General features: G+C 68.5%; 60 protein-coding genes, 1 tRNA gene and 3 pseudogenes (1 of these 64 running past the window's edge). 42 read left to right on the top strand and 22 right to left on the bottom strand.

Annotated elements, in window-relative coordinates; translation table 11 throughout:
- Positions 1–200, bottom strand: partial view of an adenosine kinase gene (locus Q8N10_RS06215; RefSeq protein ID WP_304780468.1) — the beginning only. Its footprint begins 790 nt before the window's first position; only the first 200 of its 990 coding nucleotides appear in the window; the start codon lies at positions 198–200; its stop codon lies off the left edge, out of view.
- A gap of 87 nt (positions 201–287) precedes the next feature.
- On the opposite strand from Q8N10_RS06215, the gene Q8N10_RS06210 reads away from it, so the two are divergent.
- From Q8N10_RS06210 to Q8N10_RS06200, 3 genes are all read left to right on the top strand, one after another.
- The gene (locus Q8N10_RS06210; protein ID WP_304780466.1) at positions 288–845 is read left to right on the top strand and encodes a DUF6886 family protein; all 558 of its coding nucleotides are present in this window, start codon (positions 288–290) and stop codon (positions 843–845) included.
- 45 nt (positions 846–890) lie between these two features.
- Positions 891–1133, top strand: coding sequence for a hypothetical protein (locus tag Q8N10_RS06205; protein WP_304780463.1), 243 nt, complete (start codon positions 891–893; stop codon positions 1131–1133).
- A 77-nt stretch (positions 1134–1210) separates the two neighbouring features.
- Complete coding sequence (locus tag Q8N10_RS06200) at positions 1211–2020, top strand: peptidylprolyl isomerase (RefSeq protein ID WP_304780460.1); 810 nt, start codon at positions 1211–1213, stop codon at positions 2018–2020.
- 7 nt (positions 2021–2027) lie between these two features.
- Here Q8N10_RS06200 and nth read toward each other — a convergent pair whose 3' ends face one another.
- Positions 2028–2717, bottom strand: coding sequence for an endonuclease III (gene nth, locus Q8N10_RS06195; protein ID WP_304780457.1), 690 nt, complete (start codon positions 2715–2717; stop codon positions 2028–2030).
- A 93-nt stretch (positions 2718–2810) separates the two neighbouring features.
- On the opposite strand from nth, the gene Q8N10_RS06190 reads away from it, so the two are divergent.
- Positions 2811–3284 carry a DUF2244 domain-containing protein gene (locus Q8N10_RS06190; protein WP_304780454.1) on the top strand — a complete coding sequence of 158 codons (474 nt, stop codon included), beginning with the start codon at positions 2811–2813 and terminating at the stop codon, positions 3282–3284.
- 4 nt (positions 3285–3288) lie between these two features.
- On the opposite strand, the gene hslU is transcribed toward Q8N10_RS06190, so the two are convergent.
- Positions 3289–4596 (bottom strand): ATP-dependent protease ATPase subunit HslU, encoded by a 1308-nt coding sequence (gene hslU, locus Q8N10_RS06185; protein ID WP_304780451.1) that lies wholly within the window; start codon positions 4594–4596, stop codon positions 3289–3291.
- A 112-nt stretch (positions 4597–4708) separates the two neighbouring features.
- Here hslU and Q8N10_RS06180 point away from each other — a divergent pair, with 112 nt between their 5' ends.
- Positions 4709–5086: an iron chaperone gene (locus Q8N10_RS06180; protein ID WP_304780449.1), complete on the top strand. Its 378-nt coding sequence runs from the start codon at positions 4709–4711 to the stop codon at positions 5084–5086.
- Here the strand turns inward: Q8N10_RS06180 and Q8N10_RS06175 are convergent.
- On the bottom strand, positions 5083–5928 hold the full coding sequence (locus Q8N10_RS06175; RefSeq protein ID WP_304780447.1) for a DUF4440 domain-containing protein: 846 nt from the start codon (positions 5926–5928) through the stop codon (positions 5083–5085). The two genes, Q8N10_RS06180 and Q8N10_RS06175, sit on opposite strands and share 4 nt — an antisense overlap.
- Positions 5929–6006: 78 nt before the next feature.
- A complete protein-coding gene (gene hslV, locus Q8N10_RS06170; RefSeq protein ID WP_304780442.1) occupies positions 6007–6555 on the bottom strand; it encodes an ATP-dependent protease subunit HslV in 549 nt (182 codons plus the stop codon).
- Between the two features lie 41 nt (positions 6556–6596).
- On the opposite strand from hslV, the gene Q8N10_RS06165 reads away from it, so the two are divergent.
- Positions 6597–7343: a molybdopterin-synthase adenylyltransferase MoeB gene (locus tag Q8N10_RS06165; protein ID WP_304780436.1), complete on the top strand. Its 747-nt coding sequence runs from the start codon at positions 6597–6599 to the stop codon at positions 7341–7343.
- 362 nt (positions 7344–7705) lie between these two features.
- The gene (locus Q8N10_RS06160) at positions 7706–9631 is read left to right on the top strand and encodes a methyl-accepting chemotaxis protein (protein WP_304780433.1); all 1926 of its coding nucleotides are present in this window, start codon (positions 7706–7708) and stop codon (positions 9629–9631) included.
- 90 nt (positions 9632–9721) lie between these two features.
- On the opposite strand, the pseudogene Q8N10_RS06155 reads toward Q8N10_RS06160, so the two are convergent.
- A pseudogene (locus Q8N10_RS06155) lies at positions 9722–9850 on the bottom strand (D-glycerate dehydrogenase); the annotation flags it as partial.
- A 163-nt stretch (positions 9851–10013) separates the two neighbouring features.
- Here Q8N10_RS06155 and Q8N10_RS06150 point away from each other — a divergent pair.
- Together Q8N10_RS06150 and Q8N10_RS06145 are read left to right on the top strand one after the other, a co-directional pair.
- On the top strand, positions 10014–11048 hold the full coding sequence (locus Q8N10_RS06150; RefSeq protein ID WP_304780430.1) for an alcohol dehydrogenase family protein: 1035 nt from the start codon (positions 10014–10016) through the stop codon (positions 11046–11048).
- A 60-nt stretch (positions 11049–11108) separates the two neighbouring features.
- Positions 11109–12155, top strand: a complete 1047-nt coding sequence (locus Q8N10_RS06145; protein WP_304780427.1) for an aldo/keto reductase — start codon at positions 11109–11111, stop codon at positions 12153–12155.
- Positions 12156–12164: 9 nt separating this feature from the next.
- Here the strand turns inward: Q8N10_RS06145 and Q8N10_RS06140 are convergent, their stop codons facing one another.
- Both Q8N10_RS06140 and Q8N10_RS06135 read right to left on the bottom strand, forming a co-directional pair.
- Positions 12165–14120: an alpha/beta fold hydrolase gene (locus tag Q8N10_RS06140; protein ID WP_304780424.1), complete on the bottom strand. Its 1956-nt coding sequence runs from the start codon at positions 14118–14120 to the stop codon at positions 12165–12167.
- Positions 14121–14216: 96 nt separating this feature from the next.
- Positions 14217–15203 (bottom strand): D-glycerate dehydrogenase, encoded by a 987-nt coding sequence (locus Q8N10_RS06135; protein WP_304780420.1) that lies wholly within the window; start codon positions 15201–15203, stop codon positions 14217–14219.
- Between the two features lie 112 nt (positions 15204–15315).
- On the opposite strand from Q8N10_RS06135, the gene Q8N10_RS06130 reads away from it, so the two are divergent.
- From Q8N10_RS06130 to Q8N10_RS06110, 5 genes are all read left to right on the top strand, one after another.
- Positions 15316–15831, top strand: a complete 516-nt coding sequence (locus Q8N10_RS06130) for an SH3 domain-containing protein (RefSeq protein ID WP_370690221.1) — start codon at positions 15316–15318, stop codon at positions 15829–15831.
- 64 nt (positions 15832–15895) lie between these two features.
- Positions 15896–16405, top strand: coding sequence for a 3-hydroxyacyl-[acyl-carrier-protein] dehydratase FabA (gene fabA / locus Q8N10_RS06125; protein ID WP_304780761.1), 510 nt, complete (start codon positions 15896–15898; stop codon positions 16403–16405).
- Between the two features lie 26 nt (positions 16406–16431).
- Positions 16432–17643, top strand: coding sequence for a beta-ketoacyl-ACP synthase I (fabB, locus tag Q8N10_RS06120; protein WP_304780417.1), 1212 nt, complete (start codon positions 16432–16434; stop codon positions 17641–17643).
- 4 nt (positions 17644–17647) lie between these two features.
- Positions 17648–18106, top strand: a complete 459-nt coding sequence (locus Q8N10_RS06115) for a GNAT family N-acetyltransferase (RefSeq protein ID WP_304780414.1) — start codon at positions 17648–17650, stop codon at positions 18104–18106.
- A 10-nt stretch (positions 18107–18116) separates the two neighbouring features.
- Positions 18117–18935, top strand: a complete 819-nt coding sequence (locus tag Q8N10_RS06110; RefSeq protein ID WP_304780411.1) for an enoyl-ACP reductase — start codon at positions 18117–18119, stop codon at positions 18933–18935.
- On the opposite strand, the gene Q8N10_RS06105 is transcribed toward Q8N10_RS06110, so the two are convergent.
- Genes Q8N10_RS06105 through Q8N10_RS06095 form a run of 3 tightly spaced genes read right to left on the bottom strand, consistent with a single transcriptional unit; the run spans position 18932 to position 22260 of the window.
- On the bottom strand, positions 18932–19540 hold the full coding sequence (locus Q8N10_RS06105) for a TetR/AcrR family transcriptional regulator (protein ID WP_304780408.1): 609 nt from the start codon (positions 19538–19540) through the stop codon (positions 18932–18934). The genes Q8N10_RS06110 and Q8N10_RS06105 overlap by 4 nt on opposite strands.
- The gene (locus Q8N10_RS06100) at positions 19540–21150 is read right to left on the bottom strand and encodes a DHA2 family efflux MFS transporter permease subunit (RefSeq protein ID WP_304780405.1); all 1611 of its coding nucleotides are present in this window, start codon (positions 21148–21150) and stop codon (positions 19540–19542) included. The genes Q8N10_RS06105 and Q8N10_RS06100 overlap by 1 nt, the downstream gene beginning before the upstream one ends.
- A 6-nt stretch (positions 21151–21156) precedes the next feature.
- The gene (locus Q8N10_RS06095; RefSeq protein ID WP_304780402.1) at positions 21157–22260 is read right to left on the bottom strand and encodes an HlyD family secretion protein; all 1104 of its coding nucleotides are present in this window, start codon (positions 22258–22260) and stop codon (positions 21157–21159) included.
- Between the two features lie 154 nt (positions 22261–22414).
- On the opposite strand from Q8N10_RS06095, the gene Q8N10_RS06090 reads away from it, so the two are divergent.
- Complete coding sequence (locus Q8N10_RS06090) at positions 22415–23668, top strand: UbiH/UbiF/VisC/COQ6 family ubiquinone biosynthesis hydroxylase (RefSeq protein WP_304780758.1); 1254 nt, start codon at positions 22415–22417, stop codon at positions 23666–23668.
- 60 nt (positions 23669–23728) lie between these two features.
- Positions 23729–24265, top strand: a complete 537-nt coding sequence (locus tag Q8N10_RS06085; RefSeq protein WP_304780400.1) for a hypothetical protein — start codon at positions 23729–23731, stop codon at positions 24263–24265.
- On the opposite strand, the gene Q8N10_RS06080 is transcribed toward Q8N10_RS06085, so the two are convergent.
- The 4 genes from Q8N10_RS06080 to Q8N10_RS06065 form a co-directional block, all read right to left on the bottom strand.
- A complete protein-coding gene (locus tag Q8N10_RS06080; RefSeq protein WP_304780397.1) occupies positions 24262–24462 on the bottom strand; it encodes a Trm112 family protein in 201 nt (66 codons plus the stop codon). The two genes, Q8N10_RS06085 and Q8N10_RS06080, sit on opposite strands and share 4 nt — an antisense overlap.
- 10 nt (positions 24463–24472) lie before the next feature.
- Complete coding sequence (locus Q8N10_RS06075; protein WP_370690226.1) at positions 24473–25135, bottom strand: LON peptidase substrate-binding domain-containing protein; 663 nt, start codon at positions 25133–25135, stop codon at positions 24473–24475.
- Between the two features lie 14 nt (positions 25136–25149).
- On the bottom strand, positions 25150–26046 hold the full coding sequence (locus tag Q8N10_RS06070; protein WP_304780392.1) for a co-chaperone YbbN: 897 nt from the start codon (positions 26044–26046) through the stop codon (positions 25150–25152).
- A 70-nt stretch (positions 26047–26116) separates the two neighbouring features.
- A complete protein-coding gene (locus Q8N10_RS06065; protein WP_304780389.1) occupies positions 26117–26638 on the bottom strand; it encodes a prolyl-tRNA synthetase associated domain-containing protein in 522 nt (173 codons plus the stop codon).
- A 78-nt stretch (positions 26639–26716) separates the two neighbouring features.
- Here Q8N10_RS06065 and Q8N10_RS06060 point away from each other — a divergent pair, with 78 nt between their 5' ends.
- The 3 genes from Q8N10_RS06060 (at position 26717) to Q8N10_RS06050 (ending at position 28071) form a co-directional block, all read left to right on the top strand.
- A complete protein-coding gene (locus Q8N10_RS06060) occupies positions 26717–27463 on the top strand; it encodes a DUF6065 family protein (RefSeq protein WP_304780386.1) in 747 nt (248 codons plus the stop codon).
- A 108-nt stretch (positions 27464–27571) separates the two neighbouring features.
- Positions 27572–27646, top strand: a tRNA-Gly gene (locus Q8N10_RS06055).
- A gap of 95 nt (positions 27647–27741) precedes the next feature.
- Positions 27742–28071, top strand: coding sequence for a DUF6481 family protein (locus Q8N10_RS06050; protein ID WP_304780383.1), 330 nt, complete (start codon positions 27742–27744; stop codon positions 28069–28071).
- A gap of 64 nt (positions 28072–28135) precedes the next feature.
- Here Q8N10_RS06050 and Q8N10_RS06045 read toward each other — a convergent pair whose 3' ends face one another.
- Positions 28136–28342, bottom strand: a complete 207-nt coding sequence (locus Q8N10_RS06045; RefSeq protein WP_304780382.1) for a KTSC domain-containing protein — start codon at positions 28340–28342, stop codon at positions 28136–28138.
- Positions 28343–28473: 131 nt separating this feature from the next.
- Between Q8N10_RS06045 and Q8N10_RS06040 the strand changes: the two genes are divergently transcribed.
- Positions 28474–28881: an MAPEG family protein gene (locus Q8N10_RS06040; protein WP_304780379.1), complete on the top strand. Its 408-nt coding sequence runs from the start codon at positions 28474–28476 to the stop codon at positions 28879–28881.
- On the opposite strand, the gene Q8N10_RS06035 is transcribed toward Q8N10_RS06040, so the two are convergent.
- Positions 28878–29648, bottom strand: coding sequence for a sulfite exporter TauE/SafE family protein (locus Q8N10_RS06035; protein WP_304780376.1), 771 nt, complete (start codon positions 29646–29648; stop codon positions 28878–28880). The genes Q8N10_RS06040 and Q8N10_RS06035 overlap by 4 nt on opposite strands.
- A 102-nt stretch (positions 29649–29750) precedes the next feature.
- Here Q8N10_RS06035 and Q8N10_RS06030 point away from each other — a divergent pair, with 102 nt between their 5' ends.
- The 3 genes and pseudogenes from Q8N10_RS06030 (at position 29751) to Q8N10_RS06020 (ending at position 31765) form a co-directional block, all read left to right on the top strand.
- A complete protein-coding gene (locus Q8N10_RS06030; protein WP_304780374.1) occupies positions 29751–30383 on the top strand; it encodes a LysE family translocator in 633 nt (210 codons plus the stop codon).
- Positions 30376–30976, top strand: a pseudogene (locus Q8N10_RS06025) (methyl-accepting chemotaxis protein); the annotation flags it as partial. The gene Q8N10_RS06030 and the pseudogene Q8N10_RS06025, both read left to right, overlap by 8 nt.
- 207 nt (positions 30977–31183) lie before the next feature.
- A complete protein-coding gene (locus tag Q8N10_RS06020; protein ID WP_304780373.1) occupies positions 31184–31765 on the top strand; it encodes a hypothetical protein in 582 nt (193 codons plus the stop codon).
- 73 nt (positions 31766–31838) lie between these two features.
- Here Q8N10_RS06020 and Q8N10_RS06015 read toward each other — a convergent pair whose 3' ends face one another.
- The 3 genes from Q8N10_RS06015 to Q8N10_RS06005 form a co-directional block, all read right to left on the bottom strand.
- On the bottom strand, positions 31839–33071 hold the full coding sequence (locus tag Q8N10_RS06015) for an argininosuccinate synthase (RefSeq protein ID WP_304780370.1): 1233 nt from the start codon (positions 33069–33071) through the stop codon (positions 31839–31841).
- Positions 33072–33135: 64 nt separating this feature from the next.
- Positions 33136–33498: a hypothetical protein gene (locus Q8N10_RS06010; RefSeq protein ID WP_304780368.1), complete on the bottom strand. Its 363-nt coding sequence runs from the start codon at positions 33496–33498 to the stop codon at positions 33136–33138.
- A complete protein-coding gene (locus Q8N10_RS06005) occupies positions 33498–35417 on the bottom strand; it encodes a potassium transporter Kup (RefSeq protein WP_304780365.1) in 1920 nt (639 codons plus the stop codon). Before Q8N10_RS06005 ends, Q8N10_RS06010 begins: the two co-directional genes overlap by 1 nt.
- A gap of 190 nt (positions 35418–35607) precedes the next feature.
- On the opposite strand from Q8N10_RS06005, the gene Q8N10_RS06000 reads away from it, so the two are divergent.
- The 11 genes from Q8N10_RS06000 (at position 35608) to Q8N10_RS05950 (ending at position 44202) form a co-directional block, all read left to right on the top strand.
- Positions 35608–36186 (top strand): NifU family protein, encoded by a 579-nt coding sequence (locus Q8N10_RS06000; protein WP_304780363.1) that lies wholly within the window; start codon positions 35608–35610, stop codon positions 36184–36186.
- Positions 36186–36830 carry a tRNA (adenosine(37)-N6)-threonylcarbamoyltransferase complex dimerization subunit type 1 TsaB gene (gene tsaB, locus Q8N10_RS05995; RefSeq protein WP_304780756.1) on the top strand — a complete coding sequence of 215 codons (645 nt, stop codon included), beginning with the start codon at positions 36186–36188 and terminating at the stop codon, positions 36828–36830. The genes Q8N10_RS06000 and tsaB overlap by 1 nt, the downstream gene beginning before the upstream one ends.
- Positions 36827–37282, top strand: coding sequence for a GNAT family N-acetyltransferase (locus Q8N10_RS05990; RefSeq protein ID WP_304780360.1), 456 nt, complete (start codon positions 36827–36829; stop codon positions 37280–37282). Before tsaB ends, Q8N10_RS05990 begins: the two co-directional genes overlap by 4 nt.
- Before the next feature lie 71 nt (positions 37283–37353).
- Entirely contained in the window at positions 37354–37761 is a 408-nt protein-coding gene (locus Q8N10_RS05985) for a Fur family transcriptional regulator (RefSeq protein WP_304780358.1), read from the top strand.
- A 50-nt stretch (positions 37762–37811) separates the two neighbouring features.
- Complete coding sequence (miaB, locus tag Q8N10_RS05980) at positions 37812–39152, top strand: tRNA (N6-isopentenyl adenosine(37)-C2)-methylthiotransferase MiaB (RefSeq protein ID WP_304780356.1); 1341 nt, start codon at positions 37812–37814, stop codon at positions 39150–39152.
- Positions 39149–40102, top strand: a complete 954-nt coding sequence (locus Q8N10_RS05975) for a PhoH family protein (protein ID WP_304780353.1) — start codon at positions 39149–39151, stop codon at positions 40100–40102. Before miaB ends, Q8N10_RS05975 begins: the two co-directional genes overlap by 4 nt.
- Entirely contained in the window at positions 40099–40560 is a 462-nt protein-coding gene (ybeY, locus tag Q8N10_RS05970) for an rRNA maturation RNase YbeY (protein WP_304780350.1), read from the top strand. The genes Q8N10_RS05975 and ybeY overlap by 4 nt, the downstream gene beginning before the upstream one ends.
- A complete protein-coding gene (locus tag Q8N10_RS05965) occupies positions 40553–41425 on the top strand; it encodes a hemolysin family protein (RefSeq protein ID WP_304780347.1) in 873 nt (290 codons plus the stop codon). The genes ybeY and Q8N10_RS05965 overlap by 8 nt, the downstream gene beginning before the upstream one ends.
- Positions 41422–42993, top strand: a complete 1572-nt coding sequence (lnt, locus tag Q8N10_RS05960; protein ID WP_304780345.1) for an apolipoprotein N-acyltransferase — start codon at positions 41422–41424, stop codon at positions 42991–42993. The genes Q8N10_RS05965 and lnt overlap by 4 nt, the downstream gene beginning before the upstream one ends.
- A 58-nt stretch (positions 42994–43051) precedes the next feature.
- Entirely contained in the window at positions 43052–43510 is a 459-nt protein-coding gene (locus Q8N10_RS05955; RefSeq protein ID WP_304780342.1) for a helix-turn-helix domain-containing protein, read from the top strand.
- Between the two features lie 2 nt (positions 43511–43512).
- On the top strand, positions 43513–44202 hold the full coding sequence (locus Q8N10_RS05950; RefSeq protein WP_304780340.1) for a gamma-glutamyl-gamma-aminobutyrate hydrolase family protein: 690 nt from the start codon (positions 43513–43515) through the stop codon (positions 44200–44202).
- Positions 44203–44206: 4 nt separating this feature from the next.
- Here the strand turns inward: Q8N10_RS05950 and Q8N10_RS05945 are convergent, their stop codons facing one another.
- Complete coding sequence (locus Q8N10_RS05945; RefSeq protein ID WP_304780337.1) at positions 44207–45253, bottom strand: hypothetical protein; 1047 nt, start codon at positions 45251–45253, stop codon at positions 44207–44209.
- Between the two features lie 233 nt (positions 45254–45486).
- Between Q8N10_RS05945 and metK the strand changes: the two genes are divergently transcribed.
- From metK to trmB, 3 genes and pseudogenes are all read left to right on the top strand, one after another.
- Positions 45487–46707: a methionine adenosyltransferase gene (gene metK, locus Q8N10_RS05940; protein WP_304780334.1), complete on the top strand. Its 1221-nt coding sequence runs from the start codon at positions 45487–45489 to the stop codon at positions 46705–46707.
- A gap of 11 nt (positions 46708–46718) precedes the next feature.
- Positions 46719–47087, top strand: a pseudogene (locus Q8N10_RS05935) (YkvA family protein); the annotation flags it as partial.
- Between the two features lie 10 nt (positions 47088–47097).
- The gene (trmB, locus tag Q8N10_RS05930) at positions 47098–47769 is read left to right on the top strand and encodes a tRNA (guanosine(46)-N7)-methyltransferase TrmB (protein ID WP_304780322.1); all 672 of its coding nucleotides are present in this window, start codon (positions 47098–47100) and stop codon (positions 47767–47769) included.
- Here the strand turns inward: trmB and ppa are convergent, their stop codons facing one another.
- The gene (gene ppa / locus Q8N10_RS05925) at positions 47770–48339 is read right to left on the bottom strand and encodes an inorganic diphosphatase (protein ID WP_293497199.1); all 570 of its coding nucleotides are present in this window, start codon (positions 48337–48339) and stop codon (positions 47770–47772) included.
- 111 nt (positions 48340–48450) lie between these two features.
- Here ppa and Q8N10_RS05920 point away from each other — a divergent pair, with 111 nt between their 5' ends.
- From Q8N10_RS05920 to Q8N10_RS05900, 5 genes are all read left to right on the top strand, one after another.
- Positions 48451–48987, top strand: coding sequence for a shikimate kinase (locus tag Q8N10_RS05920; RefSeq protein WP_304780318.1), 537 nt, complete (start codon positions 48451–48453; stop codon positions 48985–48987).
- A gap of 106 nt (positions 48988–49093) precedes the next feature.
- Complete coding sequence (gene rimP, locus Q8N10_RS05915; protein ID WP_304780316.1) at positions 49094–49645, top strand: ribosome maturation factor RimP; 552 nt, start codon at positions 49094–49096, stop codon at positions 49643–49645.
- A gap of 4 nt (positions 49646–49649) precedes the next feature.
- Positions 49650–51398, top strand: a complete 1749-nt coding sequence (gene nusA, locus Q8N10_RS05910; RefSeq protein WP_304780313.1) for a transcription termination factor NusA — start codon at positions 49650–49652, stop codon at positions 51396–51398.
- An 8-nt stretch (positions 51399–51406) separates the two neighbouring features.
- Positions 51407–52045: an RNA-binding protein gene (locus Q8N10_RS05905; RefSeq protein ID WP_304780310.1), complete on the top strand. Its 639-nt coding sequence runs from the start codon at positions 51407–51409 to the stop codon at positions 52043–52045.
- 85 nt (positions 52046–52130) lie between these two features.
- Positions 52131–52511 (top strand): IF-2-associated domain-containing protein (locus Q8N10_RS05900; RefSeq protein WP_305663877.1); only part of this gene is annotated, 381 nt, incomplete at its 3' end.

Below are 52511 nucleotides of genomic sequence, written 5' to 3'. Positions count from 1 at the left end.
GCGATGGTGTTGCCGGCCGAGCCGCCCGAGGCCTCGATGCCTGAGGCCATCTTGCCGTAGAGCTCCACGCCGCGCGCTTCGTCGATCAGCATCATGGCGCCCTTGTCCAGCCCATTGGCCGACAGGAAGTCATCGGTGGCCGGGGCGATCACATCGACGATGGCGTTGCCGATGGCGGCGACGTCGTACAGTTCGGTCATAAGGGCTTTCCGGGGAAACGTAGGCGGGCTGACTACAGGGAAAGACCAGCTTGATCAACGTGAGCGGGGCTTTGCACAGGATAGGGCATGCGGCTTTTTCATTTCAGCGACGATCCGGGCATCGGATGCTTTATCCCCAGGCCGGTTCGGGTCCCCTCGACGCGGCCGCCGGGGCGCGACTGGCTGAACGGCCCGCTGGTGTGGGCCATCGATGAGGTGACGCAGCCGCTATACTTCTTCCCCCGCGACTGCCCCCGCATTGTGCTGTGGGAAGGGCCGACCACCACGGAAGAGGACCGGGCGCGGTGGTTCGGGTCCAGCGACGCGCGGATGATCGCCCATGTGGAGTGGGCCTGGTTCGAGCGCCTGCGTTCCGAACCCCTCTACCGCTACGAACTTCCCGTCGAGGGCTTCGAGGATCTGGCCGACGCCGGCATGTGGGTGGCGCGCCACGCCGTCAGGCCCCTGTCCGTCGAGACCCTCGATGACCTGCCGGCCATGATGGCGGCGCACGGGGTGGAGTTGCGGCTCATGGCCAGCCTGGTTCCGCTTCGGGACGTCTGGTCCACCAGCCTGCACGCCAGCGGGGTGCGGCTGCGACATGCTCAAGGTTGGGCGGCAACTCCTGACGCCTCCACACGTTAGGTCGCCAAGGCGGACCGTCCGCCAAAGCGTTTGGAGGAGCTGCACATGGGCATTCTCAATCAAGACAAGTCCAAGGACGATAAGCTCTCGGTCCAGGAAAAACGGGCTATCAAGGACGCGGAGGTGCCGCACGCCCGCAAGGTCGAGCCGCTGGAGGCGGACGAATTGCCCGACCAGTTGGCGGACAAGGGGCAGGATGCCGAAGACCGGCAGGAAGCCCTGCTGGACGAGGGTCTGGAAGAAAGCTTCCCGGGCAGCGACCCGGTGAGCGTCAAGCGCATCACCTGATCGCGTTTCCGAGTTAAGGCCGATCTTCTCGAAAGATCAGCTTGGCGAGGGGCGGCGGAGAAGCTTCACTGGATCGCATGATCCGCAAGCTCTCCGCCGCCCTTTTCGCGTTTGGCCTGCTGGGCGCCGCACCGGCCCCCGAATGGCGCCCCCTGGACCCCGAAAACCTGCTGGTGATCGACACCACCAAGGGGCGGATCCTCGTTGAGATGGCCCCGGACATGGCGCCGCTGAGTGTGGCCCGGGTCAAGCTGCTGGCCCGGGAAGGTGTCTATGACGGCCTGCAGTTCCACCGGGTGATCGAGGGCTTCGTCAACCAGACCGGCAATCCCGACAACAAGGACGGCGGGGTTTCCCGCCACCCGGACCTGCCGCTGGAGGCGACCTTCAAGCTGAAGATCGCCGGCTACCGGGCGGTGGCCGCGCCGAGCGACGGGACGGTGGGCTTCCTGGGATCGGTCCCCATCGCCACGGTGTCGGGCCAGGAGGCGCTGCGGTCCACCGACGGCGCGATCCGCGCCTGGGGCGCCTATTGCCAGGGCGTCGCCGGCATGGGGCGGCAAGAGGCGCGCAACACCGGCAACAGCGAGATCTTCTTCATGCGCGGCTCCAGCCGGCGCCTGGACCGCGACTACACGGTCTGGGGCAGGATCGTGGTGGGGAGCGACATCAACAGCCTGCTATCGGTGGGCGAACCCCCGGCCGCCCCCGACCGGATGCTGAAGGTGCGGGTGGCGGCCGACATGCCGGCCGCCGATCGGCCACGGCTCTCGATCCTGCGGGACGACAGTCCCGAGTTCCGCGCCCTGGTCCGCCGGACGCGGATCGCCAAGGGGGCGGACTTCTCCATCTGCGACCTGGAGGTTCCGGTCCGCGTCGACCCCTAGGCGAGGCTCACGACCCCGCGAACAGGACCTTCGACGGGCACAGATCGGCGATGGGGCAGTCCTCGCAGCGCGGCCTGCGCGCCACGCAGGTGTAGCGCCCGTGCAGGATCAGCCAGTGATGGGCGCGGGTGAGGTAGGGCTCGGGCACCAGCGCCATCAGGTCGGCCTCCACCTGGTCCGGGGTCTTGCCCGCCGACAGCTTCAGGCGGTGGGAGACCCGGAAGACGTGGGTGTCCACGGCGATGGCCGGCTCGATGCGCAGCTCGTTCAGCACCACGCTGGCGGTCTTCCGCCCCACGCCGGGCAGGGCCATCAGGGCCTCGCGCTCCAGGGGCACCTCGCCGCCATGCTGCTCCATCAGGATGCGGGCGGTGGCGATGACATTCTTGGCCTTGGTGCGGTAGAGACCGATGGAGGCGATGAACGGGATGAGGCCCTCTTCGCCGAGGTGCAGCATCTTGGCCGGGGTGTCGGCCACGGCGAACAGGGCGGTGGTGGCCTTGTTCACCGAGACGTCGGTGGCCTGGGCCGACAGGGCCACGGCGGTCACCAGCTCATAGGGGCTGGCATAGTTCAGCTCGGTGCGCGGATCGTCGCTGAGCGACAGGAAGCGGTGAAAGATTTCCTCCACCCGCGCCTGTTCTGCGGGACTGACGCGCGTCTTCTTCCTCGCCGGGGGTCGGGGGGCTTTGGCCATGGCCGACCATGGTACGCCGCGGGCTGCTTCGCCAAGGCCCAGCGCACGTGGCGCCTGTTTGGACGTCCGCAAATCGCCTAACCTGGCGCGGTCATGGATGATCTGGTCTTCATGGACGCCGAGATCCGGCCCAACCGCAGCCTGTCGCGGCGTGGGTTCGTGGTGCTGATCACGGTGCTGACGGTGCTCAACTGCGCCTCGGCCGCGGTCTTCCTCTCCATGGGCGCGGTCTTCGTGCCGATGTTCCTGGGGCTGGATCTGGTGGCGGTCGTGGTGGCCTTCCTGGTCAGCTTCGCCGCGGCCAAGCAGATCGAGCGGGTCCGGGTCACCGACCGCCAGGTGCAGGTGTTTCAGGAGACCCCGACCTGGAAGAAGCTGATGTGGGAAAGCCCCACGGCCTTCACCCGCGTCACCCTGCTGACCGAGGACGACCACGCGATCGACCTGCGCCTGGCCCTGTCGGGCAAGGAGGCCCCGGTGGCCCGGGCGCTCAGCCCCGCCGAGCGGGCCGAATTCGCCAAGGCCCTCGAGGGCGCGATCTACTCGGCCCGGCGGGCGCGGTTCTAGCGCCCTACAGGATGAACCGCGAGAGGTCGGCGTCCTTGGCCAGGTCGCCGACATGGGCCTGCACATAGTCAGCGTCGATGCTGATGGTCTCGCCCGAACGGTCCGAGGCGGTGAAGCTGATCTCCTCCAGCACCTTTTCCAGGATGGTCTGCAGCCGGCGCGCGCCGATGTTCTCCACCGAACTGTTCACCGCCACGGCAGCGTCGGCCAAGGCGTCGACGGCTTCGCCGGTGAAGGTCAGGGTCACGCCCTCGGTGGCCAGCAGGGCCTGGTGCTGGCGGATGAGGTTGGCCTCGGGCTCGGTGAGAATGCGGCGCATGTCGTCGCGGCTGAGCGGCTTCAGCTCCACCCGGATCGGCAGGCGGCCTTGCAGTTCCGGCAACAGGTCCGAGGGCTTGGCCACGTGGAAGGCGCCCGAGGCGATGAACAGCACGTGGTCGGTCTTCACCGGCCCGTGCTTGGTGGAGACGGTGGTGCCCTCAATCAGGGGCAGCAGGTCGCGCTGGACCCCCTCGCGGGAGACATCGGCGCCGCCTGAGCGTTCGCGGCTGGTGGCCACCTTGTCGATCTCGTCGAGGAAGACGATGCCCTGGTTCTCGGCCAGCTCTATGGCCTCCTGGGTCAGGGCCTCCTGGTCCAGCAGCTTGTCGCTTTCCTCGGCGATGAGCGGAGCGTGGGCCGCGGCGACCGTGGTCTTGTGCGTCTTGGTGCGGCCGCCGAAGGCCTTGCCCATCATCTCGCCGAGATTGAGCATGCCCATCTGCGAGCCCGGCTGGCCCGGAATGTCGAACATCGGCATGCCGCCACCGGTGTCGGCCAGGGTCAGCTCCACCTCCTTGTCGTCCAGCTCGCCGGTCCTAAGCTTCTTGCGGAAGCTCTCGCGGGCGGCGGTGGAGCCGGGGCCGGTCAGGGCGTCGAGGATGCGCTCCTCGGCGGCGGCCTCGGCCTTGGCGCGGACGGCGGCCCGGCGCTTTTCGCGCACCATGGACAGCGAGATCTCCACCAGGTCGCGCACGATCTGGTCCACGTCGCGGCCGACATAGCCGACCTCGGTGAACTTGGTGGCCTCCACCTTCAGGAACGGGGCCTGGGCCAGGCGCGCCAGGCGCCGTGCGATCTCGGTCTTGCCGACCCCGGTGGGGCCGATCAGCAGGATGTTCTTGGGCGTCACCTCGTCGCGCAGGGCCTCAGGCACTCGGCGGCGGCGCCAGCGGTTGCGCAGGGCGACGGCGACAGCCTTCTTGGCCTCGGCATGGCCGACGATGAAGCGGTCGAGTTCGGAGACGATTTCGCGCGGTGAGAATTCGGTCATAGCGCCGTTAGATAGGTACGATCTGGGCGGTTCAAGACGAAGCGGCGGGCCTGAGTCGGATTCCGCCGGCCCGATGCGTCCTTGGGCCAGGATCCAGAGCTGGAGAGAGCCGATGCCGGCGCCCGCCAATACCGACGCCTATCTCGCCACCCTGCCGGCGGCGCAGCGCGAGGCCCTGGAGGTGCTGCGCCGCCAGATCCTGGCCGCCGCGCCGGCGGCTGTTGAATGCATCAGCTACGGCATGCCGGCGGTGCGCCGTCAGGGGGTGCTGGTCTGGTTCGCCGCCGGCAAGGCCCATTGCGCCCTCTATCCCGGTGGCCTGGTGGCGGAATTCGCCGATCGGCTGACCGGCTACCAGACCAGCAAGGGCGCTATCCGCTTCCAGCCGGAGAAACCTCTGCCGCCCCAGCTGATCGCCGACATCGTGGCCCGCCGGATTGAACAGGACCAGGCCGCCGCCGCGGCGCGGGCGGCGAAGAAGAAGCGCTAGGCCTTCGGCGGCGAGGCCAGGATCATGTCGTAGACCAGGCCCCAGCCCTTGGGGCCAAGCTGCCAGATGCGGACATAGTGACCCTGTCGGGCCTGGCTGTCCCGCACCCAGGCGGCGTCGCCATAGGTCCACGCCAAGTCGCCAGCCAGGGAGACCTCCCCGCCCAGGGCGGCGAAGTCGATGGTTCTGGTCCGAGTGGCCAGTTCCGTGGCTTGGGCGTCGGGCGTTTCGCCAGGCGCTGCGCGGGAGCCGGCGACCCGGGCGCCGGAAATCAAGACGGCTTTATAGGCGGCGGCGACCTCGACCCTGGCGGCGGCGGCCAGGGCGGCCTCAGCCTTGCGGACGTCGGCGAGGGCCGATTCCGGGTGCTTGCCCTTGGTGGTCGAGACCGGAAGATAGGCCGGCTGCGAGCCCTGGGGCGCGGCGCTCGAGGCGTCGGAGGGCGGCCCGCCGTCATAGACCCATTTCCACCCGCCATCGGCCTGCTTCTTCCAGACGGTGAAATAATAGCCGCGCAGTTGGCCGTCATAGCTGTAGGGGCCGGTGGTGAAGCCCAGGTCGCCGGACCGCGCGATCCCGGCCCACAGCGGCCACCAGACCAGGGGCGGGCCACCCTTGTCGGGATCCTGCTTCGGGAAGGTCTCGTGCACCTTCTGCACATCGGGCTGGAAGACGATGGCGTCCGGCGCCGAGTGCTTGAGGAAGGCGTCGCGCACGCCCAGCGCCAGGCCATCGGCGGCGAAGGCCCGCTCGGCGGCCACCACAGGGGCGGGGTCGACAGGCGCCGCGAAGGCCGGGGCGGCGGCGAAGGCCAGGAGGGTGAAGAGGGCGACTTTGGACATGACGACAGCTCCCCAGCTTATCGCCCCCTAGCTAGGCCCCACCGCGAGCCCGCCTCAAGTGAAGGATTGGACAGGTCGCTAGAGGATTTCCACCGTCAAATTGCCGTTGGTGTAGACGCAGATCTTGGCGGCGATGGCCATGGCGTCCCGGGCGACCGCCTCGGCGTCCTTGTCGGTCTCCATGAAGGCCAGGGCGGCGGCGAGCGCATAGTTGCCCCCCGAGCCGATGGCCGCGACGCCGGTTTCCGGCTCCAGCACGTCGCCCACCCCGGTGACGGTGAAGATTTTCTCCCTGTCGGCCACCAGCAGCATGGCCTCCAGCTTGCGCAGGTAGCGGTCGGTGCGCCAGTCCTTGGCCAGGTCCACGCAGGCCCGGGCCAGCTGGTCGGGATACTGCTCGAGCTTGGCTTCAAGGCGCTCGATCAGGGTCAGGGCGTCGGCGGTGGCGCCCGCGAACCCGGCGATCACCTTGCCGCCGGCCAGGGCGCGGACCTTGCGGGCGTTGCCCTTGACGATGGTCTGGCCCATCGACACCTGGCCGTCGCCGGCGATGACGGTATGGCCGTCCTTGCGCACGGCTAGGATGGTGGTGCCGTGCCAGTCGGGAAAGTTGCTAGGATTGCTCATGTGAGCCGATGTGAGCAGGCGAGGGGTCTAGGTCAAGGACGATGAGTTTTTCCGACGATGAGGTCGAACGCTATGCCCGCCACCTGGTGCTGCGCGAGGTCGGCGGCCCGGGGCAGCAGCGGCTGAAGGCCGCCCGGGTGCTGATCGTGGGGGCCGGAGGCCTGGGCGCGCCCGCCGCCCTCTATCTCGCCGCCGCCGGGGTCGGGACCCTGGTGCTGGTCGATGCCGACACGGTCGACGTCTCCAACCTGCAGCGCCAGGTGATCTACACCGAGGGCGACGTGGGCCGCTGCAAGGTGGAGGCCGCCGCCGACCGGCTGAAGGCGCTCAACCCCCACGTCAACATCGAGCGCGTTCCGGTCCATCTGGAAGAGGCTAATGCGCGGGGCCTGGTGCGGGGCTGCGACCTGGTGCTGGACGGCACCGACGACTTCACCACCCGCTTCACGGTCAACGCCGCCTGCGTGGCCGAGCACGTGACCCTGGTGTCGGGCGCCATCGGCCGCTGGACCGGCCAGGTCGGGGTCTTCCGCCGCGCCCCCTGCTACCGCTGCCTGGTGCCCGAGGTTCCGCCGGACGCCGAGACCTGCTCGGCCGTGGGCGTGGTGGGGGCGCTGGCCGGGGTGGTCGGGTCGATGATGGCCCTTGAGGCCATCAAGCTGCTCACCGGCGCGGGCGACCCGCTAAACGGCCGCCTGTTGATCTATGACGGCCTGTCCGGCGAAACCCGAACGGTGAAGATCGGCCCCGACCCGGAGTGCGAGGTCTGCGGAGGGCGGGGATCCTAGGCGAAGGCCTTGCCCAGGAAGTCCACGCAGCGCTTCAGCACGTCGAGCTCCATCTCGGGCTCTCAGCCCCATCATCGGGGCCAAGACCCTCCAACAGCTGGACGACAACCTGGCCGCCGTGGACCGAGTGCTGACGCCGGCTGGGATGGGCCACGCTCGACGAAATCAGCGCCATGCAGTCCGAATATCCCGGCCGAATGCTGGAACGCCAGGGCCGCGCCCGCCGGCCCAGGCCGTCTAGCGGGACCCGGGCGCCCGCGCTCCTTCGACGCGGCGCTGGTGATCTTAAGGAGTGGGAAGCCTCCAGGGCGCGTCCCTCCCGACGCGGCCAAGTCTGGCGCGCGTGCGGCCGGGGCCTCCCAATGAAACTCGACGACTTGAAGATCGCCACGAAAATCCTGCTGGTTATGGGACTCCTGGGGATCGCCAGCCTGGGCCTGCTGTTGTTCTCGACCTCGAAGCTGACGGCGATCGACGCCAGCTATTCGGCTGACCTCGACCACCGAGCGGCGGCCATGATCCGGACGATCCGTGCGGGCCGGCTGATGACGGACATGGGGTACAACGCCTATCGCGTCGTCGCCCACGATCCCCAATCGAAGGAGGCCGTCGAGGCGGCAGAACAGGTGGCCAAGAGCAACGCCGCCGCGGTGAAGCTGCTGGATGAGGCGCGGCTGCTCGCCCCTGAGAACGCCGCCGCCTATGACGATTTCAAGAGCCAGCTCGCAGTCGTCGACCGGGTTCTTGAGGCCGCGACCGCCCAGGCCCTGCGCAACGAAGCCGTCGAGGCGACGGCCACGCTCAAGCGCGCCGACCAGGACATCAAGAGTCTGATCGACAAGTTTGTGGCCTTCAGCGATTCGCAAACCAAACTCGGCCAGGACGCCTCAGCGGCCAACTCGGCCTCGGTGGTCAGTTCGATCCGCTTGGTGTGGATCGTCGGCCTGGCCGGGCTGCTGTCCTCTCTGGCCGTTGGAGCCTGGGTCGCGGTCAGCAAGATTTCCCGCCCCCTGACCGACCTCTCCCACCGCATGGCTGAGCTCTCGGCCGGAGACCTCACCGTCGAGGTGGAGGGGCGGTCGCGCGGCGACGAGATCGGGGTCATGGCGAAGTCGGTCCAGGTCTTCAAGGACAACGGCCTGGCGATGAAGCGGCTGGAAGCCGAAGCGATCGCACAGCGGGCGGAGGCCCAGGCCGACCGGGGCCAGAACGAGGCGGCCCGCGCGAGGTCCGCCGCCGAGCAGGCCACGGTGGTCACCGCCATCGCCGCCGGTCTGGACAAGCTCTCCGGCGGCGACCTGACCTTCCGGCTCCAGGACGCCTTTGCGTCCGACTATGAGGGTCTCAGGACCACCTTCAACGACACCATGTCCAACCTGCAGCGCACCATGCAGGAGGTGGCCACCGCCACCGCCGCCATCGGCTCGGGCGCCGGCGAGATCAGCCAGGCGGCTGATAACCTGTCGCGCCGCACCGAGCAGCAGGCGGCCAGCCTTGAGGAAACCGCCGCAGCCCTCGATCAGATCACCGCCACGGTGAAGCACACCGCCGAGGGCGCGAGCCACGCCCGCACGGTGGTCGCGACCGCCCGCGGCGACGCCGAGACCAGCGGTGAAGTGGTCGGTCGCGCCGTCGCGGCCATGGGCGGCATCGAGGCCTCGGCCCGGGAGATCGGTCAGATCATCGGGGTGATCGACGAGATCGCCTTCCAGACCAACCTGCTGGCCCTCAATGCGGGCGTCGAAGCCGCCCGCGCCGGAGAGGCCGGGCGCGGCTTCGCCGTGGTGGCCTCCGAGGTGCGGGCCCTGGCCCAGCGCTCCGCCACGGCCTCGAAGGAGATCAAGACCCTGATCGCTGCGTCCTCGGCCCAGGTCGGCCTGGGCGTCGATCTGGTCGGTCAGACCGGCAAGGCCCTGGAGCGCATCGTCACCCAGGTCGCGGAAATCACAGAGATCGTCAGCGCGATCTCGGCGTCGGCCCAGGAGCAGGCCACGGGCCTGGCCCAGGTGAACATCGCCGTGAACCAGATGGACCAGATGACCCAGCAGAACGCCGCCATGGTCGAGCAGTCGACGGCGGCCAGTCTGGCCCTGGCCAACGAGACGACCGATTTGACCCGTCTGGTGGGACAGTTCGAGACCGGCGCTGTGGTGGCGCTGGCCGCCTCATCCGCGACCGTCCGGGGCGCCCGGGGCCAGCAGCAGGCCTTGCGCCACGCCTTCCCCCCAGCGGCCCGGGACGGGTCGGCGCAGCGCAAGCCGAAGCCTGAGCTCTGGGAGGCGTTCTGAGGCCGGAGGGCGTCGAGGTCAGGGCCCGGTCGCGCGGCTTGTGGCCATCCATCCAGGCTTGGGGGTGCGACCTTTGGTCGAGCCTTTGCCCTACAGCATCGACGTCAGGACCCGGTCTGGGGGCTTGTGCCCGTCCATCCAGGTCTTGATGTTGATGATCACCTTCTCGCCCATCTCGGTGCGGGCCTCCACCGCGGCTGAGCCCAGGTGGGGCAGGACAAACGGCAGCATGCCGGCCGCGACGGCCGTTCGCCTGGTGATCATCTGACGTCCCCCCAACAACTCAAGGTAGGCTGGGGGTCGCAAGCCTGGCCGTCAAGCCCGCCCCTTGACCGCCCCTGGGTCAGGCGGCGTTCCCTTAAAGAAAAAGGAGGCTCGATCCATGAAGGCGCTGCTGTACCAGGGGGCTCGTGACATCCGCTATGAGGGGTTCCCGGACCCGACCCTGGCCGACCACCGCGACGTGATCGTGAAGATGGAGCGCTGCGGGATCTGCGGCAGCGACCTGCACATCTACCAAGGCCACGGCTTTTCGCCTGATCTCGGCTTCTGCGTCGGCCACGAGGCGGTGGGGGAGGTTGTCGAGGTGGGCCGGGGCGTCCAGCGCCTGAAGTCCGGCGACAAGGTGATGATCTCGGCGGCCGTGGGTTGCGGCGCCTGCGGGCCCTGCCTGGCCGGGGAGATCAACCTCTGCGCCGACAACGCCATGCAGTGCTACGGCCTCAGCCATCGGCTGGAGGGCTGCCAGGCCGAGGCCATCCGGGTGCCCGCCGCCGACTTCAACTGCACGCCGATCCCCGAGGGCCTCACCGCCGACCAGGCCCTGATGCTCACCGACAACCTGCCCACCGCCTGGCATGGCCTGCGCTACGCCGAGGTCGGTCCCGGCAAGACCGTGGTGGTGGTGGGTCTGGGCCCCATCGGCCTGATGGCGGTGGAGGGGGCCTTTGTCCTGGGCGCCAGCAGGGTGTTCGCCATCGACCGGGTGCCCGAGCGCCGGGCCATAGCCGAAAGTCTGGGGGCCCAGGCCTTTGGCGACGACGCCATCGCCCAGATCGCGGCGGCCACCTCGGGCCGCATGGCCGACTGCGCGGTGGAGGCGGTGGGGGCCGACGAGACCATTGCGCTGGCCATGAAGGCCGTCGGCCGGATGGGGGTGGTCTCGGTGATCGGGGTCAACCAGAGCCGGGGCTTCGACTTCCCCATGGGGGTCTCGTTCATGAAGAACCTGACCTTCCGCATCGGCACCTGCTCGGTGCCCAAATGGTGGCCCGAACTGATCCCGCTGATCCAGGGCGGCCGCCTGCGTCCCGAGCGCTACATCACCCACCAGATGCCGTTGTCGGAAGGCGCCGAGGCCTACCGCCTGTTCGACGCCCGCGAGGCCGGCGCCCTGAAGATGGTGCTGACGCCCTGACGTGGTTGCGGCCGTCATGGCGCGCGCCTAGCTGTTGCTGAGCCTGAGGAGCGCGACCCCATGAAATACAACCAGCTTGGCCGGACCGGCCTGTTCGTCTCGGAAATCTGCCTGGGGACCATGACCTTCGGCGGCGACAACGACGCCGGCATTTGGAAAATGATCGGCGCCCTGGACCAGGGCGAGGTGGACGGGATCGTCGGCAAGGCGCTCGCCGCCGGGGTCAACTTCATCGACACCGCCGACGTCTATGCCTACGGCCAGTCGGAGACGCTGCTGGGCCAGTCGCTGAAGAACCTCGGCGTGGCGCGCAAGGACGTGGTCCTGGCCACCAAGGTGTTCGGCGAGATGGGGCCCGGCCCCAACGACAAGGGCGCCAGCCGCGGCCACATCATGGACTCGGTGCAGGGCAGCCTGGAGCGCCTGCAGACCGACCATATCGACCTCTACCAGATCCACGGCAATGACACGGTCACCCCCATCGAGGAGACCCTGCGCGCCCTGGACGACCTGACCCGCCAGGGCCTGGTGCGCTATGTCGGCGTCTCCAACTGGACGGCGTGGAAGATCGCCAAGGCCCTGGGGATCAGCGCGGCGAAGGATTATGCGCGGTTCGAGACCCTGCAGGCCTACTACTCCATCGCCGGCCGCGACCTGGAGCGCGAGCTGGTCCCCATGCTGACCGAGGAGAAGCTCGGACTGATGGTCTGGTCGCCCCTGGCCGGCGGACTCCTCTCGGGCAAGTTCGGCCCCGGCGCCCCGCCGGTGAATGGCGCGCGGCGCACCAATTTCGACTTCCCGCCGGTCAATACCGACCGCGCCTGGCCGGTGGTGGCCGCCATGCGCGAGATCGGCGAGGCCCACGGCGTGTCCGTCGCCCGCGTGGCCCTGGCCTGGTTGCTCTCCAAGCCACACGTCATGAGCGTGATCATCGGCGCCAAGACGATCGAGCAGCTGGACGATAACCTGGCCGCCGTGGACCTGGCCCTGACGGCCGACGAGATCGCCAGGCTCGACGAGATCAGCGCCCTGCCGTCCGAATATCCCGGCTGGATGCTGGAACGCCAGGGCGGCGCGCGCCGGCCGAAACCTTTTGCGGCCAAGTAGGCGACGCGCTCAGATATACTTGCTGATGAACTTGGCCGACTGGGTCACCACAGTGGTCCAGGTCGAGTCCTGCCAGCCGGTATGCCCTTCGCCCTTCAGCAGGACGTGCTCGCACCCCTTGCCGGCCGCGAACATGGCGTCCGCCATGGTCTTGGACTGGCTGGGCCGCACGGTGCTGTCCTCCGTGCCAAGCATCAGCAGAACGGGCGTCGTGATCTCGCCGGCCCGCCGGGCCGGGGAGCCGCGAATGAGTAGGGCCTCGTCGGCCCTGGGGTCGCCGATGGTCTTCAGCCAATAGGCGTAGGATAGCGAGTCCGCCCCCTCCTCCCGGCGAACGGTGGCCATCAGGGTCAGCAGGTCCGAGGGCCCTGCGATGGAGACCGCGGCCTTGTAGAGGTCTGGCTTGCGCACCGTCCCCATCAGCGCGGCGTAGCCGCCATAGCTGGAGCCGAGAATGGCCAGCCGCTTGGGATCGGCGCGGCCGAGGGCGACGACATGGGCCACCGCGTCCTCGACGTCCTCCTGCATCAGATCGGCCCACCGCTTGCGCCCGGCGTCGGCGAAGGCGCGGCCCAGGCCGCCGGAGCCGCGGAAGTTGGGCTGCAGCACCAACCAGCCCTGGGCCGCGAAGGCCTGGACCATGAAGTCGTAGTCGTACTTGTCGCGTAACTCCGGCCCGCCGTGCGGCATGACCAGCATCGGCAGGGGGCCCTTTGCGGCCTTGATCGGGGTCGAGAGGTAGGCGCTGAGAGCCGTGCCATCGCGGGCCTTGAGCTTCAGCGCCTCCATGCCGGCCAAGCGCTCGGGCGGCAGCCAGGGGAAGCGATCGCCGATGGCCTCCACCGCGCGCTTGCCGGTGTCATACATGTAGAAGGCGCCGGCGTCCTTCGGCCCCGTGACGTTGAAGATGAACCGGGTGTGGGCCAGGTTCATGTCGTACAGCCGGACATTGCAGGTGTTGCCGAAATAGCTGTTCACCCCCCGGAAGTGGGCCGCCAGCTTGGGGTCGACAAACTGATATTCCAGGCGGTCCTCCCGGTAGGCGGTGGCCAGCAGCTTCAGGTCCTCGTCGATGATCGCCTCTTCGATGTCCCGCGACGGACGCTGGGCCACCACCTCGCCGAATTGCAGGGTCGCGATGTCGAAGGTGCGCAGAACCCGCGCGTCCTCGCCCTCGCGGGCCTGGGCGACCAGGAAGACGCCCGGCGCCGGGGTCGGGCCCGCGACATCGAAGTCCGGAAGCTTGTCGAGTTCGTCGCGACGGGCCTTGCGGATCAGCTTCCATGCCGTCTCGCCGGGCGCACGGCCCTGGATGCTCACCGTGCCGCGGGTGGTGGAGTCGAACCTCATCATGGGGACCCCACGCTGGGTCATCCAGAAGTCGGTGGAGGTCGTCCCGAGTTCCATCTGCTCGGACTTGCCGGTGTGCACATCGACCTTCTGCAGAGACCAGGCCTCATGCCGCCCACTCCAGATCTGCATCAGGATGTGCTGGGGATCGTCCCACATGTAGTCGACGACACGGGACAGATCGAACTGTGACTTCAGAACCTTGGCCTGGTCGGCGAACAACATCAGGGGATTGGAGCCGTCCACGCCAATGGCGATGATCCGGCGCAACGGATAGGGCAGGAAGAAGCCGTAGAAGCTGAAGCCGTAGGGCTCCCCCGACGCCGACTTCCACATGCTGATGGTCACCAGCAGGCGCTCGTTGCTGGCCCATTCCACGGTCTTCACATCGTGATCGCCTATGACCACCCGCACCGGCGCCGCCGAGCCGTCGGCCTTGGTCAGGACCACGATGGCCTTACGTTTTCCGCCCTCGGTCTGTTCCCGCAGGATGGCGACCCGTTCCCCGTCGGGGGACAGGGCGGCGTCCGACACGCTGGCGCTCCGCAGAAGTTCCTCGACGGTGGGGGGTGTCGGTTCGGCCGCCTGGGCCAGGGTCACGCTAAGCCAGGGCAAGCCGGCGCCCGCCGCTAGCGCACTGCGTCTTGTGATCACGGAAATCCCCCGAACAACCCTGGATAGGGTTCAGGTCCGGGGCGGGTCCGTCAAGCCCTACAGCATCGACGTCAGGACCCGGTCTGGGGGCTTATGCCCGTCCATCCAGGTCTTGATGTTGATGATCACCTTCTCGCCCATCTCGGTGCGGGCCTCCACCGTGGCTGAGCCCAGGTGGGGCAGGAGGACGGCGTTGGGGAGTTTCAGCAGGCGGGGATTGATGGCCGGCTCGAACTCGAAGACGTCCAGGCCCGCGCCACCGATCTCGCCCTTGGTCAGCTGGTCGGCCAGGGCGCCCTCGTCGATGATCTCGCCGCGGGCGGTGTTCACCAGGATGGCGTGGGACTGCATCAGCTTCAGCCGCCGCGCCGAGAGCAGGTGGTAGGTGGCGGGCGTGTGGGGGCAGTTGACCGAGATGATGTCCATCCGGGCCAGCATCTGGTCGAGGCTCTCCCAGTAGGTGGCCTCCAGGTCCTCGGCGATGCGGGGGCTGACCGGCTTGCGGTTGTGATAGTGGATCTGCATGCCGAAGGCCTTGGCCCGGCGCGCCACGGCCTGGCCGATACGGCCCATGCCGATGATCCCCAGGCGCTTGCCCGAAATCCGCCGGCCCATCATCCAGGTGGGCGCCCAGCCGGTGAAGCCGCCGGCCTGGGCGACATTGGCGCCCTCCACGATTCGGCGCGACACCGCCATCATCAGGGCCAGCGTCAGGTCGGCGGTGTCCTCGGTCAATACGCCCGGCGTGTTGGTGACGCTGATGCCGCGCGCATTGGCGGCGGCCACGTCGATATGGTCCACGCCCGCCCCGAAATTGGCGATCAGCTTCAGCTGGTCCCCAGCGTGGCTGAGCAGGTCGGCGTCGATCTTGTCGGTGATGGTGGGGACGAGAACGTCGGCGATCTGCACGGCGGCGACCAGGGCTGCGCGGTCCAGGGGCTCGTCATTGAGATTGAGCTGGGTGTCGAACAGTTCGCGCATCCGGGTTTCCACGGGATCGGGAAGCCTGCGCGTGACGATGACTTTGGGCTTTCGGGCGGGCATGGGCGGTTTGCGGAACTCGAAAAAGGGCGTGCGGTGCGCGGGACTATGGCGCGTCGTGAGATGAACCTCTAGCAAAGGGCATATGTGCGGCCAAGGCGAGGCGGAAACGGCGATGAGCGCGCGGGCGTGGGCGCCGATCTTTATGGCGGCCCTGTTCTGGGGCCTCGGCGCGGCGCAGGGTGCGGCCGCGGCGGAGCGCCCGACCCCATCGGGCCTGCCGGTTCCCCGCTATGTCGCCCTGAAATTCGACGAGGTGAACGCCCGCGCCGGCCCCGGCGACGATCACCGGCTGCTGTGGGTCTATCGGGTCAAGGGCCTGCCGGTGCAGGTGGTGGCGGAAAACACCGAGTGGCGGCGCATCTGCGACCCTGAGCGTGGCCTGGCCTGGGTGCACCGGCGCACCACCGACGGTCGCCGCATGGTGATGCGCACCCAAGCAGCCCCCCTGCCTCTGCGCAGCGCAGCCAAGCCCGACGCCCCCGTGCACGCCATTTTGAACGCTCGCTCCCTGGCCGCGTTGGTTCGCTGTGACAGCAAGGCTTGGTGCAAGCTCCGGGTGGACGGCGTCTCGGGTTGGGCCCAGGCGTCAGACCTCTGGGGAACCGACGACAAGCCCCAATGCCGTTGAGCGACGCGGCCGGCTCTGATAGGCCCTGACCCTCTTTGAAAGCCGGAAGGCCACCTGAATGACCATGGGCGTGAAAGCCAAGGACAATTACAGCTACGAAGATCTCATGGCGTGCGCGCGCGGTGAGATGTTCGGGCCGGGCAACGCCCAGCTGCCGGCGCCGCCGATGCTGCTGTTCGACCGCATGACCAAGATCACCGACGAGGGCGGCGAGCACGGCAAGGGCTATATCGAGGCCGAGTTCGACATCAATCCCAGCCTCTGGTTCTTCGACTGCCACTTCATCAACGACCCCGTCATGCCCGGCAGCCTGGGCCTCGACGCTCTCTGGCAGCTGGTGGGCTTCTACCTGGGTTGGATCGGCGGCAAGGGCCGCGGTCGCGCGCTCGGCTGCGGCGAGGTCAAGTTCGGCGGTGAAGTGACCCCGAATATCAAGAAGGTCACGTACAAGGTCCAGATGAAGCGGGTCATCAACCGCCGCCTGGTCATGGGCATCGGCGACGGGATCCTCGAAGCCGATGGCGAGCCCATCTACTGGGCTCAAGACCTCCGCGTCGGTCTCTATCAACGATAAACGGCCGTTCGGATCTGGGAGCAAACATGCGCCGCGTCGTCGTCTCCGGTATTGGTATCGTCTCCTCCATTGGCGTGAACGCCGATGAGGTCCTCGCCTCGCTGCAAGAGGCCAAGTCGGGTATCCGGGCCGCCCCGGAATATACCGAGCTGGGCTTCCGCAGCCAGGTGGAGGCCCGCCCCCAGCTGGACTGGGAATCGCTTGTGGACCGCCGGGCGGCCCGCTTCCTGGCCCAGGGCACGGGCTTCGCCCATATCGCCATGGAGCAGGCGATCGCCGACTCCGGGCTGGAAGAGGCCGAGGTCTCCAATGTCCGCACCGGCCTGATCGTCGGTTCGGGCGGCCCCTCCACCAGGGCAATCATCGAGGCGGCCGAGACGGCCAGGACCCGCGGCCCCAAGCGCGTGGGCCCCTTCGCGGTGCCCAAGGCCATGAGCTCGGGACCCTCGGCGACCCTGGCCACCTGGTTCAAGATCAAGGGCCTGAACTTCTCCATCTCCTCGGCCTGCGCCACCTCCACCCACTGCATCGGGGTCGGCTACGAGCAGATCCTGATGGGCAAGCAGGACGTGGTGTTCGCCGGCGGCACCGAGGAGCTAGACTGGACCCTCAGCGTGCTGTTCGACGCCATGGGCGCCATGAGCTCCAACTTCAACGACACCCCGGCCGTGGCCAGCCGCGCCTATGACGCCGCCCGCGACGGCTTCGTCATCGCCGGCGGCGCCGGCCTCGTGGTGCTGGAGGAGTACGAGCACGCCAAGGCGCGCGGGGCCAAGATCTACGGCGAGATCGTCGGCTACGCCGCCAATTCCGACGGCTTCGACATGGTCGCCCCCTCGGGCGAGGGCGCGGCCCGCTGCATGAACCTGGCCATGGCCGACCTGGGCGGGCGCAAGATCGACTACCTGAACCCGCACGGCACCTCGACCCCGGTGGGCGACATCAAGGAGATGGAGGCCGTCCGTTCGGTCTTCGGGGACAAGGCGCCCTATATCTCGTCCACCAAGTCGCTGACCGGCCACAGCCTGGGGGCGGCCGGCGCCCAGGAGGCGATCTATTCCCTGCTGATGCTCAACAACGGCTTCCTGGCCGAGAGCGCCCACATCGAGACCCTCGACCCCGCCTTCGCCGACCTGCCGATCCTGCGCAAGCGCCTGGACCAGCAGGTGGAGACGGTGATGTCCAACAGCTTCGGCTTCGGCGGCACCAACGGCTGCCTGGTGATGGCCCGGGTCTAGGGGCTTGGCGGCGCCGGTCTTCCGTCCCGCGCGCCGCGAGGACGTGGCGCGGATCGTCGAACTGCTGGCCGACGATCCGCTCGGCTCAGGCCGGGAACGCTTCGAAGACCCGCTGCCCGAGGCCTACTACGCCGCCTTTGACCGCATCGAGGCCAGCAACGGTAATAGTCTTACCGTTGCAGAGCTTGAAGGCGCGGTGGTGGGTTGCCTGCAGATGACCTTCATCCCCGGCCTGTCGAACCAGGGCGCGGACCTGGCCCTCATCGAGGAGGTCCGCGTGGACACCGCCTTGCGCAGCCAGGGCCTGGGCGCCCAGCTCATCGCCCACGCCCTGGAGGTGGCCCGCGCCCGTGGCTGCCAGGCGGTGGAGCTCTTCACCCACAAGTCCCGCACCGACGCCCACCGCTTCTATGACCGGCTCGGTTTCGAGCAGAGCCACGTGGGCTACCGCATCAAACCTTAGGAGATCCGCCGTGGCTGAGGACTATGACCTGCCCAGGGGCGACCTGATGAAGGGCAAGAAGGGCGTCGTGATCGGCGTCGCCAACCACCAGTCCATCGCCTGGGGCATCTCGGCCCAGCTGGCGGCCCAGGGGGCGGAGCTGGCCTTCCTGCACCTGCCGGGGATGGAGCGCCGGGTGCAGCCCCTGGCCGACAGCATCGGGGTCAAGACCGTGGTGGCGGTGGACGCCACCGACGACGCCCAGATGGACGCGGCCTTCGCGACGATCGAGGCCGATCTGGGGAGCCTCGACTTCTTCGTCCACTCCATCGCCTACGCGCCTCGGGACGAGATCAAGGGCTCCTTCGTGGAGAACACCACCCGGGCGGGGTTCCTCCAGGCCATGGACATCTCGGTGTTCAGCTTCGTCGACTGCGCCAAGCGGGCGGCGCGGCTGATGCCGAACGGCGGCTCGATCATCTGCATGACCTATCTCGGCTCGGAGCGGGTGATCCCCAACTACAACACCATGGGGGTGGCCAAGGCGGGCCTCGAGGCCGCCACCCGCTACGCCGCCCGCGACCTGGGCCCGGCGAAGATCCGGGTCAACGCCATCTCGGCCGGGGCCATGCGCACCCTGTCGCTGGCGGGCATCGCCGGGGGCCGGGAAAAGCTGTCCCAGGGCCGGGCCATGTCGGCCCTGAAGGAGGACACCTCGATGGAGGGGGTGGCCGGCGCGGCGCTCTGGCTGCTGTCGGACCTCGGCCGCTCCACCACCGGCGAGGTGGTGCATGTGGACGCCGGCTTCCACATGATCGGCCTGCCCGACGACTTCGGGGCCGAGGCTTAAAGGCTGTAGGCCCGCAGGAAGCGGCGGGCGGCCTCCAGGGCGATCACCTCGATCTGAGGGTGGGTCAGGCCTAGGTCCACCCCGAGGAAGCCGGCCAGCTGGTAGGTGCCCACCACCATGCCGCCGAAGAACTCCGCCGCCATGGCCGGATCGTCCACGGCCAGGCGGCCGTCGGCGTGTTCCCGGGCGAGGAAGTCGGCGAGGCGGCCCCGCGAGGCCTTGGGCCCGGCCTCGAACACCGCCAGGGCCACGTCCGGCGCCTCGGTGGCGCCGGAGATGTAGACCCGCATCATGGTGTTGGCGCGGGGATTGATCAGGGCGTGCAGCATCTCGCGGGCGAAGGCCGTCAGGGCCTGCTCGGGATGTTCGTCGGCGCCCGGCATCTCCAGGGGCGCGGTGATGCCCGCGACGCGGCGGTGGACCAGGGCGCGGACCAGCTCGGCCTTGGATCCGTAGTGGTTGTAGATCGTCTGCTTGGAGACCCCGGCGCGGCGGGCGATCTCCTCCATGGAGGCGGCCAGCCCCCGTTCCCCGAGCACCTGTACGGCGGCGTCGAGAATGGCCTCCCCCTTGGCGAGATCGATCTGTCCGGCCAGGCGGGGCATCAGCGGCTTCCCGGCGGCTGGGCCGGAGCGGCCGGGGCGGGGCGGGCCAGCAGGGCCAGGACCACGGCCGCGGCGCACCCGATGGTCAGGAACATGAAGACATCGGCGAAGGCCATCACCAAGGCCTTCCGCTGCAGCATCATGCCCATCATCTTGTACATGCCGCCCTGGGGATCCAGCGCGCCTGCGGCCTCCATCATCGCCGCCAGCCGGGTCATCATCTCCTGGGCCTCGAGGCTGCCGCTGTTCAAGGAGGCCGACAATGTTCCCATGTGGACCGCGCTCATCCGCGACAGGATGGTGGTCACCATGGCCAGGCCCACCGCCCCGCCAACATTGCGGATCAGGTTCAGCAGTCCAGAGCCGTCCTTCATCATGCTGAGCGGCAGGGTGGAGATGCTCATCTGGGAGGCGGCGATCATGGCGATCATGGCGCCCAGGCCCCGGCAGACCTGCAGCACCAGGAACTCGTTGAAGCCCCAGTCGTCGCCGACGTGGATGCCCTGGCCCAGTCCGATCCCCACCAGGGAAAAGCCCAGCACCATGCCGATCCGCAGGTCCATGGCGCGGATCACCCGGCCGGCGATGGGGGCGGCCAGGAACATGGCCAATCCTGAGACCAGCATGGTGGTCCCCACCTGGCCGGGGGAATAGTCCCGCACCTGGGCCAGATAGAGGGGCAGGACGAAGGTCCCGGAATAGAGGCTCATGCCGGAGACGAAGTTCATCACCGTGCCGATGACGAAGTTCCGGTCGCTGAACGGGGCCAGCGAGACGATGGGCTGTCGATAGGTGAGCTGTCGCCAGACGAAGGCCGCCCCGGCCAGGGCCGCCAGCACCGAGAGCCAGAGGATCGCGTCGTCCTTCAGCCAGCCTTCGCCGGAGCCCTCCTCCAGCACGTATTGCATGCTGAGCAGGAAGACCGCCATGAAGGCCAGGCCCGTCCAGTCGATGCCCTTGGCCAGGCTGGGGTCGCCCTTGTCGAAGTCGGCGTACCGCGCCACCAGGAACAGCGACAGCAGGCCGGGGATCACGTTGATGTAGAACAGCCACCGCCAGCCGAAGGCGTCGGTGAGATGCCCCCCCACCGTGGGGCCGATGGTGGGCGCCAGGGTGACGATGAGGCCCACCACCACATTGGCGGTGATCCGGCGCTCCAGTGGGAAGACCGTCATCGCCGCGGCGAACACCTGGGGGATCATGGCGCCCCCGGCCAGGCCCTGTATGGCGCGGGTGACGATCATCATCTCGAAGGAGGTGGCCATGCCGGTGAGGATCGAGGCGGCGATGAACACCACCGTGGCGGCCATGAAGAAGGGCCGCGTGCCCCACATCTTGGAGAAGTAGGCGGCCAGCGGGATCATCACCACCTCGGCCAGCAGGTAGATGGTCTGCACCCAGCTGATCTGGTCGGCGCTGGCGCCCACGCCGGCCTGGATCTGGGCCAGGGAGGAGGCGACGATCTGGACGTCGAGCACGGCCATGAACTGGCCGATGACCATGCCCCCGAAGCCGAGGAACACCTTGGTCCAGTCGACCGCCCCGCTGGCGGTGACGTGACCTCCGGGGGCGCCTGGTTGGGCGGGGGCTATGACGGCGGCGTCAGCCACGGCGGGTCAGCGCGACACGCCGCGGCGGACGAGTTCGGTCGGGGGCGTGGCGTCGGCGAAGCCCAGGCCGGCGGCCTTGCGCACATCGACCTTCACCTCCACCGACAGGCCGGGCCTCAGAGCCCCGGCCAGGGGCTCTTTGGGATCGACGGCGATCTTCACCGGCAGGCGCTGGGCGATCTTCGTGAAGTTGCCGACGGCGTTCTCCACGGGGATCAGGGCGAATTCCGAGCCGGTGGCCGGCGCGAAGCTGTCGATATGGCCGCGGATGACCTGCTTGCCGAAGGCGTCGGCGCGGATCTCCACCGGCTGTCCGATCCGCAGGCGCGAGACCTGGGTCTCCTTGAAGTTGGCCACCACATAGGCCTGGCCCAGGGGCACGATGCTCATGAGGTTGGAGCCCGGTCGGACATACTGTCCCGGCCGCACGGCCTTGGCGCCCACCACCCCGGCCACCGGCGCGCGGATCTCCGTGCGGGAGACATCGATGCGGGCGGAGTCGACGGCGGCGTGGGCCGCCTGGGCCTGGGCGAAGGTCTGGTCTCGCGCCGAACCCAAGGATTCGGCGGCTCGGCGCTCGGCCGCCAGGGCGGCCTGGGCCTGGGCGACACCGGCGGCCGCCGTGCTGGCGGCGGCCTTGGCCGACTGGGCCCGCTGCGACGAGACCCAGCCCTGCTTGGCCAAGGCCCCGTACCGGTTCAGCTCGGCGGTCGCCATCTGGGCCTGGGCGTGGGCGGAATCCAAGCCGGCCGCCTTCTGGGCGATCATGGCGGTCTCCAGGGCCGACTTGTCGTCGACCCCGCGCACGGCGGCGTCGAGGGCGGCGGCGTTGGCGACCGCCTGGGCAAGCTTGGCCTGCAGGCTGGCGGCGTCCAGCCGCGCCACCACCTGGCCCGCGGCGACCCTCTGGTTGTCCTCCACCAGCACCTGGGCGACATAACCGTCGACCTGCGGCGCCACCGAAACCTTGTCGGCGGCGATGAAGGCGTTGTCGGTGGACTCGTACTTCTGCTTGTTGGCCCACCAGAGCCCGCCGCCCACCGCCAGGGCGAGGGCCACCAGGGCGACCACGGCGAGCGTCATCCGTCGAGTCTTCAGCATGCCCGCCATACGCCTATCCCCAACTGCCGGCCGCTAAAACTGGACCGCTCGGTCCAGGAAACATTCAGGCGACCTCTCGGCAATGGATAATTGGACGCAGGCGTCCAACAATCGGGTGATCCCGGGGCTGGACGCCCACACCCGTTCGTCGGCATATCGGGCCATGAGCGAGACCTTCGACGCCGACGTGATCATAGCCGGGGCCGGCATGGCCGGGGCGACCCTGGCGCTGGCCCTGAAGCAGGGCGGCCTGACGCCACTGCTGATTGACCCCATCGTCTTCGACGCGCAGCTGGCGCCGACCTTCGACGGGCGGTCCTCGGCCATCGCCTTCGCCAGCTTCCGCCAGTGGCGCGCCCTGGGCCTGGCCCAGGATATCGAGCCCCACGCCCAGCGGATCGAACAGATCCTGGTGACGGACGGCCGCAGCCCGGGGGCCTCGGCGGGAAACCCTTCACCGTTCTACCTGCGTTTCGACTCCGCCGAGATCGCCGACCGCTCCGATGGCGAGCCCCTGGGCTACCTGCTGGAGAACCGCCGCTCTCGCGCCGCCCTGGCCAAGGCCGTTGAAAAGGCGGGCATCACCGTGCTCGCTCCGGCCCGGGTCGCCTCCGTGGCGTTCGAGAGCGCCTGCGCCCGAGTGACCCTGGAGGACGGCCGGGTGCTGACCGCGCCGCTGGTGGTGGGGGCCGAGGGCCGCAACTCGGTGGTCCGCGCGGCCGCGGAGATCAACGCCATCGGCTGGGACTATCCGCAGACCGGGGTGGTGGCGACGGTGAAACTTTCACGGCCTCATGAGGGCGTGGCCCACGAATTCTTCCTGCCCGGCGGCCCCTTCGCCATCCTGCCCCTGACCGACGACCGCGCCAGCCTGGTCTGGACAGAGCCCAGGGCCAAGGCCGCCGCCCTCAAGACCGCGCGCCCGGAGATTTTCCACGCCCATCTGCGGCGCCGGTTCGGGCCCCTCCTGGGCGAGGCCACGGTGGAGGGCCCGGTCTTCACCTATCCGCTTTCCCTGCAATTGGCCGAGCGGCTGTGCGCGCCCCGCGCCGCCCTGCTGGGGGACGCGGCCCACGGCGTCCATCCCATCGCCGGCCAGGGCCTGAACCTGGGGCTGAAGGGCGCCGCGGCCCTGGCCCAGGTTCTGGTGGACGCCGCGCGCCTGGGGGAGGACATCGGCTCGGAGCTGGTGCTGGAGCGCTACGCTCGCTGGCGCAGCTTCGACAACATCATGCTGGCGGCGGCGACCGACGTCTTCGTGCGGCTGTTCTCCAACGACAATCCCCTGCTGCGCCTGGCGCGGGGGGCCGGCATGTCGGTGGTCAACCGGATCGGCCCCGCCCGCCGCTTCTTCATGCACGACGCGGGCGGAGCCTCCGGCGACCTGCCCCGGCTGCTGCGGGGCGAGGCGCTTTAAAAGGCCCATGGTGGCCATCCCCCGGGGGGCGCGGTATCTGAGGGGCCAGGGGGAGTGGGCATGGCCGCGCAGCGCATCCATATCGTCGGAGCCTCGGGCTCCGGGACCACGACCCTGGGCGCCGCCCTGGCCCAGGCCATGGACGTGCCCCACCAGGACAGCGACCACTTCTTCTGGCTGACCACCGAGCCGCCCTTCACCGCCCAGCGTCCGCAGGAGGACCGACTGCCGATGCTGAAGGCCGCCCTGCCGGCCGATGCGAGCTGGGTGATCTCCGGCTCCCTGCTGTCCTGGGGGCTGGAGGTGGCCGATCGCTTCGATCTGGTGGTGTTCCTGTATCTGGACCCGGAGATCCGCATGGCGCGCAGCATGGCGCGCGAGCGGCTGCGCTACGGCGACCGGATCCTGCCTGCGGGCGACATGCACGAGGCCCACGTGAAATTCATGACCTGGTCGCGGGGCTATGACGACGGTTCCAACGGTGGCCGCAGCCTGGCCAGCCACAGGTTCTGGCTCTCAGGCCTGACCTGCCCCGTTCTTGAAATCACCGACGCGCCCACCGTCGAGGAGAGCGTGCGCCGGGTGCTCGCCTTCTAGTCGGTCAGTTCCCGGGCCTCTTCCGGCAGCATGATCGGCACGCCGTCACGGATCGGATAGGCCAGCTTGGCGGACTTGGAGACCAGTTCGGCCTTGTCGCGGTCATAGGTCAGCGGGCCGTGGGTCACCGGGCAGACCAGGATTTCCAGCAGGCGCGGATCGATGTCCACGGTGAGGGCGGGGAGGGGCTGCGTCATGGCGTCATCCCTACTGCATGGAATGGCCGGCGTCATCGCCGTCTTCCAGGGCGTCGATCTCCAGCAGGGTGGTCAGGGCGTCGACGCGTTCGACGAGGGTCGGCGCCTCCAGCAGGGCCTGCTTTTCCAGGGGCTCGAAGGGCAGGCCCATGGCCAGGCTGGTGACCAGGCTTTCCAGGGGCGCGGTCTCGGCGGTGTCCCAGTCGATGTCGAGCTCGCGGCGGTTAAGGTACTTCTTCAGCGCGACGGCGAAGCGCTTGCGGTCGAACTCGTCGGTATCGACCTCCTCGTCGGCCAGGTCGCCGAAGAAGGGGGCGAAGGTGGTGCGCACCTGGCGATAGGGGGTCTTGACCGCCAGTTCCTCACCGGCCTCGAAGCGACAGACGCCGGTCAGGGTGATCAGATAGGCGCCGTCGGAGGTCTCGTTGAAGCTGGTGATGCGGCCGGCGCAGCCGACATGGGCGAGGTTGGGCCGGGTCCGCTCGCCGCCGGCCCTCGTCTGGACCATGCCGATCATGCGATCGCCGGCCATGACGTCGTCCACCAGGTTCAGGTAGCGGGGCTCGAAGATCCGCAGGGGCAGTTCGCCGCCGGGCAGCAGCAGGGCGCCGTCCAGGGGAAAGACCGGGATCACCTGCGGCAGATCCGAGGGGCTCTGATAGCCGCCGGGTATGGCCCGCTCACCCTTCATGAGAACAGGATCGCCGACAGCCGCCGCCGGCCGGAGCGCGCAATGTCCGAGCCTGGCCCGGCGGCCTCGAAAATGGTGATCAGCTGCTTGCGGGCGGCCTCGTCGTTCCAGGTCCGGTCGGCCTCGATGATCTTCAGCAGGTGATCGGAAGCCGCCTCCCAGGCCCCACGGCCGGCGAGCGCCGTGGCCAGTTCGTAGCGGGCTTCATGGTCATCGGGATCGGCGGCGATGCGCTTTTCCAGGTCCGAGGTCTCCTCCGGCGCGGCGTCGGCCAGGGTGAGCGCCGCGCGCACGCTGTCCAGATCGGGGTCCTTGGCGCCTTCCGGGGCCATGTCGGCGATCTCCCGGGCCTTCTCGGCGTCGCCGCCCTGCAGGTAGACGCGGGCGAGCCCGCCGATGGCCTTCAGGTTCGCCGGATCGGCCTGCAGCACCTGGGCGAAGGCCTGAGCCGCCCCGCCCAGGTCGCCCAGGTCCAGGGACTCCTTGGCCATGGCCAGCAGTTCGTCGGCCTCGTTGGCCGGGGCCTGGCCGGCGATGCGGTCGACGAACTGTTTCACCTGGCTGTCGGGCAGGGCGCCCATGAAGCCGTCGATGGGCCGCCCGCCGGAGAAGGCGAAGACCGCCGGGATCGACTGCACGCGCAGCTGGCCGGCGAATTGCGGATGCTTGTCGATGTCGATCTTCACCAGCTTGACCTTGCCCTTGGCCGCCAGCACCGCCTTTTCGATGGAGGGGCCGAGCTGCTTGCACGGGCCGCACCAGGGCGCCCAGAAGTCGACGATCACCGGAACGGCGTTGGAGGCCTCGATCACATCGGCCATGAAGCCGGCGTCGCTGCCGTCGATGATGAGATCGCCACCGGCGTTGGGGGCGGTTTCGCCGATCAAGGTCATGGCTCTGGTCTTTCCCGTCTAAGGGGTTTGAACGTCGTGGCGGCTAAAATGGTCCCAAGCGGCGCGGTCTTCAACGGACGAAACCATCCTCCACCACCGACAGGGTGGTGAAATCCACCACGAGGGGCGAAATCCCAAGCCCCGAAAAGAATTTCCGCAGGCCCGCCTGGCTCACCGTGGTGGTGGCGGTGTTGGTCAGGGGATGAAAATTCACCTGTTCGGCCTGGGCCAGCGCCCGGTCCAGCACGAAGGTCACCCGCCGGTCGGTGTCGTTGATCATGGCGAAGGCGGTGACCGACCCCGGCGTCACCCCAAGCGCGTCGGCCATCAGCTCGGCGCTGCCGAAGGAGAGCCTGGCCGAACCGATCACCGGGTGCAGGCGCTTGAGGTCGATCACCGTGCTGTCCTGGGCCGAGATCAGCCACAGCCGGCCCTTGGCGTCCTTCAGGAACAGGTTCTTGGTGTGGGCGCCGGCTATGCCGTGCTTGATCTCCTCGCCTTCCCCCACCCGGAACACAGCCTCGTGCTCGGTGGTGGCGTGGTCGATCCCTTGGGCGTCGAAGAAGGCGATCAGGTCAGGGCGTGTCTTCATGCCGGGATGATTAGCGAACTGGACGCGGGCGGGACAGGCTGGCTAGACCTGAGGTTCGTCACAGTCTGAGGCCCGACCATGGAACTTGAGTGCTATCCCACCGCCGAGCGCCCGCCGGAGATCGTGCCGGGCCGGCCGCAGCGCGCCTGGATGGATCATTTCGCCGAGCGCCATCCCTATCGCTGCCTGCCGCTCTCCATGGCCAACACCACCGGCTGGGAAATCCTCTGCCCCATGGCCTTCACCGCCGAGTGGACCGGGGGGACGCACCAGGACGACATCAAGCTGAAGACCGACTACCCGCACCCCGACTTCCACAACTTCGTCAAAAGCCACTTCAGCCACGGCGTCGTGACCTTCCACCCCGGCTACCTGTTCCGCACCCCGCCGGGCTGGTCGATGATCGTCCAGGGGCCGCCCAATCACGTCAAGGACGGCATCCAGCCCCTGGCCGGCCTGGTGGAGACCGACTGGTTGCCCTTCCCGTTCACGATGAACTGGATCTTCACCCGGCCGGGCAAGGTCCGCTTCGAGAAGGGCGAGCCCTTCTGCTTCATCACCCTGACCCAGGACAAGCAGCTCGCCCAGGTGCAGCCGGTGATCAAGTCCATGAGCCGGAACCCGGAACTGCGCGACCAGTACGACGTCTGGGAGAAGCACCGGGCGGAGTTCAACGCCAGGATCTTCCGCCTCGATCCCGAGGCCACCAAGGAGGCTTGGCAGCGCTATTATTTCAAGGGCGAGTTCCCGCCGGAGATCGAAAACGAGGCCCCGAAGGACCACGTCAATAAGCGCCGCCTCAAGGCCCCACGCTTCATGGGCTGAGAAATACGACAATAGAGACCAGCCCTGCTTGCCAAGCCCCGGACCCTCTGCCATAAGCCCGCTCTCGAATTTCGGGGCCAATCCTCACGGGGATCGGTTTCACGGAGTGCGGGCGTAGCTCAGTGGTAGAGCACAACCTTGCCAAGGTTGGGGTCGAGAGTTCGAATCTCTTCGCCCGCTCCAGAAATTCGATCGACCCGCAGGCCCGGCGTACCTCCCCATCCGGGGGAGGGGACGGCGAACCGGAACCGGGCCCTGACTAGGAACTTTAAGACCGCATGTTCGAACCTAAAGGCATGAAGCACGCCGACCGCCAGGCGACCTCCGCCGCGGCCAAGAAGGCGCTGCTGGAACGCTTCAAGCCCAAGCCCACCGTCACCGACCCCAATATCGAAGCCCGCAAGGCCGCCGAGGCCGCCGAGCTCGAGAAGGTCCGCGCCGAACGCAACGCCGAGCGCGAAGCCAAGCGCGCCGTCGCCGCAGAGGCCGAGCGCCTGCGCATCGAGGACGAGGCCATCACCCAGGAAGCCCGCGACCTCGACCTGCGCGCCAAGCAGAAAGAAGCCCGCGACCTGCGCTACGCCGCGCGCAAGCAGAAGCGGAAGTAGGGGCCAAGCCTCACCGCCGAGACCATCAGACGCCCGCCTCCGCAAGGACGCGGGCGTTTCTGATTCAGGCTTCAAGCTTGTTGTAGGGGTACTGGTCGCGAATCTCGTAGGCGAAGAACCGGCCCTTGGAGTCGGCCTCCACGAAGCTGCGATGCACCTCGCCGGGAACGCCCACATAGACGTACTCGTCGCCGTCGTGGAACCGTACGAACAGCTTGGCGCGGTCCGGGTCGTATCGAATGGCGCTGATAGCGGCGGATTCGACCTGCATCGGAACCTCCAGACGTTTCCGTCGACGGACTCAAACACCCCGAGACGGGGGGATGGTTCCCGCAGGCCTCAACGCGTGGCACCCTGGCCGCAACCGGCCGCCGACGCGCCGGAGGGAAATCGGGGGAAATCATGCAACCGCACTACGAAGTCGCCATCGTCACCATCGTGGCCCTGCTGGTCTATGTCTGGATGGGCCTGCGGGTGGGGGGCGCGCGTAAAGTTTCCGGCATCGACGCGCCAGCCATGCACGGCGACCCCCACCTGGAGCGCAATATCCGGGTCCACTACAACACCCTGGAGTGGCTGCCGATCTTTCTGGCGGGCCTGTGGCTGTTCGCCATCTACTGGGACGACCGCGTCGCCGCGGCCCTGGGGGTGGTGTGGATCATCGGGCGCATCATCTATGCGCTGGGCTATGTGGCCGATCCCGGCAAGCGGGAAGCCGGCTTCGTGATCCAGATGCTGGCGGCCGCCATCCTGCTGTTCGGGGCCCTGGGGCGGGTGATCTGGGCCATGGTCCAGACCGCCACGGTCTAGACGAACAGCATCCAGGCCTGCCAGGCGGCGAGGCCGGTCACCAGGACGCCCACCAGCCAGGTCAAGGCGCGGTGCGGCAGCACCTTGGTGGCCCAGCCGGCGACGGGCGCGGCCACGACGCCGCCGGCGATCAGCCCCACCACCGACCACAGGTGGTCGGTCAGGCCCGTGGTCTCCCAGTGGCCGGTGAGCAGCGCGGTGATGAAGGCCGCCGAGACCGCCACCGACATGAAGAACTCGGCGGTGTTGGTGGTGCCGATCGCCTGGCGCGGATCGGCGCCGCTTCCCAGCAGGGTCGAGGTCACCACCGGGCCCCAGCCGCCGCCGCCGACCGCGTCGAAGAAGCCGCCGGTCAGGCCCAGCGGGAAGGGCAGCCGCCAGGAGAACAGCTTGGGCCGGGCCTGGCGCCAGGCCCGGTAGAGGATCACCAGGCCCATGAGCCCCAGCCAGCCCACCACATAGGGCTTGATCACCTCGCCATCGATGGAGGTCAGCAGGTAGGTCCCGCCGATCCCGCCCAGCACCCCGCCCAGGGCCAGCAGCAGCAGCAGCCGCCAGCCGACATTGCGGTGATAGATGTGGCTGATGGCCGAGGCCGCGCCGGTGAACACCTTGGCGGCGTGGACGCTGGCCGAGGCGTTGGCCGGGCTCACCCCCATGGCCAGCAGCACCGTGGAGCAGATCACCCCATAGGCCATGCCCAACGCCCCATCGACCAGCTGGGCGGCGAAGCCTACCGCGACGAATAACCAGAATTCAGAGCTCATGAGTCCCCACTTCCGACTTCCGTTTCGCGGACCTTTCCCAGCGGGGCAATAGGGATTACCTCGGGGCTACCGCAGCTTTTCTCTCCTTAGCGCTCCAGGCCCATGATGCTCCCGGTCGACCCCGCCCGCTATGCGACCTTCCTGAGCGTCATGGCGGTGATGGCGGTCACGCCTGGTCCGGCCAACGTCTTCGCCATCGCCATCGGGGCCGAGCGCGGCAAGCGGGCCGCCCTGATCGCCGTCGCCGGCATGAACAGCGCGACCCTGGTCTGGTTCGGCGTGGCCGCCCTGGGGCTGGGCGCCGCGGTCCTGGCCTTTCCCCAGGTCTTCCACCTGATCGCCTATGCTGGAGCCGCCTATGTGGCCTGGCTGGGGCTCAAGAGCCTGCTGGCCGCGCGCATCGAGACCATGGGCGAACTCAAACCCGCCTCCATCCAGCCCGGGGCCCGCGCCTGGCGCGACGGCTTCACGGTGCAGATCTCCAATCCCAAGGCGATCCTGTTCTTCACCGCCGTCCTGCCGCCGTTCCTGGATCCGGACCGTCCCCTGCCCTTGCAGCTGGCCAGCTTCGCCTGCGGCACCATCGCCTTCGACGTGATCGCGATGAGCGCCTATGGCCTGGGCGGCGCCGCCCTGGCCCGCCGGATGACAGAACCCAGGTTCCGGCGCGGATTCCAGGTCGTCGTCGGCCTGCTTCTGATCAGCGCCGCCACCCTGATGGCCCTTCGCCACTAGGTCGGGCGAGAATCTGCGGCCGCAAGTTCCCAACCTTGTCCGCCAAGCCGTCCTGGCCATGGGCGAGATCGAGAAGTCCTCCACCCAGATCAGCCAGATCATCGGGGTGATCGACGAGATCGCCTTCCAGACCAACCTGCTGGCCCTGAACGCGGGCGTTGAAGCCGCCCGCGCCGGGGAAGCCGGCAAGGGCTTCGCCGTGGTCGCCTCCGAGGTCCGGGCGCTCGGCCGAGGCCGCCAAGGAGATCAAGGCCCTGATCAGCGCCTCGTCGACCCAGGTGGGTTCCGGCGTGCAGCTGGTGGGAAAGACCGGCCAGGCCCTGGAGATGCTGGTGGCCCAGGTCGACGAGATCGACGGCCTGGTGGGCGAGATCGCGGCCTCGGCCAAGGAACAGGCGGTCGGCCTCAACGAGGTCAACGCCGCCGTCAACAAGATGCACCAGGTGACCCAGCAGAATGCCGCCATGGTGGAGCAATCCACCGCCGCGGCCCACGCCCTGACCGGCGAGGCCGTCGAACTGCGCCGTCTGATGGGCGACTTCCGCGCCGGCGCGGCCGCCCAGCCAAGGACCCAGGATTGGGAGGAATTCTGATCCTGGCCTGACGAGATCCTGTCCCGGCGCTCCCCAGCGTCGGGCGGGCTTCCTCCCCCGAGGACAAACCTGGGGCGCGCCCGATTTCAAGGTGGGCGCGCCTCGACTTTTGTCATTTCGACTTTGACATCAAATGCTTGGCGGCAACCAAAATTACGCCCATGTGTTCGGTTGGTATATTCCAGACGTTCAACCCAGGCGCCCATCATGACCCGCCGACTTGCCGCCCTCGCCGCCAGCGCCGTGCTCGCGGCCACCCTCGGGGCCTGCGCCACCGCAACCCCTTACCAGCCCAATATCCGCGGCCAGGCCACCTCTGGCGGCTTCTCGGAGGTGCGGCTCGACGCCGACCGCTTCCGGGTCAATTTCGCCGGCAACAGCATGACCTCGCGGGAGACCGTGGAGGGCTATCTGCTCTACCGCGCCGCCGAGCTGACTGTCGCCCAGGGCTATGACTGGTTCTCGGTGGTGGATCGCCAGACCGACCGCAACGCGCGGACCTATATCGAACCCGATCCCTTCTACCGGCCCTGGTACGGCCCCGGATACAACTACTGGCGTCCGTCCTGGCGCTACTACGGCGGCGGCTACGGCTGGCGCTCGTGGGACCCCTTCTTCGGCGACCCCTTCTGGGCCGACCGGATGGATGTCCGCACGGTGGAGAGATTCGAGGCCAGCGCCGAGATCGTCATGCATCGCGGCCGCAAGCCAGAGGGCGACACTCGCGCCTTCGACGCCCGCGCCGTGATGGACAATATCGGTCCCCGGGTCCTGCGCCCGGCCCCTTAAGCTCTTCCCAAACAGAAACGCCCGCCTCCAGATCCGGAGGCGGGCGTTTTGCTGTCTGCCGAAGGGGCTGTGGTCAGCCCTTGACGCGCTTGTCCCGCTTGGCGGCCACGCGCAGGCGCAGGGCGTTCAGCTTGATGAAGCCCGAGGCGTCGTTGTGGTCATAGGCCACCTTGCCCTCCTCGAAGGTGACCAGGTCCTGGTCGTAGAGGGAGTAGGGGCTGGTGCGGCCGATGATGGTGACATTGCCCTTGTAGAGCTTCACCGTCACCTGGCCGCAGACCATGGCCTGGCTGTGGTCGATGGCGGCCTGCAGCATCTCGCGCTCCGGGGTAAACCAGAAGCCGTTGTAGATGAGCTCCGCATAGCGCGGCATCAGCTCGTCCTTCAGGTGCATGGAGCCACGATCCAGGGTGATGGACTCGATGCCCCGGTGGGCGGCCAGCAGGATGGTCCCGCCCGGCGTCTCGTAGACGCCCCGGGACTTCATGCCGACATAGCGGTTCTCCACCAGGTCCAGCCGGCCGACGCCGTTGGCGTGGCCCAGCTCGTTCAGCCGGGTGAGCAGGGTGGCCGGGCTCATCGTCACGCCGTCGATGGCGACGGGGTCGCCCTTCTCGAAGTCCATCGTGAAGACGGTGGCCTTATCGGGCGCATCCTCCGGAGCGATGGTCCGCATATAGACGAACTCGGGCGCCTCGACGGCCGGGTCCTCCAGGACCTTGCCCTCGGAGGACGAGTGCAGGAGGTTGGCGTCGACGCTGAAGGGCGCCTCGCCGCGCTTGTCCTTGGCGATCTGGATCTGGTGCTTTTCGGCGAAGTCCAGCAGGGCCTCGCGGCTCTTGAAGTCCCACTCCCGCCACGGCGCGATCACATGGATGTCCGGCTCCAGGGCGTAATAGGCCACCTCATAGCGGACCTGGTCGTTGCCCTTGCCGGTGGAGCCGTGGCTGACGGCGTCGGCGCCCATCTTGCGGGCGATCTCGATCTGGCGCTTGGCGATCAGCGGCCGGGCGATGGAGGTGCCCAGCAGGTACTGGCCTTCATAGACCGTGTTGGCGCGGAACATCGGGAAGACGAAGTCGCGGACGAACTCCTCGCGCACATCCTCGATGAAGATGTTCTCGGGCTTCACCCCGGCGGCCAGGGCCTTGGCGCGGGCGGGTTCCAGCTCCTCGCCCTGACCCAGGTCGGCGGTGAAGGTGATGACCTCCGCGCCATACTCGGTCTGCAGCCACTTCAGGATGATCGAGGTGTCGAGCCCGCCGGAATAGGCCAGGACGACTTTCTTGATCGCGGGCTTGGACATGGGGGTGCGGACCTTCGAGCGGGAGTGGACGTCGCGGGCGTATAGGGGCCAAAGGCCCGGCGTATCAAGGCTTGAGCGCGCCTTCGCTCTGCAGCTGGTCCAGGGCGGCCTTCAGCCAGCGCAGGTGGCCGACCGCGATGAGGGCCGCCGCGGTGGCTCGCACGCCAAACAGGATCACCGAGTGCTCCAGGCTGGCGGCGGCGTTACGGTTGAACGCCACCAGGGCCAGCCCCAGGAAGAAGGCTGCGGTCGGGATGGCCAGCAGGGCGAGATTCCGCTTCACCCGGAAGGTCGGCTTGCCGCTCAGGGCGAACTGCAGCGGCACCTTGGTTTCCGGATCGATCCGGCCCCAGGCCGCCCGGGTGGTGGACGCCATGATCGAGAGCGAGATGATCCACAGGGCGTCGCCCAGGAGAGCCAGCAGCATCAGACGGTCACCTGGGTTCCGAGCTCGACCACGCGGCCGGGGGGAATCTTGTAGAAGTCGGTGGGGTTGGCGGCGTTGCGCATCAGGAAGATGAACAGCTTGTCCTGCCACAGCGGCATGCCCGACTGAGCCGAGGCCACCACCGAGCGGCGGCCCAGGAAGAAGCTGGTTGCCATGATGTCGAACTTCAGGCCCAGCTTGCGGCAGAGACCGAGCGCCTTGGGCAGGTTCGGGCTCTCCATGAAGCCGTAGTTGATGATCACCTTCTTGAAGTCGTCGTTGATCGGCTCGATCGTCACCCGGTTGTCCTCCTTCACCCGCGGGGTCTCGGCGGTGTGGACGGTCAGGATGATGTTCTTCTCGTGCAGGACCTTGTTGTGCTTGAGGTTATGCATGAGGGCCACGGGCGCCACCTCCGGATCGGAGGTCAGGAAGATCGCCGTGCCGTGCGCGCGGTGGGGCGCCCGGGCCTTGAGGATTTCCGACAGTTCCAGCAGGGGCACGGAATCGCGCCGCGTCTTGTCGGTGAGGATCTGGGCGCCGCGGGTCCAGGTCCACATGATCACCACCAGGACCAGGCCCATCACCAGGGGCAGCCAGGCGCCCTGGGGAATCTTCAGCAGGTTCGAGGAGATGAAGGTCACGTCCAGGGCGCCGAAGCCCAGCGCCGCCAGCCAGGCCTGCCAGGTCGGCCGCTTCCACATGTGCTTGATGATCACGAAGAACAGCAGGGTGTCGACGAACATCGCCCCGGTCACCGCGATGCCGTAGGCGGCCGCGAGGTTCGAGGAGTTGCGGAAGGTGAACAGCAGCACCAGCACCCCGATCATCAGGATGGTGTTGACCTGGGGCACATAGATCTGGCCGGCCTGGGTCTCGCTGGTGCGGCGGATGTCGATGCGCGGCAGCAGGCCCAGCTGAACCGCCTGCTGGGTCATGGAGAAGGCGCCGGTGATCACCGCCTGGGAGGCGATGACCGCCGCGGCTGTGGCCAGCAGCAGCACCGGCCAGTAGATGGCCTGTGGGATCATCTCGAAGAAGGGGTTGGACCTGGCCGCCGGGTTTGACAGCACCAGGGCACCTTGGCCCAGATAGTTCAGCAACAGGGCCGGCAGGACCAGGATCAGCCAGGCCGCCTGGATCGGCTTCTTCCCGAAGTGGCCCATGTCGGCATAGAGGGCCTCGGCCCCGGTCACCGCCAGGAAGACGCTGCCCAGGATGATGAAGCCCAGCAGGCCGTTGTCCCAGAGGAAGATCACCCCGTAGTGGGGTAGAAGGGCGCGGAAGATCGAGATGTCGTCGGCGATGTGGTAGGCGCCCAGCCCCGCCAGGACCAGGAACCACACGGCGGTGATGGGCCCGAAGAACCGGGCGATGCTGGTGGTGCCCTTGGCCTGGACCATGAACAGGGCCACCAGAATGGCGGCGGATATGGGGACCACGAGGCCGTCCATGTTGTTGCCGATCCCCGGCGCATCCTTCAGGCCCTCGATGGCCGAGAGCACCGTCACCGCCGGGGTGATGATGCCGTCGCCATAGAACAGCGCCGCGCCGACCATGCCCAGGACGAACACGGCGGTCGACCGCCGTCCGAGGGAACGCTGCGCCAGGGCCATCAGGGCCAGGGTGCCGCCCTCGCCCTTGTTGTCGGCGCGCATCAGGAAGACGACGTATTTGATGGTGACGATCAGGATCAGCGCCCAGGTCACCAGGGACACCACGCCCAGCACGGCCAGCTCGTTGGAGACCGTGTCCTTGGTGTGATGCAGCGCCTCGCGCATGGCGTAGAGCGGGCTGGTGCCGATATCGCCGAACACCACGCCGATCGCCCCGAGCGCAAGCGCGCGGAAGCTGTCCTTATGGGGGGCGTGCTGTGAATCCTCCGTCGCCTCGGGGGCGGCGCTGGCCGGATCAGCCATCCAAAGTCTCCGGGACCGAAAAGCCGGTTCCCCTGGTCGGCACGATGCCGTTGTGCGGCGGGCGCGATACACCCTTTCCCAGCGCCGTTCAATCGCAGCTTGGCCCCGTCATGCGGCGGCTGGTCGCGCTCCAAGCGTCGGCGGAGCGCCAAAGCTTGCGCATTGCCTGTTCTAGCGCCACATCTGGCCCATGTTTATCCAGACCGAACCGACGCCCAATCCCGAGGTCCTGAAGTTCCTGCCCGGACAGACGGTCCTGGCGGAAGGCTCGCGAGATTTCCGCAGCCCCCTGGAAGCCGAGGCCTCGCCCCTGGCCGCCGACCTCTTCGAGATCGACGGCGTCGACCGGGTTTTCTTCGGGACCGACTTCGTCACCGTGGGCAAGAACCCCGACGCCGATTGGCCGCACCTGAAGGCGCCGGTCCTGGCCGCCATCATGGACCACTTCGCCTCGGGCCGGCCGCTGTTCGCCGCCGAGGCCAGCGCCGAAAGCGGCGGCCATGACGACGACGCCGTCTACGACGCCGACACCGCCCAGGTGGTGGCCGAGATCAAGGACCTGCTGGACACCCGCATCCGTCCGGCCGTGGCCCAGGACGGCGGAGACATCCTGTTCAACCGCTTCGAGCCCGACACCGGAGTCGTTTGGCTGCACATGCGCGGCGCCTGCTCAGGCTGCCCGTCCTCCTCGGCGACCCTGAAGGCCGGCGTCGAGAACATGCTCAAGCACTATGTGCCCGAAGTGACCCGGGTCGAGCAGACCCTCTGATCCTTCTCGCGATAGACACCTGCCTGGGCGCCTGCTCGGCCGCCGTCCTCGACGGTGGGCGAGTGCTGGCCTCTCGCGTCGAGCCCATGGCCCGCGGCCACCAGGAGCGCCTCGCCCCCCTCGTGGCGCAGGTGATGACACAGGCCGGCGTCGCCTTCGACCAGCTTGATCGGGTCGGCGTCACCATCGGCCCTGGCTCCTTCACCGGCCTGCGGGTGGGGCTGGCCTTCGCCAAGGGCCTGGGGGCGGCGCTGTCGATCCCCGTTGTTGGGGTCGGGGTGCTGGAGGCCCTGGCCCATCCGCTGTCGGGAACCGTGTTCGCCGTGCTCGACGCCAAGCGTGACCAGGTCTACCTCCAGGCCTTCGCCGACGGCGTCGCGGTCAGCGCGCCCGACGCCCTGCCGCCCGGGACGGCCGCCGCGCGCCTGGCCGAGCTGGCCGGGGCGGGGAATGTGACCCTGGTGGGCTCCGGCGCGCCCCTGCTGGCGGGCGCCCTGCCCCACGCCGCGGTGGTCGCCGCCGACCACGCCGATCCCGTCGCGGTGGCCCAGATCGCCGCCGTCCGCCTGCCGGTCCCGCCCCGCCCGCTCTATCTCCGCGCCCCCGACGCCAAGCTGCCGGGCGGCCGCGACCTGCCGGCATGAACCTGCGCCCCGCCGCCGAGGCCGACCTCGACGCCCTGTCGCAGGTGCACCGCCGCGCCTTCACCCCGGGCTGGGGGCCTGAAGAGATCGCCGACCTGGCCAGCGGCCCGGGCGCCTTTGGCCTGCTCGTGGAGGACGGGGCGCCGCTGGGCATGATCCTCTGCCGGGCCCTGGCCGGCGAGGCCGAGGTCCTGACCCTAGCGGTGGATCCCGACGCGCGGCGTCGAGGCGTCGCCCGCGCCCTGGTGGCGGCCGCGGCCATGGCGGCCAGGTCGGCGGGGGCGCAGGCCATGTTCCTGGAGGTGGCTGTGGACAACGATCCCGCCCTCGCCCTCTACGAAGCCCACGGTTTTGTTCGCGCCGGCCGCCGGCCCAGCTATTATGACCGCGGCGGCGGCATCTATGTGGACGCCGTTGTCATGCGTCTCGACCTCGGCGACGGGTCCCTCTAGACCTGTGACGCTCGCTATACGATGTCGGAGCCCTCGGGCTCCGTCGGCATTTGGAAATCAGGAGTCGGTTCGTGGACCGGATCGAAAATCTCTGTGTCGAAAAGGGCATGCGCATGACCGAGCAGCGCCGCGTGATCGCGCGCGTGCTGTCGGCGGCTCATGATCATCCCGACGTGGAAGAGCTTTACCGCCGTTCCCACCAGGTGGATCCGCACATCTCCATCGCCACGGTCTACCGCACGGTGCGGCTGTTCGAGGAAGCCGGCATCATCGCGCGCCACGACTTCCGCGACGGCCGCTCGCGCTATGAGGAAGCCACCGAGGTCCATCACGACCACCTCATCGACATGAAGTCGGGCAAGGTCATCGAGTTCGTAGACGACGAGATCGAGGCCCTGCAGGAGGCCATCGCCCGCAAGCTCGGCTACAAGCTGGTGGATCACCGTCTGGAGCTCTACGGCGTCCCGATGGAGGAGTAGGCTGGCCGGTCGGCTTGCTTGCGCCTGTCCACAGCCGCATAAACCCCGCCATGTCCGACCCCGCGCCCATCCGGCGTCTCTTCATCAAGACCTACGGCTGTCAGATGAATGTCTATGACAGCGAGCGGATGGCTGACGTGCTCAGCCCCCTGGGCTACGCCATGGCCGAGCGCCCCGAGGACGCCGACCTGGTGGTGCTCAACACCTGCCACATCCGGGAGAAGGCCACCGAGAAGGTCTATTCCGAGCTCGGCTACATCAAGCAGATGAAGCTGGCCCGCCAGGCGGCCGGCCAGTCCATGACCATCGCCGTGGCCGGCTGCGTCGCCCAGGCCGAGGGCAAGGAAATCATGCACCGCCAGCCGGCGGTGGACCTGGTCATCGGGCCCCAGGCCTATCACCAGCTGCCCGAACTGATCGCCCGCACCCACCGCGCCAAGGGCGAGCGCCTTTCGGCCGACTTCGCCGCGGAGGCCAAGTTCGATCGCCTGGGGTCGGACCGCAAGCCGTCCGGGGTCACGGCCTTCCTGACCATCCAGGAGGGCTGCGACAAGTTCTGCACCTTCTGCGTGGTGCCCTATACGCGGGGGGCGGAATTCTCCCGGCCCGTGGAGGCCATCCTGGCCGAGGCCCGCAGCCTGGCCGCGCAGGGCGTGCGCGAGGTCACCCTGCTGGGCCAGAACGTCAACGCCTACAGCGGCGAAGGCGGCCTGGCGGGCCTGGCTCGCAAGCTGTCGCAGATCGAGGGCCTGGACCGCATCCGCTACACCACCAGCCACCCCGCCGACATGGACGACGCCCTGATCGAGGCGCACGGCGAGGTCGAGGCCCTGATGCCCTATCTGCATCTGCCGGTGCAGGCCGGCTCCGACAAGATCCTGCGGGCCATGAACCGCGCCCACACCGCGCAGAGCTACCTGCGGCTGGTGGAGAAGATCCGCAAGGCCCGGCCCGACATGGCCATGGCCGGCGACTTCATCGTCGGCTTCCCGGGCGAGCGCGAGAGCGACTTCGAAGCCACCCTGCAGCTGGTGGCCGAGGTCGGCTATGCCGCGGCCTTCTCCTTCAAATACTCCCGCCGCCCCGGCACGCCCGCCGCCGCCATGCCCGGCCAGGTGGCCGAAGAGGTCAAGGATGAGCGGCTGGCCCGCCTCAACGCTCTGCTGGACGAACAGCAGGCCGCCTTCAACGAAAGCCAGGCGGGCAAGACCCTGCCGGTGCTGTTCGAGCGCGCCGGACGCCATCCGGGTCAACTTTCCGGCCGCAGCCCCTATCTGCAGGCGGTGCATGTGAACGGTCCGGATCATCTGATCGGCCAGATCGTTCCGGTTCACATCGAGAGCGCGGCCAAGATGAGCCTCGCCGGGTCCCTGGCATTGGAGTTCGCTTGAGTAAGGCGCCTGAATTCATCCCCCTCTCCGACATCGCCGTCCGCGCGGTGGGCGGGGCGGCCGGCCGGCACGCGGCCCTTATCGAGGACGCCTTCGACGTCTTCATCGAAACCCCGGGCGGCGGGGTGTCGATCAATGGCGACTCCAAGGGCCGCGCCAACGCCAAGCGGGTGGTGGAGCAGATCGCCGAGCGCGCCGACCAGGGCCTGGAGATCACCGAGGCCGACGTCCGGGTGGCCATCGGCCAGGTGCGGGTGGGCCGCGGCAGCGCGCCAGGCAGCCTGCCCTCGGGACGTCGGGGCCAGGTGGCGCCAAAGACGCCGGGCCAGGCCCGCTATCTCCAGGCGCTGGCCGCCTGCGAACTGGTGTTCGGCCTGGGCCCCGCCGGCACGGGCAAGACCTTCCTGGCCGTGGCCCATGGGGCGGGCATGCTGCTGCGCGGCGAGGTGGAGCGCCTGATCGTCAGCCGTCCGGCGGTGGAGGCGGGCGAACGCCTTGGCTTCCTGCCCGGCGACCTGTCGGAAAAGGTCGATCCCTATATGGCGCCGGTCTGGGAGGCGCTGACCGACATTCTGGGCGCCGACCAGTTCAAGCGGCGGCGTGAGAAGGGGGAGATCGAGGTGGCGCCCATCGCCTTCCTGCGCGGCCGCACCCTGAACCACGCCTTCGTCATCGTCGACGAGGCCCAGAACACCACCCGCCTGCAGATGAAGATGGTGCTGACCCGCCTGGGCGAGGGTTCGCGCATGGCGGTGACCGGCGACCCCAGCCAGATCGACCTGGTAAATTCCGCCGACTCGGGCCTGGCGCACGCCGTCGGCCTGCTGGAGGGCGTCAAGGGCGTGGGGGTCAACCGCTTCACCGTCGAGGACGTGGTGCGCCATCCGATGGTGGAGCGCATCGTGCGGGCCTATGACGCCGACGCCGCCAAGCGCGGACGCTCCATTTGATCGACGTCGAGATCGAGGACGAAGCCTGGGCGCGGGACCTTCCAGACGCCGAGGCCCTGGTGGTGGCCGCCGCGCGGGCCGCCCTGGCCGGCGCCCAGCGGGCCGGCGCGGTGGTGGTCCTGCTGACCGACGACACCGGTGTCGAGGACCTCAACAGCCGTTTCCGGGGCAAGGACACGGCGACCAATGTGCTGTCCTTCCCGGCCCCGCCGAATCCCGAGGATCACCTGGGGGACGTGGCCCTCGCGCACGGGGTCTGCGTCCGCGAGGCCGCCGAGCAGGGCAAGACCCTGGCCCACCATCTGCAACACCTTGTGGCGCACGGGGTGCTGCATCTTGTAGGGTACGACCACGAAACCGACGACGACGCCGAGGACATGGAAGGTCTGGAGCGCGTGGTCATGGCCGGTCTGGGGGCCCCTGATCCCTACGGCGCCGAACAGGGAGACGATGGCTAGTTCCGAAGACCCGCCCGCAGCCGCGCGCAAGAGCCGCGGCATACGGGCCTTCCTGAGACGGCTGCGCGGCGCGGGCGGCATGGAGCCGCCGCCGACCCCGGTGGACCTGGTGGGCGACCGCATGGTCGACCAGGCCCAGGCCTTCCAGACCCTGAGGGTCGATGACGTCATGACCCCACGCGCCGACATTGTCGCCGTGGAGCTCACCACCCCCTTCTCCGGCCTCGTGGAGCGGTTCGTTGAAGCCGAGCACAGCCGTATGCCGATCTATCGCGAGACCCTCGATGATCCGGTCGGCGTGGTGCACGTGAAGGACATCTTCAAGCTGATGGCTGGCCCCAAGCCCAAGGGCGGCAAGCCACCCGGGCCTGACGACGCCATCCTGCAGAAAGTGCGCCGCGACGCCCTCTATGTGCCGGCCTCCATGCGCGCCGCCGACCTGCTGCTGCGCATGCAGACCAGCCGGATCCACATGGCCCTGGTGATCGACGAGTTCGGCGGCACCGATGGCCTGGTGACCCTGGAGGACCTGGTGGAGGCGGTGGTCGGCGAGATCGACGACGAACACGACGACGCCCAGGCGGCCGGCGTCGTCGCTCGCCCAGGCGGGGTGTTCGAGGTTGACGCCCGCGCGCCCCTGGAGGAGCTGGAGGTCGCCGTCGGCGCCGAACTGGCCCCGCCGGACCTTGAGGAAGAAATCGACACCGTGGCGGGGCTGGTGACGGCCCTGGCCGGCCGGGTGCCGCAGCGCGGCGAGGTGATCAGCCACCCGGCGGGCTTTGAGTTCCAAGTCACCGACGCCGACCCGCGCCGGGTCAAGCGGGTGCGGGTGCGCCGGCTGCCCGAGCCGGACGTCATCATTTGAAGCTTCCCCTGACGCCGGCCTGGCGCGCGCGCATCCTGGCGGTCGTCGCTGGGGTCGGCGCGGGCCTGGCCCACCCGCCCTTGGGCCTGATCATCGGCATCGTGGCCTATGGCCTGCTGATGTGGCTGGCCGAGACGGGTGGCCCGCGACCCCTTCGCTCGGCCTTCTTCCGGGGCTGGCTGGCCGGGGTCGGCTATTTCGCGGTCGGCACCCACTGGATCACCGAACCCTTCATGGTGGACGCCGCCAACCAGGGCTGGATGGCCCCCATCGCCCTGCTGGCGATGTCCGGAGGCCTGGCGCTGTTCTGGGGCCTGGCGGCCCTGATCTACCGCCTCGCCGACGTGAAGGGCCCCTGGCGGGTGCTGGTCTTCGCCGGCGCATTGGCGCTCTGCGAGTGGCTGCGTGGCCACGTGCTCACCGGGTTCCCCTGGAACCTGCCCGGCGAGGCCTGGCGCGCAGGCTCGGCCCCGTCCCAGATGGCCTCGGTGGTGGGCGCCTACGGCCTGTCCTGGATCACCATCGCGCTCGGGGCCGCGACCGCCCTGCTGTGGACTCCGGGCCGGACCCGGCTGGCCGCCGGCGCGGCCATCGTCGCCGCCCTGGCGGGGCTCTACGGCTTCGGCGCCCTGCGGCTGGCCACAGCCAAGGCGACCGCCGCCGACGCCCCCATGGTGCGGCTGGTCCAGGCCAATATTGACCAGAAGGACAAGTGGAAGCCGGAGAACCTGGACATGGTGTTCTCCACCTATGTCGGCTTGACCACCCAGGCGTCTCAGGTCCGTCCCGACATCGTCATCTGGCCGGAGGGCGCCTTGCCCGCGGTGATCGACGACCTGCTGGCGCCCGGCAGCCCCTATGTCCTCCGGCTCACCGAGGCGCTGGCGCCCGGCCAGACCCTGATGATGGGCGCCAACCGGGTGGGGCCCGGCGCCAAGGGCGGCGTGGACTATTTCAACAGCCTGGTGGTGCTGCGCCGCGAGGCACCCGGCCTGCGGGTGACCGGGTTCTATGACAAGCACCGGCTGGTGCCCTTCGGGGAGTTCCTGCCGCTGGGAGACCTGGCCACCAGGCTCGGCATCCGCAGCCTGGTGCACATGCCCGAGGACTTCACCGCCGGCCCGCCGCCCCGGCCCATCCACCCGCAGGGTGTGCCGGCCCTGCAGCCGCTGATCTGCTATGAGGCCTTGTTCCCGGGCTTCGCGTCGGCCGCCGCCAAGCGGGGCGGCCAACGGGCGCAGTGGTTGCTGAACGTGTCCAACGACGCCTGGTTCGGGGCCAGCAGCGGTCCCTGGCAACACCTCAACATCGCGGCCTACCGTGCGATCGAGGAGGGCCTGCCGATCGCGCGGGCCACCCCGACGGGGGTGTCGACGATGATCGACGCCTATGGGGGTCCCATTTTGGGCGCCCGCCTAACCCTTGGAGAGCAAGGAATCATCGACGTTCGGCTGCCGCCGGCGCTCGCCCGTACGGTGTATTCACGTTTCGGGGACGGCGGACTCGCCATCATGTTGCTCTTATCCGCGTCCATCGCGGTGGCGGGACGTATTCGACGAGCACATTGAGTTGACGCGGGCGTCATCGTTTTGACGGCGGCGATCGACCTCGTCTATTGGGAAGCACATGGCCAAGGAATTCGACGTCGACCGATCCCCCAATCCGGTCGACCTTCACGTGGGACTGCGTATCCGGCTCCGGCGCAAGGAGCTGGGCGTGAGCCAGGAAAAACTGGCCGATTCGATCGGCCTGACCTTCCAGCAGGTCCAGAAATATGAGCGCGCCGCCAACCGGGTGAGCGCGTCGAAGCTGTGGGACATGGCCCGCGCGCTGCAGACCTCCATCTCCTATTTCTTCGATGGCCTGCCGGACGCCGAGCTCAACGCCCCGGCCTCCAGCGACGGCCCCTCGCCGGCCCACGCCTTCCTGATGACGCCAGAGGGCATGGAACTGGCCGCCGTCTTCCCGAAGGTGCGACGCGCCCGCGTGCGCCGCCGCATCCTCGACCTGGTCCGCGCCATGGTCGACGAGGATGACGGAGAGCCGGAACCGGCCGCGCCCCGCGAGCCCGCAAAAGTCGCCTGAGGATGAGGCCGCGGATCGCCGTCCTGCTGGATGAGAACACCAGCAGCGGCGCGACGCGCTACGAAGCCCACAAGGGCTATTTCCTGGGGCTGCGCGAGGCAGGCGCCGCGCCCTTCGGGCTGCCCTATTTCGCCGAGATGGTCCCGGGCGTCGTCGCCGACTTCGACGGCCTGCTCAGCGTCGGCGGGCGCTTCGCCTATCCACCGGCCTGGTATCTGGACGGCGAGGCCTCGTTCGCCCCGGACTCGCCGCGCCTGGAGGTGGAGCAGGCCCTGATGTCGGGCTTTCTGGCGGCGGGAAAGCCGGTGCTGGGGATCTGCGCCGGCATGCAGATGCTGGCCTGCCTGCACGGGTCCAGGCTCACCGCCGATGTGCGGACCCTGGGGGATGTCCTCGACCACGACAACCGGGACCAGAGGCACGAGATCTCAATCCTGCCCGGGTCGCAGCTGGCCAGCCTGATCGGGGCGCCGACCCTGGAGGTCAACAGCTTCCATCGCGAGGCCATCGCGCAACTGGGGTCCCGGGTGCGCGCCGTCGCCCATGCGCCCGACGGCGTCATCGAGGCTGTCGAGCTGGACGGGCCTGGCTTCGCCATCGGCATCCAGTGGCATCAGGAGTTGTTCGCCGGCGCCGACCACCCGGGCGACGCGATCTTCCGCGGCTTCGTCGCCGCCTGCGCGCCCCGATAACCCGCTAGCGGACCTTCAGGGCCAGGATCACCAGCAGGGCCGAGAGGCCCAGGTGCACCAGCATGAACCGCACCAGCACCTGGGTGTTGGACCAGCCCAGCTCCTTCCGGCAGTGGTCGTGCAGGGGAAAGCGGATGCCCGCCAGGATCTTCAGGCCGAAGAACCGCAGCAGGGCCACCTTCACCAGGCCAGTCGCGCCGTTCAGCAGGATCACCGAGCCCACCAGCAGCAGGAACAGTGGATTGTTGGTGGCCACCACCAGCATGCCGATCAGCAGGCCAAGCGGCCGGGACCCGGCGTCGCCCATCAGCACCAGACTGGGAGCGGCGTTGTACCAGAGGTAGCCCGCGACGCAGCCCACCATCAGGAAGGCCATGATCGCCCAACTCGCCCCTTCGGCGCTGACCGGGATGTTGAGGTGGCCGGCCACCACCTCGTTGCCGATCACCGCATAGAGCAGGCCGCCCAGCAACAGGATGGCTGTGCCTGTCAGGCTGCCCGAGACCCCGTCCACGCCGTCCGAACAGTTGGTGGCGTTGATGGACAGCCAGATGATGGCGGTGCCCAGGGGAATGGAGAGCCAGGGGCCAAGGGTCAGGACCCCTTTCCAGCCCGGCAGCCAGATGGTGGCGGGCATGAAGCCATAGATCACCATGGCGGCGCCCAGGGCGATCGCCAGGTCCATGACGGCCAGCTGGTACTCCGAGAAGCCGCCCCGCCGGTCATCGAAGTAGCCCACCAGCATGGCCGCCAGCATGAGCGGCAGGGTCAGCAGGCAGCGGGCTCCAAAGGGCACGAAGATCAGGCAGGCGACGCAGAAGATGCTGACGAAGATCAGGCCCGCGCTGATCGGCTTGCCGACGCTCATCTCAGCGTTGACCGCGAAGGCGCGGCCCCGGTCGGTGGGCAGGCGCGACCAGAGGCGGGGCAGCGCGACCCAGGTGGCGAGCGCGCTCACCGCGAAGCCGATGGCGGCCAGGAAAAAGAAGGACTCAAACAGGCGCAGCGGTCCCCAGGCCTGTCCGAGGTTCGCGTGGATCCAGCTCAGCATGCGTGTGAAGTCCGAGGTGACCGGAGAGCCCGTTCTAGCGCGCGCCGGAATTCACCGACAAAGGGGAATCGCCTGCTCGCCGCCGATTCATCCGGCGGTAGAGGGTCAGGGTTAAACCGTCGCCCGGGGCGCGGCCCCGCTTGCGGGATATAAAGATTTCTTTATAGGATTTCCGCGACCTTCCAGATCGCCGCTCCCGCACGCGGCGCTCGCGCATTTTCCGGAGCCTTCACTTGAGCCGTTCCTCCTACATCTTCACCTCGGAAAGCGTTTCCGAAGGCCATCCCGACAAGGTCGCCGACCGCATCTCCGACACCGTGGTCGACGCCTTCCTGGCCGCGGAGCCCGAGGCCCGCGTCGCCTGCGAGACCCTGGTGACCACCAACCGCATCGTGCTGGCCGGTGAAGTCCGCGCCGGCAAGCCGGGCGCCTCCAAGGCCGAGAACAAGCAGATGACCAAGGATATCCTTGGCACCCTGGAGCCGCTGGTGCGCGCCGCGGTCAAGGACATCGGCTACGAGCAGAAGGGCTTCCACTGGCAGAAGGCGAAGTTCGCCAACCACCTGCACGCCCAGTCGGCCGACATCGCCCAGGGCGTGGACTCGTCCAACAAGAAGGACGAAGGCGCCGGCGACCAGGGCATCATGTTCGGCTACGCCTGCGACGAGACGCCGGAACTGATGCCGGCCACCCTGCAGTATTCGCACAATATCCTCAGCAAGCTGGCCGCCGTGCGCCACTCGGGCGAGGCCAAGGGCCTGGAGCCCGACGCCAAGAGCCAGGTGACCCTGCTGTATCAGGACGGCCGCCCGGTCGAGGTGTTGCAGATCGTGGTCTCCACCCAGCACGCCAAGAAGATCGGCGAGAACACCGCCTCGTCGAAGCGCATCCTCGAGCTGATCAAGCCTTACGTCCTCGGCGTCTTCCCCGACGGCCTGGTGACCAAGAAGACCAAGTGGCACGTCAACCCGACCGGCAAGTTCCTGATCGGCGGGCCGGACGGCGACGCGGGCCTGACGGGCCGCAAGATCATCGTCGACACCTACGGCGGGGCGGCCCCGCATGGCGGCGGCGCCTTCTCCGGCAAGGACCCGACCAAGGTTGACCGTTCGGCGGCCTATCTCTGCCGCTACCTGGCCAAGAACGTGGTGGCCGCGGGCCTGGCCCGGAAGTGCACCATTCAGATCAGCTACGCCATCGGCGTCGCCAACCCGCTCTCCTTCTATGTCGATCTGCACGAGACCGGCGAAGTCGACGCGGCCAAGCTGGAAAAGATCCTTCCCGAACTGGTGGGCGGCGCCACGCCGCGCGCCATCCGCGAGCACCTCGGCCTCAACAAGCCGATCTACGCCCGCACCGCGGCCTACGGCCACTTCGGCCGCACGCCCGACAAGGACGGCGGCTTCTCCTGGGAGAAGACCGACCTCGTGGAAAAGCTGCGGGCCGCCCTCTGATCGAGGCGCTCCGGCGCTGGGCGTTCTCGCTGCGTCGAGACGCCCACGCCGTCTGGCTGGCGGCGCGTGACCCACGCACGCCGGTCGCCGCCAAGCTGCTGGGTCTGGCCGTTGCGGCCTACGCCCTGTCGCCGATCGACCTCATCCCCGACTTCATCCCGCTCCTGGGGTATCTCGACGATCTGGTTCTGGTCCCGCTCGGCCTTTGGCTGGCGATCCGCTTGATCCCGGCCCGGGTGATGGACGATCACCGCGCCGCCGCCGAGGCCGCTGCGCGCCGACCGGTGAGCAAGATCGCGGCCGGCGCCGTGATCCTCATCTGGCTGGCCTTCGTCATCGCAGGCGGGATGCTGCTGGCTCGCCACGTGCGGCTGGGCTAGAGGGCGCGGCATGGATAGCCACCCACCCCTCCGGTCCTTCGGCCGCCTCAAGTCGCGGCCGATCAAGCCGCGCCAGGCCGCCCTGATGGACAGCTTGCTGCCGCAGGTCCGCGCGCCGCTGGAGAACTTCGACCCCAAGACCCTGCTGCCCGACGCGCGCGAGGTCTGGCTGGAGATCGGGTTCGGCGGCGGCGAGCACATGGCGGCCCAGGCCGCGCGATCCCCCGACACCCTGATCATCGGCGCCGAGCCGTTCCTCAACGGCGTCGCCAGCGCCCTGCGGCATGTGGAGGAGGCGGGCCTCCGGAACGTGCGCATCCATGACAACGATGTGCGCGATCTGATGGCGCGGATGCCCGACGCCTGCCTGGACCGTGTGTTTGTCCTGTTCCCCGATCCCTGGCCCAAGGCGCGCCACAACAAGCGCCGCCTGATCCAGGCCGAGACGATCGCCGAGCTGGCGCGGCTGCTGAAACCCGGCGGCCGACTGCGCTTCGCCACCGACTGGGCCGACTATGCCGACTGGACCCTGGAGCGGGTGCTGGCCGGCGGCCAGTTCGCCTGGCCGGCGGAACGCGCCGATGACTGGCGCGTCCCGCCCGCCGACCACATCACCACGCGCTATGAGGAAAAGCGCCTGGGCGACTGCGCGCCGGTGTTCCTGGACTTCGTGAGGGCCTGACTACTTCAGTTGCTTGAGCTTGGCGGCGGCCTTCTCAGCCTCCACCTTGGTGTTCAGCTCGATGCCCTGGCGGATCAGCTCGCCCGTCTCTTCCGGATCGGCCCAGCGGACGATCTCGACCGACTTGCCCTTTTCCAGGTCCTTGTAGTGCTGGAAGAAGTGGGCGATCTGCTCGGTGAGGATCGAGGGCAGGCCGCGCCAGCTGTCCAGTCCCGCATAGAAGGGGTGCAGCTTGTCCACCGGCACGGCGAGGATCTTTTCGTCGTTGCCGGCCTCGTCCACCATCATCAGGCAGCCGATCGGGCGGCAGCGGATGATCGCGCCGGGCACCACCGGGGTGGGCCCCACCACCAGGATGTCCATCGGGTCGCCGTCCCCCGAAAGGGTGTGGGGTACGAAGCCGTAATTGCCCGGATAGAACATGGCGGTGTGCAGGAAGCGGTCGACATAGATCGCGCCGCTTTCCTTATCGAGTTCATACTTCACCGGTTCCCCGCCTTGCGGAATCTCGATGATGGCGTTGACGTCGTACGGCGGATTGAAGCCCACCGAGATCTTGGAAATGTCCATGGGGAGATGGCCTTTTCACACACAGGGAAGTAGCCGCGGTCTTTGGACTATTCGGTGCGGCGGATAAAGGCCTGCTTGACGCGATCCCCGGCGTGGGCAGGCTCTGCGTCCATGCCGCGCATCTTCATCATCGGGCCCGGCGGAGTCGGCAAGACCACGGCGGGGGGCGAACTGGCCCGCCTGCTGGGCTGCCCCTTCCTGGACCTTGACCAGGAATTTATGGCCCGCATCGGCGATATCGGCGGTGTGATCCAGGACCAGGGCTATCTCCGCTACGTCGAGTTGAACGCCGCTCTGTTCGCGACTCTGGTGGAAGAGCTTTCTGAGACCGCGGTGGTCCCGCTCTCCTCCGGCTTCCTGGCGCGTGAGACCCCGCCCGGCCTGCTGGCGGCCAACCAGGCCGGGGTGAGGGCGACCGGAACCTCGATCCGTCTACTTCCTTGTGAAGACCTGGAGGCCGCGACCCGCATCGTCGTCGCTCGCCAGCTTGGTCGGGGCATCGGTCTCGAGCCCGAGCGCGAGGCCGCCAAGTTCCCCCGCCGTTTCGCCGACTATCTTGACCAGGGCGACATCCGCATCTTCAGCACGGCCGGACCCGCCGAGATCGCCGCGGAGATGGCGCGCGCCCTGGGGCTGACAAGGTCCTGAGGGAGTGCTATAGAGGCGCTCACATCGTCCGTAAGCGCTGGATAGCGCCTATGAGCGGCAGGCTTCGGCCCGGCCGCTTTTTTGTTGCCGGAGAGCCGCCGAGCCTATGCGAGGCAAGACCGCAGAAGATAAATCGCTCCTGGAGCTGCTGGACCCGGTGGCGCAGGCCTCGGGATACGAGATCGTCCGCCTGCGCCTGATGGGCGGCGAGCACGCCCGGCGCCTGCAGATCATGGCCGAGACCCCCGACGGCGAGATGATCGTCGAGGACTGCGCCAAGCTGTCGCGCGCCATCTCCGAGGTGATGGACGCCGCCGATCCGATCAGCGGCGAATACACCCTGGAAGTCTCCTCCCCCGGGGTCGACCGTCCGCTGACCCGGATGAAGGACTTCGCCAACTATGAGGGCCATGAGGCCCGCCTCGAACTCGACCGCGTCGCCGACGGCCGCAAACGCTTCCGCGGCATGCTGGCCGGCGTCGAGAACGACAATGTCGCCATCGATCTGGAAGGAGAGGCGGAGACCGCCTTGGTGCCCTTCGCCTGGATCGTTGAGGCCAAACTGATCCTGACCGACCAGCTGATGAAGCGCGGCGCCGACGAGCGCGCCGCACGGCTGGCCGACACCCCGCAACAGACGCCCGAGCAAGAGGACTAAGATCATGAGCCTGACCGGCATTTCAGCCAACCGGCTTGAACTCCTGCAGATCGCCGAGGCCGTGGCCCGCGAGAAGTCGATCGACAAGGAGATCGTCATCGAGGCGATCGAGGAGGCGATCCAGAAGGGCGCTCGCTCGCGCTACGGCGCCGAGCACGACATCCGGGTCCATATCGATCCCAAGACCGGTGAGACCATCATCAAGCGCGTGATCACCGTGATCCCCGATGACCTGGTCTATGAAGCCGAGGACAGCGAGGACGGTCCCAGCGAGCCCATGGGGTCGCGCCGCCTGAAGGAAGCCCTCAGCGTCGACAAGGACGCCTTCGTCGGCAAGACCTACGAAGAGGTCCTGCCGCCCTTCGAGTTCGGCCGGGTCCAGACCCAGATGGCCCGCCAGGTGGTGACCGGCAAGGTCCGCGAAGCCGAGCGTGAGCGCCAGCACGAAGAGTTCAAGGACCGCGTGGGCGAGATCGTCAACGGCGTGGTCAAGCGGGTCGAGTACGGCAACACCGTGGTCGACCTGGGCCGCGGCGAAGGCATCATGCGCCGCGACCAGTCGATCCCGCGCGAGAACTTCAACATCGGCGACCGGATCCGCTGCTACATCTACGACGTCCGCCGCGAGACCAAGGGCCCGCAGATCCTGCTGTCCCGCGCCCACGGCGGCTTCATGGCCAAGCTGTTCGCCCAGGAAGTTCCTGAAGTGTACGACGGCGTCATCGAGATCCGCGCTGTGGCCCGCGATCCGGGCTCGCGCGCCAAGATGGCCGTGGTCTCCAACGACAGCTCCATCGACCCCGTCGGCGCCTGCGTCGGCATGCGCGGTTCGCGCGTGCAGGCGGTGGTGGCCGAGCTGCAGGGCGAGAAGATCGACATCATCCAGTGGAGCCCGGACGAGGCGACCTTCATCGTCAACGGTCTGGCCCCCGCCGAAGTCTCCAAGGTCGTCATGGACGAGGAGGACGAGCGCGTCGAAGTCGTCGTTCCCGACGAGCAGCTCAGCCTCGCCATCGGCCGTCGCGGCCAGAACGTCCGCCTCGCCAGCCAGCTGACCGGCTGGCAGATCGACATCATGACCGAGAGCCAGGAGAGCGAGCGCCGTCAGCGCGAGTTCACCGAGCGCACCGCCCTGTTCCAGGAAGCCCTGGACGTCGACGAGGTCATCGCCCAGCTGCTGGTCACCGAGGGCTTCGCCTCGGTTGAAGATGTCGCCTATGTCGAGAACGCCGAAGTCGCCGCCATCGAGGGCTTCGACGAGGACACCGCTGAGGAAATCCAGGCCCGCGCCCGCGACTTCCTGGAGAAGGAAGCCGCCGAACTGGACGCCAAGCGCCGCGAATACGGCGTCGAGGACAGCCTGCTGGAGATCGAGGGCGTCACCCTGCCGGTCGCCGTGGCCCTGGGCGCCGGCGATGTGAAGACCGTCGAGGACCTGGCCGGCCTGATCCCCGACGATCTGCGCGGCTGGTTCGAGAGCAAGGACGGCGACCGGGTTCGCGAGCCGGGCATCCTGGAAGCCTTCAACCTGGACGCGGCCGACGCCGAGGCCCTGATCATGCGCGCCCGCGTGGTGATGGGCTGGGTCGAGGCCCCGCCCGAGCCGGAAGCCCAGGAAGTGGCCCAGGTCGAGCTCTCGGAAGAGGAGCAGGTTTTCGGTGTTCGTGGGGCTCAGACCGCCGCGCCCGTCGAGGCCGAAGTCGAGCCCGGGGCTGAACAAGCAGCGCCGCCCGCCGACAACGAGGAGGCGTAAGCCTCAGCGTGACCGCCTCTACCGTCCCCACCACCCTGGCGCAGGTCGCGCGCGAGCGGCGCGACATCGTCACGGGCGAGGTGATGGCCGAGGAGCGCCTGATCCGCTTCGTGGCGGGTCCGGGCGGGGTCGTGGTCCCAGACCTGGCGCGCAAGCTGCCGGGCCGGGGAATGTGGGTCGCCGCCGATCGCGCTTCGGTGGAGACCGCGGCGCGCAAGGGGCTGTTTTCCCGCTCCGCCAAGGCCAAGCTGAGCGCCAGTCCCGACCTCGCCGACCAGGTGGACAGCCTGCTGCGGCGGCGCGTCCTGGACGGGCTGGGCCTTGCCAAGCGGGCGGGCGATCTTATCTCAGGCTACGAAAAGGTCGCTGCCGCGCTGAACGCCGGCCGCGCGGCCTGGGTGATCGAGGCCGCCGACGGCGCGCAGGACGGTCGCCGCAAGATCCTCAATGTGGCCCGCAAGTCACCGCGCGCGCCCAAGCTTCTCGGACTCTATTCCAATGAGGAATTGGGTTTGGCCTTGGGCGGAGAGAATGTGATACACACCGCCTTCCTTGCGGGGCGCGGCGCCGATCAGTGGACTTTCGATGTCCACCGTCTATCTGGCTTCCGCCCGCTCCTTCCCGAGAGTTGGCGCGAGGAGCCCTGAAGAGGCGGGCGGAACGAATTTCGTTCCGCGCGCCTAAAGCTATTGAACGTGGTCGGAACGCCCGGCCGGTATGTAAAGCGAGCGCATGAGCGACGACAACGACAACGGCCGGCCCCCCGCCCCTGGCGGACGCACACCTCTAACCCTGAAGCCGCGTGGCGTCGCAGGGTCGGTGAGCGCGGGTACGGTGAAGCAGAGCTTCAGCCACGGCCGGTCCAAGACCGTGGTCGTCGAGACCAAGCGCGCCCGCACCCACACGGCCCCGCCAGGCAATCTGGCCGCGCCGTCTCCGGCCGAGAAGCGGGTGTTCACCCCGCCGGCCCCTTCGGCGCCACGTCCGGCCGGCGGCCCCACCGCCGACGGTAATCTCTCGGCTGAGGAACAACGCGCCCGTCAGCGCGCCATCGAACTCGCCCGCGAACACCAGGCCCGCCAGGCCGCTGAGCAGGCGGCCCGCGAGGCCGCG

The sequence above is a fragment of the Phenylobacterium sp. genome (assembly GCF_030693625.1).
GTDB lineage: Bacteria > Pseudomonadota > Alphaproteobacteria > Caulobacterales > Caulobacteraceae > Phenylobacterium > Phenylobacterium ferrooxidans.
This window is presented reverse-complemented; position numbering and strand designations above follow the sequence as displayed.

What these genes read in the sequence shown, in the direction of transcription:
- Q8N10_RS06210 (WP_304780466.1), top strand. Translation starts at nt 288, where the DNA reads ATGCGGCTTTTTCATTTCAGCGACGATCCGGGCATCGGATGCTTTATC.
- Q8N10_RS06205 (WP_304780463.1), top strand. Translation starts at nt 891, where the DNA reads ATGGGCATTCTCAATCAAGACAAGTCCAAGGACGATAAGCTCTCGGTC.
- Q8N10_RS06200 (WP_304780460.1), top strand. Translation starts at nt 1,211, where the DNA reads ATGATCCGCAAGCTCTCCGCCGCCCTTTTCGCGTTTGGCCTGCTGGGC.
- nth (WP_304780457.1), bottom strand. Translation starts at nt 2,717, where the DNA reads ATGGCCAAAGCCCCCCGACCCCCGGCGAGGAAGAAGACGCGCGTCAGT.
- Q8N10_RS06190 (WP_304780454.1), top strand. Translation starts at nt 2,811, where the DNA reads ATGGATGATCTGGTCTTCATGGACGCCGAGATCCGGCCCAACCGCAGC.
- hslU (WP_304780451.1), bottom strand. Translation starts at nt 4,596, where the DNA reads ATGACCGAATTCTCACCGCGCGAAATCGTCTCCGAACTCGACCGCTTC.
- Q8N10_RS06180 (WP_304780449.1), top strand. Translation starts at nt 4,709, where the DNA reads ATGCCGGCGCCCGCCAATACCGACGCCTATCTCGCCACCCTGCCGGCG.
- Q8N10_RS06175 (WP_304780447.1), bottom strand. Translation starts at nt 5,928, where the DNA reads ATGTCCAAAGTCGCCCTCTTCACCCTCCTGGCCTTCGCCGCCGCCCCG.
- hslV (WP_304780442.1), bottom strand. Translation starts at nt 6,555, where the DNA reads ATGAGCAATCCTAGCAACTTTCCCGACTGGCACGGCACCACCATCCTA.
- Q8N10_RS06165 (WP_304780436.1), top strand. Translation starts at nt 6,597, where the DNA reads ATGAGTTTTTCCGACGATGAGGTCGAACGCTATGCCCGCCACCTGGTG.
- Q8N10_RS06160 (WP_304780433.1), top strand. Translation starts at nt 7,706, where the DNA reads ATGAAACTCGACGACTTGAAGATCGCCACGAAAATCCTGCTGGTTATG.
- Q8N10_RS06150 (WP_304780430.1), top strand. Translation starts at nt 10,014, where the DNA reads ATGAAGGCGCTGCTGTACCAGGGGGCTCGTGACATCCGCTATGAGGGG.
- Q8N10_RS06145 (WP_304780427.1), top strand. Translation starts at nt 11,109, where the DNA reads ATGAAATACAACCAGCTTGGCCGGACCGGCCTGTTCGTCTCGGAAATC.
- Q8N10_RS06135 (WP_304780420.1), bottom strand. Translation starts at nt 15,203, where the DNA reads ATGCCCGCCCGAAAGCCCAAAGTCATCGTCACGCGCAGGCTTCCCGAT.
- Q8N10_RS06130 (WP_370690221.1), top strand. Translation starts at nt 15,316, where the DNA reads ATGAGCGCGCGGGCGTGGGCGCCGATCTTTATGGCGGCCCTGTTCTGG.
- fabA (WP_304780761.1), top strand. Translation starts at nt 15,896, where the DNA reads ATGGGCGTGAAAGCCAAGGACAATTACAGCTACGAAGATCTCATGGCG.
- fabB (WP_304780417.1), top strand. Translation starts at nt 16,432, where the DNA reads ATGCGCCGCGTCGTCGTCTCCGGTATTGGTATCGTCTCCTCCATTGGC.
- Q8N10_RS06105 (WP_304780408.1), bottom strand. Translation starts at nt 19,540, where the DNA reads ATGCCCCGCCTGGCCGGACAGATCGATCTCGCCAAGGGGGAGGCCATT.
- Q8N10_RS06095 (WP_304780402.1), bottom strand. Translation starts at nt 22,260, where the DNA reads ATGGCGGGCATGCTGAAGACTCGACGGATGACGCTCGCCGTGGTCGCC.
- Q8N10_RS06090 (WP_304780758.1), top strand. Translation starts at nt 22,415, where the DNA reads ATGAGCGAGACCTTCGACGCCGACGTGATCATAGCCGGGGCCGGCATG.
- Q8N10_RS06085 (WP_304780400.1), top strand. Translation starts at nt 23,729, where the DNA reads ATGGCCGCGCAGCGCATCCATATCGTCGGAGCCTCGGGCTCCGGGACC.
- Q8N10_RS06080 (WP_304780397.1), bottom strand. Translation starts at nt 24,462, where the DNA reads ATGACGCAGCCCCTCCCCGCCCTCACCGTGGACATCGATCCGCGCCTG.
- Q8N10_RS06070 (WP_304780392.1), bottom strand. Translation starts at nt 26,046, where the DNA reads ATGACCTTGATCGGCGAAACCGCCCCCAACGCCGGTGGCGATCTCATC.
- Q8N10_RS06065 (WP_304780389.1), bottom strand. Translation starts at nt 26,638, where the DNA reads ATGAAGACACGCCCTGACCTGATCGCCTTCTTCGACGCCCAAGGGATC.
- Q8N10_RS06060 (WP_304780386.1), top strand. Translation starts at nt 26,717, where the DNA reads ATGGAACTTGAGTGCTATCCCACCGCCGAGCGCCCGCCGGAGATCGTG.
- Q8N10_RS06050 (WP_304780383.1), top strand. Translation starts at nt 27,742, where the DNA reads ATGTTCGAACCTAAAGGCATGAAGCACGCCGACCGCCAGGCGACCTCC.
- Q8N10_RS06045 (WP_304780382.1), bottom strand. Translation starts at nt 28,342, where the DNA reads ATGCAGGTCGAATCCGCCGCTATCAGCGCCATTCGATACGACCCGGAC.
- Q8N10_RS06040 (WP_304780379.1), top strand. Translation starts at nt 28,474, where the DNA reads ATGCAACCGCACTACGAAGTCGCCATCGTCACCATCGTGGCCCTGCTG.
- Q8N10_RS06035 (WP_304780376.1), bottom strand. Translation starts at nt 29,648, where the DNA reads ATGAGCTCTGAATTCTGGTTATTCGTCGCGGTAGGCTTCGCCGCCCAG.
- Q8N10_RS06030 (WP_304780374.1), top strand. Translation starts at nt 29,751, where the DNA reads ATGATGCTCCCGGTCGACCCCGCCCGCTATGCGACCTTCCTGAGCGTC.
- Q8N10_RS06020 (WP_304780373.1), top strand. Translation starts at nt 31,184, where the DNA reads ATGACCCGCCGACTTGCCGCCCTCGCCGCCAGCGCCGTGCTCGCGGCC.
- Q8N10_RS06015 (WP_304780370.1), bottom strand. Translation starts at nt 33,071, where the DNA reads ATGTCCAAGCCCGCGATCAAGAAAGTCGTCCTGGCCTATTCCGGCGGG.
- Q8N10_RS06010 (WP_304780368.1), bottom strand. Translation starts at nt 33,498, where the DNA reads ATGCTGCTGGCTCTCCTGGGCGACGCCCTGTGGATCATCTCGCTCTCG.
- Q8N10_RS06005 (WP_304780365.1), bottom strand. Translation starts at nt 35,417, where the DNA reads ATGGCTGATCCGGCCAGCGCCGCCCCCGAGGCGACGGAGGATTCACAG.
- Q8N10_RS06000 (WP_304780363.1), top strand. Translation starts at nt 35,608, where the DNA reads ATGTTTATCCAGACCGAACCGACGCCCAATCCCGAGGTCCTGAAGTTC.
- Q8N10_RS05990 (WP_304780360.1), top strand. Translation starts at nt 36,827, where the DNA reads ATGAACCTGCGCCCCGCCGCCGAGGCCGACCTCGACGCCCTGTCGCAG.
- miaB (WP_304780356.1), top strand. Translation starts at nt 37,812, where the DNA reads ATGTCCGACCCCGCGCCCATCCGGCGTCTCTTCATCAAGACCTACGGC.
- Q8N10_RS05965 (WP_304780347.1), top strand. Translation starts at nt 40,553, where the DNA reads ATGGCTAGTTCCGAAGACCCGCCCGCAGCCGCGCGCAAGAGCCGCGGC.
- Q8N10_RS05955 (WP_304780342.1), top strand. Translation starts at nt 43,052, where the DNA reads ATGGCCAAGGAATTCGACGTCGACCGATCCCCCAATCCGGTCGACCTT.
- Q8N10_RS05950 (WP_304780340.1), top strand. Translation starts at nt 43,513, where the DNA reads ATGAGGCCGCGGATCGCCGTCCTGCTGGATGAGAACACCAGCAGCGGC.
- Q8N10_RS05945 (WP_304780337.1), bottom strand. Translation starts at nt 45,253, where the DNA reads ATGCTGAGCTGGATCCACGCGAACCTCGGACAGGCCTGGGGACCGCTG.
- trmB (WP_304780322.1), top strand. Translation starts at nt 47,098, where the DNA reads ATGGATAGCCACCCACCCCTCCGGTCCTTCGGCCGCCTCAAGTCGCGG.
- ppa (WP_293497199.1), bottom strand. Translation starts at nt 48,339, where the DNA reads ATGGACATTTCCAAGATCTCGGTGGGCTTCAATCCGCCGTACGACGTC.
- Q8N10_RS05920 (WP_304780318.1), top strand. Translation starts at nt 48,451, where the DNA reads ATGCCGCGCATCTTCATCATCGGGCCCGGCGGAGTCGGCAAGACCACG.
- rimP (WP_304780316.1), top strand. Translation starts at nt 49,094, where the DNA reads ATGCGAGGCAAGACCGCAGAAGATAAATCGCTCCTGGAGCTGCTGGAC.
- nusA (WP_304780313.1), top strand. Translation starts at nt 49,650, where the DNA reads ATGAGCCTGACCGGCATTTCAGCCAACCGGCTTGAACTCCTGCAGATC.